Origin of the sequence: Streptomyces sp. NPDC060000 (assembly GCF_042737375.1) — a bacterium.
Classification (GTDB): Bacteria; Actinomycetota; Actinomycetes; order Streptomycetales; family Streptomycetaceae; genus Streptomyces.
On the sequence record NZ_JBHWUU010000079.1, the window covers coordinates 1 to 47,668 of the forward strand.

Annotated in this window: 44 protein-coding genes, 1 tRNA gene and 4 pseudogenes; 41 read left to right on the forward strand and 8 right to left on the reverse strand. The window is 68.4% G+C overall.

Going from position 1 to position 47,668, the window contains the following annotated elements; translation table 11 throughout:
* Window positions 1-108: 108 nt before the first annotated feature.
* Window positions 109-366: a hypothetical protein gene (locus ACFWBB_RS33230; RefSeq protein WP_385279937.1), complete on the reverse strand. Its 258-nt coding sequence runs from the start codon at window positions 364-366 to the stop codon at window positions 109-111.
* The gene (locus tag ACFWBB_RS33235) at window positions 363-1,475 is read right to left on the reverse strand and encodes a DUF1152 domain-containing protein (RefSeq protein WP_385279940.1); all 1,113 of its coding nucleotides are present in this window, start codon (window positions 1,473-1,475) and stop codon (window positions 363-365) included. The genes ACFWBB_RS33230 and ACFWBB_RS33235 overlap by 4 nt, the downstream gene beginning before the upstream one ends.
* 81 nt (window positions 1,476-1,556) lie before the next feature.
* Between ACFWBB_RS33235 and ACFWBB_RS33240 the strand changes: the two genes are divergently transcribed.
* The 3 genes from ACFWBB_RS33240 to ACFWBB_RS33250 all read left to right on the forward strand — a co-directional run bounded on the left by ACFWBB_RS33240 (window position 1,557) and on the right by ACFWBB_RS33250 (window position 3,831).
* Window positions 1,557-2,297 (forward strand): GntR family transcriptional regulator, encoded by a 741-nt coding sequence (locus tag ACFWBB_RS33240; RefSeq protein WP_385279943.1) that lies wholly within the window; start codon window positions 1,557-1,559, stop codon window positions 2,295-2,297.
* A gap of 284 nt (window positions 2,298-2,581) precedes the next feature.
* The gene (locus ACFWBB_RS33245) at window positions 2,582-3,019 is read left to right on the forward strand and encodes an ATP-binding protein (protein ID WP_057603433.1); all 438 of its coding nucleotides are present in this window, start codon (window positions 2,582-2,584) and stop codon (window positions 3,017-3,019) included.
* Between the two features lie 83 nt (window positions 3,020-3,102).
* Window positions 3,103-3,831, forward strand: coding sequence for a GntR family transcriptional regulator (locus ACFWBB_RS33250; RefSeq protein WP_385279946.1), 729 nt, complete (start codon window positions 3,103-3,105; stop codon window positions 3,829-3,831).
* 49 nt (window positions 3,832-3,880) lie between these two features.
* On the opposite strand, the gene ACFWBB_RS33255 is transcribed toward ACFWBB_RS33250, so the two are convergent.
* The gene (locus ACFWBB_RS33255; RefSeq protein ID WP_385279949.1) at window positions 3,881-4,096 is read right to left on the reverse strand and encodes a hypothetical protein; all 216 of its coding nucleotides are present in this window, start codon (window positions 4,094-4,096) and stop codon (window positions 3,881-3,883) included.
* A gap of 358 nt (window positions 4,097-4,454) precedes the next feature.
* Here ACFWBB_RS33255 and ACFWBB_RS33260 point away from each other — a divergent pair, with 358 nt between their 5' ends.
* Window positions 4,455-4,811 (forward strand): hypothetical protein, encoded by a 357-nt coding sequence (locus ACFWBB_RS33260; protein ID WP_385279952.1) that lies wholly within the window; start codon window positions 4,455-4,457, stop codon window positions 4,809-4,811.
* A gap of 67 nt (window positions 4,812-4,878) precedes the next feature.
* On the opposite strand, the gene ACFWBB_RS33265 is transcribed toward ACFWBB_RS33260, so the two are convergent.
* A complete protein-coding gene (locus tag ACFWBB_RS33265; RefSeq protein WP_385279955.1) occupies window positions 4,879-5,022 on the reverse strand; it encodes a hypothetical protein in 144 nt (47 codons plus the stop codon).
* A 52-nt stretch (window positions 5,023-5,074) separates the two neighbouring features.
* On the opposite strand from ACFWBB_RS33265, the pseudogene ACFWBB_RS33270 reads away from it, so the two are divergent.
* The 10 genes and pseudogenes from ACFWBB_RS33270 to ACFWBB_RS33315 all read left to right on the forward strand — a co-directional run bounded on the left by ACFWBB_RS33270 (window position 5,075) and on the right by ACFWBB_RS33315 (window position 11,659).
* Window positions 5,075-6,203: pseudogene (locus ACFWBB_RS33270) on the forward strand (FtsK/SpoIIIE domain-containing protein).
* Window positions 6,204-6,206: 3 nt separating this feature from the next.
* Complete coding sequence (locus ACFWBB_RS33275; protein ID WP_385279958.1) at window positions 6,207-6,842, forward strand: DUF2637 domain-containing protein; 636 nt, start codon at window positions 6,207-6,209, stop codon at window positions 6,840-6,842.
* A 19-nt stretch (window positions 6,843-6,861) separates the two neighbouring features.
* A complete protein-coding gene (locus ACFWBB_RS33280; RefSeq protein WP_385279961.1) occupies window positions 6,862-7,053 on the forward strand; it encodes a hypothetical protein in 192 nt (63 codons plus the stop codon).
* Window positions 7,053-7,244, forward strand: coding sequence for a mobile element transfer protein (locus ACFWBB_RS33285; RefSeq protein ID WP_057603439.1), 192 nt, complete (start codon window positions 7,053-7,055; stop codon window positions 7,242-7,244). The genes ACFWBB_RS33280 and ACFWBB_RS33285 overlap by 1 nt, the downstream gene beginning before the upstream one ends.
* 9 nt (window positions 7,245-7,253) lie before the next feature.
* Complete coding sequence (locus ACFWBB_RS33290; RefSeq protein ID WP_037680541.1) at window positions 7,254-7,448, forward strand: hypothetical protein; 195 nt, start codon at window positions 7,254-7,256, stop codon at window positions 7,446-7,448.
* 13 nt (window positions 7,449-7,461) lie between these two features.
* Window positions 7,462-7,713 (forward strand): SpdD protein, encoded by a 252-nt coding sequence (locus ACFWBB_RS33295; RefSeq protein WP_385279966.1) that lies wholly within the window; start codon window positions 7,462-7,464, stop codon window positions 7,711-7,713.
* Between the two features lie 130 nt (window positions 7,714-7,843).
* A pseudogene (locus tag ACFWBB_RS33300) lies at window positions 7,844-9,165 on the forward strand (replication initiator).
* Window positions 9,141-9,335 carry an AlpA family transcriptional regulator gene (locus tag ACFWBB_RS33305; protein WP_132888890.1) on the forward strand — a complete coding sequence of 65 codons (195 nt, stop codon included), beginning with the start codon at window positions 9,141-9,143 and terminating at the stop codon, window positions 9,333-9,335. The pseudogene ACFWBB_RS33300 and the gene ACFWBB_RS33305 overlap by 25 nt, the downstream one beginning before the upstream one ends.
* Entirely contained in the window at window positions 9,332-10,705 is a 1,374-nt protein-coding gene (locus ACFWBB_RS33310; RefSeq protein ID WP_385280040.1) for a tyrosine-type recombinase/integrase, read from the forward strand. Before ACFWBB_RS33305 ends, ACFWBB_RS33310 begins: the two co-directional genes overlap by 4 nt.
* A gap of 65 nt (window positions 10,706-10,770) precedes the next feature.
* Window positions 10,771-11,659 (forward strand): annotated as a pseudogene (locus ACFWBB_RS33315) (nuclease-related domain-containing protein).
* 46 nt (window positions 11,660-11,705) lie between these two features.
* On the opposite strand, the gene ACFWBB_RS33320 reads toward ACFWBB_RS33315, so the two are convergent.
* Together ACFWBB_RS33320 and ACFWBB_RS33325 are read right to left on the reverse strand one after the other, a co-directional pair.
* Window positions 11,706-12,455 (reverse strand): hypothetical protein, encoded by a 750-nt coding sequence (locus ACFWBB_RS33320; protein ID WP_385279969.1) that lies wholly within the window; start codon window positions 12,453-12,455, stop codon window positions 11,706-11,708.
* Window positions 12,456-12,685: 230 nt separating this feature from the next.
* A tRNA-Arg gene (locus ACFWBB_RS33325) sits at window positions 12,686-12,757 on the reverse strand.
* 189 nt (window positions 12,758-12,946) lie between these two features.
* Here ACFWBB_RS33325 and ACFWBB_RS33330 point away from each other — a divergent pair.
* The 7 genes from ACFWBB_RS33330 to rho all read left to right on the forward strand — a co-directional run bounded on the left by ACFWBB_RS33330 (window position 12,947) and on the right by rho (window position 23,128).
* Entirely contained in the window at window positions 12,947-13,399 is a 453-nt protein-coding gene (locus ACFWBB_RS33330) for a PleD family two-component system response regulator (RefSeq protein ID WP_385279972.1), read from the forward strand.
* A 317-nt stretch (window positions 13,400-13,716) separates the two neighbouring features.
* Window positions 13,717-14,922, forward strand: a complete 1,206-nt coding sequence (gene nrtL / locus ACFWBB_RS33335; RefSeq protein ID WP_385279975.1) for an ArgS-related anticodon-binding protein NrtL — start codon at window positions 13,717-13,719, stop codon at window positions 14,920-14,922.
* A 15-nt stretch (window positions 14,923-14,937) separates the two neighbouring features.
* Window positions 14,938-16,329: a diaminopimelate decarboxylase gene (lysA, locus tag ACFWBB_RS33340; protein ID WP_385279978.1), complete on the forward strand. Its 1,392-nt coding sequence runs from the start codon at window positions 14,938-14,940 to the stop codon at window positions 16,327-16,329.
* 319 nt (window positions 16,330-16,648) lie between these two features.
* Window positions 16,649-17,947, forward strand: coding sequence for a homoserine dehydrogenase (locus tag ACFWBB_RS33345; RefSeq protein ID WP_385280044.1), 1,299 nt, complete (start codon window positions 16,649-16,651; stop codon window positions 17,945-17,947).
* 6 nt (window positions 17,948-17,953) lie between these two features.
* On the forward strand, window positions 17,954-19,012 hold the full coding sequence (gene thrC / locus ACFWBB_RS33350; RefSeq protein WP_385279981.1) for a threonine synthase: 1,059 nt from the start codon (window positions 17,954-17,956) through the stop codon (window positions 19,010-19,012).
* Between the two features lie 683 nt (window positions 19,013-19,695).
* Entirely contained in the window at window positions 19,696-20,640 is a 945-nt protein-coding gene (gene thrB, locus ACFWBB_RS33355) for a homoserine kinase (RefSeq protein ID WP_385279984.1), read from the forward strand.
* A gap of 406 nt (window positions 20,641-21,046) precedes the next feature.
* Entirely contained in the window at window positions 21,047-23,128 is a 2,082-nt protein-coding gene (gene rho / locus ACFWBB_RS33360; RefSeq protein ID WP_385279987.1) for a transcription termination factor Rho, read from the forward strand.
* Window positions 23,129-23,192: 64 nt separating this feature from the next.
* Here rho and ACFWBB_RS33365 read toward each other — a convergent pair.
* Both ACFWBB_RS33365 and ACFWBB_RS33370 read right to left on the reverse strand, forming a co-directional pair.
* A pseudogene (locus tag ACFWBB_RS33365) lies at window positions 23,193-23,460 on the reverse strand (IS1380 family transposase); the annotation flags it as partial.
* Window positions 23,461-23,556: 96 nt separating this feature from the next.
* Window positions 23,557-23,859, reverse strand: coding sequence for a hypothetical protein (locus ACFWBB_RS33370; protein WP_385279989.1), 303 nt, complete (start codon window positions 23,857-23,859; stop codon window positions 23,557-23,559).
* A 610-nt stretch (window positions 23,860-24,469) separates the two neighbouring features.
* Between ACFWBB_RS33370 and ACFWBB_RS33375 the strand changes: the two genes are divergently transcribed.
* The 20 genes from ACFWBB_RS33375 (at window position 24,470) to ACFWBB_RS33470 (ending at window position 47,580) form a co-directional block, all read left to right on the forward strand.
* On the forward strand, window positions 24,470-26,092 hold the full coding sequence (locus ACFWBB_RS33375; RefSeq protein WP_385279992.1) for a phospholipase A2: 1,623 nt from the start codon (window positions 24,470-24,472) through the stop codon (window positions 26,090-26,092).
* A 168-nt stretch (window positions 26,093-26,260) separates the two neighbouring features.
* The gene (locus ACFWBB_RS33380; protein ID WP_385279995.1) at window positions 26,261-29,053 is read left to right on the forward strand and encodes a S8 family serine peptidase; all 2,793 of its coding nucleotides are present in this window, start codon (window positions 26,261-26,263) and stop codon (window positions 29,051-29,053) included.
* Window positions 29,054-29,496: 443 nt separating this feature from the next.
* Window positions 29,497-31,236: a trypsin-like serine protease gene (locus ACFWBB_RS33385; RefSeq protein WP_385279998.1), complete on the forward strand. Its 1,740-nt coding sequence runs from the start codon at window positions 29,497-29,499 to the stop codon at window positions 31,234-31,236.
* A gap of 169 nt (window positions 31,237-31,405) precedes the next feature.
* Entirely contained in the window at window positions 31,406-32,563 is a 1,158-nt protein-coding gene (locus ACFWBB_RS33390) for an LCP family protein (protein WP_385280001.1), read from the forward strand.
* Window positions 32,564-32,746: 183 nt separating this feature from the next.
* Entirely contained in the window at window positions 32,747-32,971 is a 225-nt protein-coding gene (gene rpmE, locus ACFWBB_RS33395) for a 50S ribosomal protein L31 (protein ID WP_385280004.1), read from the forward strand.
* A gap of 107 nt (window positions 32,972-33,078) precedes the next feature.
* The gene (gene prfA, locus ACFWBB_RS33400; protein ID WP_385280007.1) at window positions 33,079-34,155 is read left to right on the forward strand and encodes a peptide chain release factor 1; all 1,077 of its coding nucleotides are present in this window, start codon (window positions 33,079-33,081) and stop codon (window positions 34,153-34,155) included.
* 53 nt (window positions 34,156-34,208) lie between these two features.
* On the forward strand, window positions 34,209-35,054 hold the full coding sequence (prmC, locus tag ACFWBB_RS33405; protein WP_385280009.1) for a peptide chain release factor N(5)-glutamine methyltransferase: 846 nt from the start codon (window positions 34,209-34,211) through the stop codon (window positions 35,052-35,054).
* Between the two features lie 53 nt (window positions 35,055-35,107).
* A complete protein-coding gene (locus ACFWBB_RS33410) occupies window positions 35,108-35,755 on the forward strand; it encodes an L-threonylcarbamoyladenylate synthase (protein WP_385280012.1) in 648 nt (215 codons plus the stop codon).
* A complete protein-coding gene (locus tag ACFWBB_RS33415; protein WP_385280016.1) occupies window positions 35,752-36,429 on the forward strand; it encodes a protein-tyrosine-phosphatase in 678 nt (225 codons plus the stop codon). The genes ACFWBB_RS33410 and ACFWBB_RS33415 overlap by 4 nt, the downstream gene beginning before the upstream one ends.
* Window positions 36,430-36,689: 260 nt before the next feature.
* Window positions 36,690-37,952 carry a serine hydroxymethyltransferase gene (gene glyA / locus ACFWBB_RS33420; protein ID WP_385280019.1) on the forward strand — a complete coding sequence of 421 codons (1,263 nt, stop codon included), beginning with the start codon at window positions 36,690-36,692 and terminating at the stop codon, window positions 37,950-37,952.
* A 172-nt stretch (window positions 37,953-38,124) separates the two neighbouring features.
* Window positions 38,125-39,495 (forward strand): MraY family glycosyltransferase, encoded by a 1,371-nt coding sequence (locus ACFWBB_RS33425; protein WP_385280021.1) that lies wholly within the window; start codon window positions 38,125-38,127, stop codon window positions 39,493-39,495.
* 303 nt (window positions 39,496-39,798) lie between these two features.
* Window positions 39,799-40,212 (forward strand): hypothetical protein, encoded by a 414-nt coding sequence (locus ACFWBB_RS33430; RefSeq protein WP_385280024.1) that lies wholly within the window; start codon window positions 39,799-39,801, stop codon window positions 40,210-40,212.
* 222 nt (window positions 40,213-40,434) lie between these two features.
* The gene (gene atpB, locus ACFWBB_RS33435; protein ID WP_385280025.1) at window positions 40,435-41,244 is read left to right on the forward strand and encodes a F0F1 ATP synthase subunit A; all 810 of its coding nucleotides are present in this window, start codon (window positions 40,435-40,437) and stop codon (window positions 41,242-41,244) included.
* 74 nt (window positions 41,245-41,318) lie between these two features.
* On the forward strand, window positions 41,319-41,564 hold the full coding sequence (gene atpE / locus ACFWBB_RS33440; protein WP_256917227.1) for an ATP synthase F0 subunit C: 246 nt from the start codon (window positions 41,319-41,321) through the stop codon (window positions 41,562-41,564).
* 43 nt (window positions 41,565-41,607) lie between these two features.
* Window positions 41,608-42,156 (forward strand): F0F1 ATP synthase subunit B, encoded by a 549-nt coding sequence (locus ACFWBB_RS33445; protein WP_385280046.1) that lies wholly within the window; start codon window positions 41,608-41,610, stop codon window positions 42,154-42,156.
* On the forward strand, window positions 42,153-42,974 hold the full coding sequence (locus tag ACFWBB_RS33450; protein ID WP_385280028.1) for a F0F1 ATP synthase subunit delta: 822 nt from the start codon (window positions 42,153-42,155) through the stop codon (window positions 42,972-42,974). The genes ACFWBB_RS33445 and ACFWBB_RS33450 overlap by 4 nt, the downstream gene beginning before the upstream one ends.
* Window positions 42,975-43,108: 134 nt before the next feature.
* Window positions 43,109-44,698: a F0F1 ATP synthase subunit alpha gene (gene atpA, locus ACFWBB_RS33455; RefSeq protein WP_385280031.1), complete on the forward strand. Its 1,590-nt coding sequence runs from the start codon at window positions 43,109-43,111 to the stop codon at window positions 44,696-44,698.
* A gap of 21 nt (window positions 44,699-44,719) precedes the next feature.
* A complete protein-coding gene (locus tag ACFWBB_RS33460; protein ID WP_385280034.1) occupies window positions 44,720-45,637 on the forward strand; it encodes a F0F1 ATP synthase subunit gamma in 918 nt (305 codons plus the stop codon).
* Window positions 45,637-47,073, forward strand: a complete 1,437-nt coding sequence (atpD, locus tag ACFWBB_RS33465; protein WP_385280036.1) for a F0F1 ATP synthase subunit beta — start codon at window positions 45,637-45,639, stop codon at window positions 47,071-47,073. Before ACFWBB_RS33460 ends, atpD begins: the two co-directional genes overlap by 1 nt.
* Window positions 47,074-47,205: 132 nt before the next feature.
* The gene (locus tag ACFWBB_RS33470; RefSeq protein WP_057584029.1) at window positions 47,206-47,580 is read left to right on the forward strand and encodes a F0F1 ATP synthase subunit epsilon; all 375 of its coding nucleotides are present in this window, start codon (window positions 47,206-47,208) and stop codon (window positions 47,578-47,580) included.
* Window positions 47,581-47,668 lie beyond the last annotated feature (88 nt).

Genomic DNA, 47,668 nt, shown 5'->3' on the forward strand with positions numbered 1-47,668 from the left:
GTGGCGGGGCGGGAGCGGGGGGGAGACAGGAGCGCAGGCCCGGCCGGGGGCCGTGCCGCGCGCGGGGAGCGGAGCGAGCCGCCTTGAACCCGTGAAGAAGGTTGTAACTCAGGCTGCTGGTGGGCCTGTCGGGTCCTCGGTGGCTTGAGCTTCCTTGTGCCTCAGAAGACTTCGGGATTCCGCGGCTGCTCGCTGGAGGGCTTCGGCTACCTGGTCGGCGTCTTCGGCGGAGAGCTGGATTTCTTGCGTCCAGAGGATCGACAACCTGATGTTGCCGGTCGTCAGATTCAGGGCCACGTCGGTTTCCGCCCCGGTGCCGGTGGCGTCCCGTGCATCCAAGCTGAGATCGCTTCTGAAGACGCTCATCGTGGTCGTGTCTCGTCCTCGACGGCTGACAGCTCCCAGAGGGGCGCTGCGTATCGCTCCGGTCGCCTATGGATGAGCAGCGCGCGGAGGTCCTCGCGATGGCTGCCGGGCATGCCCAAAGCCTCGGTGAGCCGGCGGAACGTCGTGTGGGTGACTCCGCGGTTTCGAGCCTCGTTCTCGAACTCGTCGAGCTGGGGCATCACAGTGTCAGGATCGAGCTTCACCGTCGGCTGGTCCTTGAGCCAGGTGGCCTTGTTGCGCTCGTAGTCGATTTCCGAGTAGCCGCAGATCTCGCGGCTGTGCGCCTCGACCTCGTCCAGAGTGGTGGTCGAGAGGATGGCGCGGGCCAGCTCGTTGCGGTTCAGCGCGTCGTCCAGGTCGACTTCGTGGACCGTCGGGCCGGCGTCTGTGAGTGGGATGGGCAGTCCGGCGTCCCGCACTTCGCAGACGCCGCGTATCCCTCGGGCTGTTGCAGCGAGCATCCCGGTTGCCTCGGACGGGTGCCACTCCAGGACTGCGCTGACCGGCTCAGTGTCCTTCGCGGTGAAGGTGTGGACGAGGGGGCCAAGCAGGCTGCGCACCTCGGTGAGCGGAAGTTCACCGTCCAGGCCGGGGCCTGCAACCAGGAGCCGCACGGGAGCGTTCACCTGGCAGCACGCGGCCAGAGTCAGAGCGTCGGCAAGCGGGCTCTTGAGCGTGGGCTCATCGCCTCGCGCGAGGATGTCACCTCCCACGTCCAGAAGGTCGATTGAGTCCGGCCTCAAGCGGCTGATCAGCTCTTCGAGTTGGCGCGTGACACCTTGGACGCCGTGATGCGGATCGATCAGGGCGAAGGTGTGCGGGAGCTCTGCCGCAAGCCGGGGGAGTGTGGAGCCTGCTGGAGCGATCGGGCGGGCTTCGGCCGGCACCGACCAGACAGACGGGGTGAGTGGTTCGAGTCCCGTGAAGTCGGCGGGGCCGCGGGGGCCTGGGATCGGGTCGACCAACAGGCGGTCCCACGCGTAGGTGAGGATCACCGCCTGGTCGTCGTCGCCGTACAAGGCGGCGTCAAGCATTGCGGAGGCGACTGCGTCGCCCCCTCCTCCTGCTGCGACGATCAACCGCGTCATGTGCGCAACATTACGGGTTCGGGGTCTGGCCACTCACTCTATAGTGGCTGGAGGCCATAGCCACTTGGACGAGGAGGGGACATGCCTCAGATCGAAGAGGCGCAACCGAAGTATCTCCAGATCGCTCACTACATCCGCGATCAGATCCTTCGGGGCGACCTCAGGCCGGGCGACGAGGTGCCCTCTGAGCGCCAGCTTGCGACGAACTGGAAGGTGTCCAGGCCGACGGCCGCGCGATCGTTGGAGGCTCTGAGCAACCAGGGGCTCGTGGAGAAGCGGCAGGGTTCTGGCACGTACGTGCGCAGCCTTGAAGTGAACCGCAGGGCGCGGGAGTTGTATGGGCGGGCGCGACAGACAGGGAAGATCTACACCCCTGGCGAGTACGCGGTCATCACCTCTGCCGGCTGGTTGGACGCTCCGGACCACGTGGCTGAGGCGCTGGGCCTGGTGAAGGATCGGCGGGCCGTGCACCGTCGGCGCGTGACGAACAATCAGGATGGGCCCATCACCCTGTCCACTTCGTGGTTCGCGCCGGACGTCGGGCAGCGGGCGCCCAAGCTTCTGGAGCCGGAGCGGATCCAAGAGGGCACCCTGATGTACGTCGAGAGCATGACGGGGCGGCAGGGGAGTTACGCCGAGGACCGGATGTGCGCCCGGCAGGCGACCGACGAGGAGTCGGCAGACCTGCAACTGGACTCTGGATCAGCGGTCTTGATCGTGCACCACGTCGTCTTCGACCTCCAGGACCGGCCGTTGGAGTTCGCCGAAGCCACGTACCCGCCGCAGCGCTGGGCGTTCGAGCAGGGCTACCCCCTCACCTGAGCACACCTGATGGATCGCCATTTGGCAGTTTCGCTTGTGCAGCGTGAGTGGCTAATGCCACTATCCATTAAGTGGCTAAGGCCACTTCATGAAGGGGGCACGTTGTGACGGGTCAGCGGCCGGAGCAAGGCGCGCACTTAGCTTGCCGAGGATGCCGTGGGCGGGGCTGGAAACGCGTCAGCTCGCGCACGGCCCTGGCGCTGTCCACCGTCGACGACCGTGCCCGTGCCGCATCGAAACGGCGCTGCCTCGACTGTGACGGCAGCGGCAAGGAGTGAGCACGGATGGCCTTTACGATCGATCGCTATCCCTCTGAGGACTCGCCGCGACTCGGGGCGATGACCCTGTATCCCGTCGCTGAGTCCGTGCACCTGGCCAGGCGTTGGTTCCGGAAGTTCATCGCCCCTTACAACCCGGCCTGTTCGGTCGACGACTGCGTACTGATGATCTCGGAACTTGTGACCAACGCCATCGTCTACGGGCGGTCGGATGAGGTGTGGCGTGTCCGGGTGGAGTGGTTCCGGGACGGGGCCTCGCTCAAGGTCGAGGTGCACAATGCCGGCTTCCCGGCCAGGGTGAGGCTGCGGCAGCCTGACGCTGTCGACGCGCACGGGCGCGGACTGCTCCTCGTCGACTCCATTGCCGAGTCCTGGCACTCAGGGCCCAGTCGCTTCGGCGGGACGGTCGTCTCCTTCGTGATGGCCGATGCCTGGCCGACCTGAAGGGGGAGCCGGGTTCTTTTCTATATGCACTGTCGCTAGTCTGGTTGACCAGTTGACTTGGCCAATCCTGACGGGCGGCGTGCATGGCGTATGAAGTAGAGGCGCCGAAGTACGTACGCCTCGCGCAGACGATCCAGCAGCGCATCGAGGACGGCACCTACCCGCCGGGCACGAAGGTCCCCAGTGAAAATCAGCTGGTCCAGGCGTTCGGAATGTCCCGCCCTACCGTCGTGCGTGCCCTTGAGCTGCTGAAACGAGACGGTTGGCTCGAGTCCCGGCAGGGCTACGGCACCATCGTGCGCGGGCGGCCGGCTGACGTCGAGCAGCAGGAACGCCGCGGGCGCGAAGTGCTGGAGCGGGATGAGTCGCGGACTCCTGGACGCCTGGTTCTAGTGGACCAGGTGCCGGTTCCGGCACGTGTGGCCTCCGTGCTCGGGCTGCCCAAGCGGGCCAAGGTCCTGATGCGCCGATTCCTGGTCGCGGTGGATGGCGAGGCTGTTGAACTCGCGTCCTCGTACTTCCCGGCCGGCCTCGTCGAAGGCACTGAACTCGGGAACACCGAACCGCTGGGCGTCGGCGTCCGGGAACACATCGAGGGCCGGAAGAAGGTCCGCTTCGACCATGTGACGGAGCGCGTCTCGGCCAGGATGCCGGATGCCGGTGAGGCCGAGCTCCTCGGCCTTCCTGATGGCGTGCCCGTCCTCAGCGTCCTGGTCGTCGCCCGCGACGCGTCCGGCCAAGCTTTGCAGGTCTCTGACGTGCTGCTTCCTGCCGATGGACAGGAACTCGAAGATACCTACCGACTCGGCTGATCTGTCCGGATGTGCGGGTCGGGTGCGCCGCGTAGTGCGGTGGCTCGTCTCAGGTGCGTCGGCTGGCGAGCCGGTAGACCACGTATGTGAAGCCGAGAATGATGTCGACGGCCGCCCATAGGCCGATGATGAGGCCCACGCCGATGGTTGTTCCGACCTCGCTCGCGTCCTCGCACAGTTTCAGGGCGTCGCCTGTCCGGCTTCGGCAGTCTTCGGGGGTGCCGCTGGCGGTCGAAGCACCCGTGATCACCCAGATCAGGAACAAGAGCTGGACGGCAAGGAAGAGCCACAGGTAGACGCGTCGTCGCTTCCTCGGCCGAGGTGGCGGCCCGCGGTAGGGACTGCTCGGCGGGGGCCCCTGTGGCGGTGTCGGCCAGGCGTCCGGTGGCGTGGACCCTTGCGAGTCACGTGGATCCCATGGCTGTGGACCTGGAGCGCGGTCTCTTCGGCCCATGTTCCGCCCTCCTCTGTGTCGGCTGGCTTCATGGTGCGCTTGCGGTACCGGCGCCGCTCGTTGACGGGCACGGGAATCACTTGACAAGTCAACCTGGCATCTCTAACTTCGAACTTGCTAAGTCAACTTGTCAGGTGGCGAGTTGGTCGACTTCAAAGGAGAAATCTCTGTGCGTGTGATCCGCGTTGACGCCTCGACCGCGACGATCCTGCTCACCGAAGCGCCGGCGCCGAAGGTGCGTGACCGGCAGACCGGTGAGATTGCCAAGGACGCCGTGAGCGGTGAGGCGCTGATGACCTTCGGCGTCGTCTTCATCGACGAGGGGGACTCGTCGCTCATCCAGGTCACGGTTCCCGAAAGCGGTGTGACGGAGGGCCTGACCGTCGGCGCTCCGGTGTCCCTGCCGGGGCTCATCGCCCGGCCGTGGGAAGGCGTGTTCAACGGCCAGCAGCGGCACGGCATCGCCTACCGCGCCACCGCGATCGCGCCTGGTGCCTTCCCGGTCCCGGTCGCTCAGGCGGGCTGATCGTCGTGACGGACCTGATCACGTTGGCCGAGCTGGGCGCACCGCTCGCTGCGATAGGCGGCGCGGCCTACGTCCGGCACGCCAACCCGGCGGCGTACTGGTCCACGGTCGGGCTGCCGGTCTCGGTGGCCCGGCTGCTGGCCTCGTACTCATCGACCATGGACGCCTGCGGCCTGACTGTCGCGCCGTCCCGGTGGCGGGTGCTGGCCATCAAGGCGACCAGCCGACGGGAGATCCGTCCGGTCCCGCCTCGGCGGGGCATCATCCGGCCCACTACGACCGGCCTGCGCGTCCGGCTTCGCCTCGCGCCTGGCCAGGAACCCGCCGACGTCGCCGCCTCGGCGGAACGACTCCGCCACGCCTGGGGGGGTGCACGGCGTGTACGTGAAGGACGTCAAGCCCGGTGTCGTCGAACTGCGGCTCATCGGCTTCGACGTCCTGTGCAAGGTCCGGATGCCCCGGCGGATCGAGGGCGGGTTCCTCAAGGTGCCGGTGGCGCTGCGGGAGGACGCCACGGCGTTCTTACGCGACTACCGCGCCGTCCCGCATGAACTCGTCCTCGGCGCAACGCTGTCGGGCAAGTCCATGTACTTGCGGAACCTGATCACCGGGCTTGCCCGGCAGTCCGTCGCCCTGGTCGGCGTCGACTGCAAGCGGGGCGTGGAGCTGGCTCCGTTCGCTTCCCGCTTTGCCGCGCTGGCGACCGATCCGGGAGAGGCTGCCGAGCTGCTCCCGGTCCTGGTTAAGGAAATGGAGGACCGATACGACTTGATCAAGGCCCGACAGGGGATCGCCCCAGGCACGCCCGACGAGGAGATCACCTCAGACATCTGGGGACTGCCCGAGAGCGAACGCCCGGTACCCGTCGTGCTGTTCGTCGACGAGGTGGCCGAGCTCTTCCTCGTCGCGACCCGCAAGGACGAGGAACGCCGAGACGAGATGGTCACCCACCTGATCCGCCTCGCCCAGCTGGGCCGCGCGGCCGGCATCTACCTGGAGGTCTGCGGGCAGCGCTTCGGCGCCGAACTCGGCAAGGGCGCGACCATGCTGCGGGCCCAGCTCACCGGCCGCGTCTGCCACCGCGTCAACGACGAAGCCTCGGCCAAGATGGCTTTGGGGGACATCGCTCCTGAAGCGGTCGACGCCTCCTGCGCTATCGCCGCCGAGTTGCCGGGCCTGGCTGTGGCCGGTGACACCTCAGGCGGCTGGTCCCGCATCCGCACCCCGTATCTGTCCCTTGCCGCTGCTGCGGGCATCTGTCGCGAGACGGCTCACCTCGCTCCGGACGTTCCGGCGCTCTCGCCGTTTCGGCCGCACGTCCCGCCCGTAGTCCTCGACAGCCCCCAACTGGTACCCACCGCGCGTCCAGCCTCCTCCACACCGGAGGACTGAGCGATGCGCACCCACCGCATCCGCATCGACCCCGTCCTGGTCCAAGCGGCCATCGCCGCCGCGCTCTCCTTCGCCCACCTGCACGACCTCGCTGCGGCGGCCGGACAGGACGGTTGGAAGGCGTGGGCCTACCCGGTCAGCGTTGACCTGCTCCTCGTTGCGGCCTGGCGACGGCTGCGCTCCGGTACGGCGAAAGCCGCTGGCTGGTGCTGGTTCGTCGTCGCCTTGGTCGCGTCACTGGGCGCGAATGTCGCCACGGTCGGCCTGCTCGACCTCGGGGACGTCCCGGCCTGGCTGCGCATCCTCGTCGCCGGGTGGCCCGCGGTCGCCTTCCTCGGCGGAACGCTCCTCGCGCACGGTGCCCCGGCCCCGGACCGCGACGAGGTGCCGGCCCCGGATCACGACGGGGCTCCGGCCACGCCCGTCACGACTACCGCCCCTGCGCTGCCCGCCGCCGACCCGCAACCGGCCGCACAGCCCACCGCCGCCCCTGTCCCGCCCGCGCTCGTCGCCCTCGCTCGCAAGGTCGCCGACGATCACCGGACCCGGACCGGGACGGACATCGACACCCCGACCCTTCGCACTCGGCTCGGTGTACCGCTCCCGCTCGCCGAAGCCATCGCCGCCCAACTCGCCTGACTCTGGAGGACTTTCTACCTTGCGTCCGTCCACGCTCCGCGCGCTTAAGCGTGCCGCCGAGCTGACCCGACAGAACCGCCTCGCCGAAGCCGTGCTCATCGCCGAACCGGTGATTCTCACCGCCGACAGCTACGAGGGCGACGAGATCTTGCGCTGGCTTGCCGACCACGTCGCCGACTTCACCGGCGAGAACCCTGAGGAGCTCCCCTGATGCCCGCCAACCGCCGCTTCCGCAACGTCGTCCGCATCGGACCCGTCCAGGTCGGCACCGCCTACGACGGCCGCGGCCGCGAGAAGCACACCGCCGTATGCACTGCCCCCCGCTGCGACTTCTCCAACGACTTCGACACCCGCGCCGCTGCCGAACTCGCCGCCCGCACCCACCGCTGCCGCGTCCGCTGAGGGGACCCCGTGACCGTCTCGCTCCCGCTCGTCTTCGTCCTGGGCGTCATCGCCTGGGCCGCGATCAAGTTCCTCGGCGTGCGCATGTGGGTCGCCGTCGTGATCGCCCTGTTCGGCTTCTGGCTCTCCCACACCTTCCTCGCCCCCGCCATCGAGTCCGGCACCCGCTCCGGGGTCGGCGTCGTCAACGGCGACAACCGCTGAAAGGAGCTCCGCCATGTTCCGCCCCAAGCTGCCCGACGTTCCCACTCCGCCGTCGACCCTCATCCCGCAGCAGCACCACCAGCACAACCCGGCTCCGACCGCCGCCGGCCGCTCGCTCAGCCCTTACGCGGGTCTGGTCGCCGCAGTCCTGGTCGGCGGAGTCGTCCTCACCGCGCTCCTGGCGGCCGTCGCCATCACGGCCGTGTCCGTGGCCATCGCCGCCGTGGTCCTGCGCTCCTTGCTGAACGACGTCAAAAGGCGCTGACCGGCCGCCGGGGCGGCAAACGCCGCCAAGCATCCCGCCGCCCCGGGGCCGTCCCTCCCAACCGCAGAAACAGCCGAAAGGAAGTCCCATCATCACCCGGCAGACTCCGCCCCCGCTGGCGGAACTCTCCATGCTGGCCTCCCTCGGCACAATGCCCGAGCTGGCCCGCCAACTCTCCGGCCTGGGCGGCTGCACCCACCCCATCCGCCTCGACGGCCACCGCACCGAATGCGCCGTCGACACGGCAACCGGCGAAATCGGCCGCACCCTGCACCACCTCGACTCGACCGCCCTCCCGGCCGGCCAACTCCTTGCCCGCTGCAACAACCGCCGCGCGACCCGCTGCCCTGCCTGCGCCGAGACCTACCGCCGCGACACCTACCACCTGATCACCGCCGGACTACGCGGCGGCAAAGGCACCTCGGACCAGGTCGCCACCCATCCCCGCGTCTTCGCCACCTTCACCGCCCCCGGCTTCGGCCCCGTCCACAACCGCCGTACCGACGGACGCCCCTGCCGCTGCGGTGCCCGCCACGACGAGAACGACAGCACGTTAGGCACGCCCCTCGACCCGGACCGGTACGACTACGAAGCGGCCGTGCTCTGGAACGCCCACGCCGGGCACCTCTGGCGGCGCTTCTCGATCTACCTCCGCCGGGAGATCGCCAAGCGCGCCGGCCTCACCCAACGCACCTTCCGCGACCACGCGCGGGTCTCCTTCGCGAAGGTCGCCGAGTATCAGAAGCGCGGTGCCGTGCACTTCCACGCGGTCATCCGCATCGACGGCCCGGAAGGCGGCGACACCCCACCGCCCGCCTGGGCGACGGCAGAGCTCCTGACCGACGCCATCCAGGCCGCAGCCTCCGCCGCCCGCGTCGACGGCCCGACCATCGACGGACGCGCCCATACCTTCGCCTTCGGCCGCCAACTCGACGTCCGCACGATCCGATCCGCCGACTTCGACGACGGCCAGGACCTCACCGAACGAGCCGTCGCCTCGTACATCGCGAAGTACGCGACCAAGGGAGCCGAGACGGCGACCGGCACGCTCGACCGCCCGCTCAAGTTCCTCGCCGAACTCGCCCAGGCACGCATCTCCGAACACGTCCGACGCATGATCCGCGTTGCCTGGACCCTCGGCGCACGCCACGAGCTCGCCGAGCTCCGCCTACGGGCCTGGGCGCACATGCTCGGCTTCGCGGCCACTTCTCCACCAAATCCCGCCGCTACTCCACCACCCTCGGCGCCCTGCGTACTGCCCGCGCCGACTGGCGACGCGCACAGGTTGCCGCGGTGGTCGAGACAGAACCGACGGAGACGACCCTCGTCCTCTCGCACTGGGTCTTCGCCGGAACCGGCCTCTCCCGCGCCGAAGCCTGGCTGTCCGCATCCCTCGAACCCGCCGCCGGAACGGAAGGAGAACCGACATGGACGCCCGTCGCGACGAGCTGATGACCGTTCGCCAGGTCCTGGACGAGCTGGGCGGCGTCTCTCGCCGCACCTTCTACCGCTGGCGGGAGCTGGGATACGGGCCGGCCGCGTTCAAGCTGCCCAACGGAGAGCTCCGGGTATGGCGGAGCGACTTCACCACGTGGCTTCGACAGCTGGAGGCAGCGGCGTGAAGTCCCTTGACGTAAAGGTCTGGGCGGTTCGCAAGCGGGACACCAAAACGCCCTCGTACGGTGTCCGCTGGTCCGTTGCCGGCAACGTGCTCTCGGAGTCATTCCGCACAAAGGCGCTCGCCGACCACTTCCGCACGAAGCTCATGCGGGCGATGCGTGACGGTGAAGAGTTCGACACCGAGTCGGGCCTCCCGGCCTCGATGGAAGAGAAGAAGTCGGCCGTGACCTGGTACGCCTTCGCCCTCAGATACCTCGCCATGAAGTGGCCCCATGCCGCCCCCAATACGAGGGACGGCATCAATGAATCCCTCACCAGCGTGACGCTGGAGCTCCTCGACGAGCGTGCCGGACGGCCGTCCGATGAGGTGATCCGCAAAGCATTGCGCAACTGGGCCTTCGTGTTGCCGGGGCCCGACGATCGGGAAATCCCGGAGGACGTACGGAACGTTCTGCACTGGGTGTCCAAGGCCTCCCGACCGCTCGCCGATCTTGCTGAGCCCGCCACGGCCCGCGCGGTCCTCGACTCGCTGAAGCTCAAGCTCGACGGTACGGCGGCAGCGGCAGAGACCGTGCGGCGCAAGCGTCGGACGCTCGTCAATGCCGCGAACTACGCGGTCGACCTGGGGGAGCTGCGCGAGAACCCCATCACTGCGGTTCGCTGGCAGAAACCGAAGGTGTCCAATCAGGTGGACCCGCGCGTAGTCGCCAACCCGGAGCAGGCTCGCAACCTCCTGGCGGCCGTCTCCTACGTGGGCGGATACCGACGTGCCCGCGGCCGTCGTCTCGTGGGTCTGTTCGCCGCGATGTACTTCGGTGGCCTCCGGCCGGCTGAAGCGGTCGGCCTCGCGGAGACGGACCTGATCCTCCCCGAACAGGGCTGGGGCTCGGCGGTGCTTCACCGAACGCGCCCGTCGGTCGGCAAGCAGTGGACCGATTCTGGGGAGACCCACGATGACCGCGGGCTGAAGAACCGGCCGACCGAGGACGTCCGGCGGGTACCTATTCCGCCTCACCTCGTCGCCGTGTTCCGTGAGCACTTGGCCATCTTTGGTACGGCGGACGACGGGCGCCTCTTCTTCAGCGAGAAGGGCTCGGTCGTCCCGTCCTCGACCTACTACCGCGTCTGGCAAGAGGCCCGGCTCCTCGCGCTCCCGCCGGCCGCCGCCTCCTCGCCGCTCGCGAGTCGGCCATACGACCTTCGACACTCGGCGCTGTCGACCTGGCTCAATGCCGGTGTTGACCCAACCGAGGTGGCCGAGCGCGCCGGCAACAGCGTCGAGGTCCTGCTGACCCGCTACGCGAAGTGCCTCGACGGACGGCAGGACGTCGCCAACCGACGTATCGAGGATCTGCTCCGCGAATACGAGTGAGGCACCCTGCACCCCACCGAGGCCCTGGGCAACTTGTCCGGGGCCTCTCTCGTCATGAGCCCCACCTGCTGCGACGCTTTGAGCCGAGAGCGGACGAGGGGGAACTCGTGGAGCTGAAGGTCACGCGCTGGAAGCGATACGGACATGATCGCCTGTACGCGAACCTGACTGAAGGCACGGCGGTCGGTTGGGCGGATGTGAAGACGGGGGAGATCACGGTCCTGGTCGCCGAGTATCGCGACGACGTGATCGCCGTGCTGGCTGATCACTTACGGAACAACCCCGAACCGGTCGCGCCGCAGAGGACGCCCAAGGCCGAGGGGCCCCCGCTGCTGCCGCCTCTGACGGCGGCCGACGACCTGTCCGCCAACCGTCCCGGTGAGTCTCTGCTCGACAAATCCGGGCCAGGCCTGATCAAGCGAGTCGTCTTACAGCTCCTGCGGCGCCCCGCCGAGTGGGACTCCTGGCGGAAGGGCCTGGCGGGGGAGCAGCGGGTGGGAGCCGAGCTGAACCGCTTGGAGCGGCACGGCTGGCGCGTCCTGCATTCCATCCTCCTGGCCGACAAGGTCGACGTGGACCATTTGCTGATCGGGCCCGGTGGCGTGTTCAGCATCAACACGAAACACCATCACAAAAGGGGCTGTGTGGGTCGGCGACGACTCCGTGAAGGTGGATCACGGAAAGCCGGCGCCCTATGCGCGTAAGAGCAGGGCTGAGGCCAAGCGGGTAGCCCGAGTGCTTGAGCGATACTGCGGTTTTCCCGTACCAGTGAAGCCGGTGCTCGTTTTCGTGGGCGTGACTGATTTGAAGGTGGTTGCCACGCAGCTCAGCGTGCGCGTGTACCAGGAGCGTCAGGTGGCGGCACTGGCGCCGCTCTCCGGGGTACTGACGGCCGAGCAGGTCGAGCAGGTGTACAGCGTCGCTCGCCATCGACAGGCTTGGAGCCAGTTCTGAGTCAGCCCGTTCCAGCGAGAGGTAAGTCATCTCTGCCGGAAGCGATTCACCCGTCCCAGCGGGTTGCAATGGCATCTGCGACGCTGAAGACAGCGTCACATTCGGCGCATTGTGCTCTACCGAAAAGATAGGTCAACTTGCCTGCGACATCGGGCTGGTTGTCGGCAAGCGCGCGACTGTGCAGTCTTTGGGCAAGCCCCTCCAGCGCAGAGGAGTCTGCGGGCTGAAGAGGGATCTTCTTTGCCGCGGTCTCCTTCATGTACATGCTGTCCGTAGTCGAGAAGAAGCCGTACTCACCGAAGGCTATGAAGTTCTCGGCGCTACACGCGGGGCAGGGCACTTCGTACTCGTCGTCGTTCAGGCCGTCGAGTTGTTCGCCCCAGACCGGGACATCTTCGAATCCGAGGAGTGCGGCGAGCAAGTAGACGTAAGTTCCGGGGTCATCGCTGAGGCTCGTATCCCGAAGAGCTTCTTCAGTCAGTTGCAGCAGGTCGGACATCTCCGAGGCGTAGGCCACGTGGGGGTCCTGCTCGCCGTATGGCTGGTCAGTACTGGCGGCGATGGCACCAGCCAGCAAGAGTGGTTGCTGCCTGTCCGCAGGCGACCACTGGCGCGCCATGTCTCGTAGGGCCGGCAAGGCGGCATGGCTTGCCGAGTAGACGGTGCCCTGATGGCACAGGCGGGACCAGAGCTCGGTCCAGTCGGAGTCATTCGGGGCTTGGCTCACCTTGTCGAGCAGACCGGGAACGTCTTCTGCCGTGCCGTAGGCGTGGTTGAGCTGCGACCAGTCCGTCATGCCAGCGATCTAAGCAGTCGGGCGCCGCAGGCCTCACGGCCGGGGGCGTGCCAGGCGCCTTGTCGTCGGAAGTAGTCGGCGACCTGCGGCAACGCTCCAAGATCCCGTCCACGCCTCGTCCACAGACCCCGACATAGAGCCGCTTCGGGTCGCACACGCCTACACATACGCCAAGACCCCGTCCTCAGCGTAAGCGCTGGTGGCGGGGTCTTTGGGCACCTCGTGCAAGGTGCCCCCGGCAGGATTCGAACCTGCGCACACGGCTCCGGAGGCCGTTGCTCTATCCCCTGAGCTACGGGGGCGTGTCGGTCGTGAGGTGTTGCTCGCGGCGACGGGTAGAACACTACCAGCTCGCTCGGGGTGTTCATGAACGGTTTCTTGGAGGTCGGGGGAGGGGTGTGGGGCGCCCGCGTGGGGTGGAAGTGGGGAAAAGCCGGACGCGGTGGCCGGTCCGGACCTACTCTCGAGTTGTGCCAGGGGCGTCGGGCCGGGTGCTTGTTGTGGACGACAACAAGGTCATCCGGCAGCTGATCAGGGTCAATCTCGAGCTGGAGGGCATCGAGGTCGTGACCGCGTCCGATGGTGTCGAGTGTCTGGATGTCGTTCATCAGGTTCAGCCCGATCTCGTGACCCTTGATGTCGTCATGCCCCGTTTGGACGGGTTGCGGACCGCCGCTCGACTGCGCACCGATCCGCGGACGTGTGATCTTCCCCTTGTCGTCATCAGTGCCTGCACGCAGCACGAGGTCGAGGCCGGGCTCGAAGTCGGCGTCGACGCGTTCCTTGCCAAGCCCTTCGACCCCGCCGAACTCATCTCCGTTGTGCGGGAGTTGATGGAGCGTAGAGGAGAGGGCGGCCGTGCAGGCGGGGGCGGAATTGATCTCGGCATCGGGCTCGGGACCGTCCTCGGGGCCGGAGAAGGCGTAGGGCCGGGAAAGGCGTAGGGCCCGAGGAAGAGGTTCGGGGACGAGGGCGGGGGGAGGTGGCGGGTCGAGCGCGGGCCCCGATGCCGAGTAGCGCTGACCGTAGCCCGTAGCCCGCAAGCCGTAGCCCGTAGGCCCGTAAGCCGTTGGTGGTCAGCCGTCAGCCGTCAGCCGTCAGCCGTCAGCCGTCAGCCGTCAGCCGTCAGCCGTCAGCCGTCAGCCCTAAGCCTCGGCCTGGTCTGGCCGGCCGGGGCGGCGGGTCTGTGTGACCGTCCATATCGCGGACCTCTGGCAAACCGGGTCGCCTACCCACCCCCCTCCTCCCCTACGCTTGTCCCGTGACCCCCGTCGAGCTCTCCCGTACCGTGCTGCGCGCGGTGCGTCGTGCTGTCGACGAGGGGCAGTTGGGTGTGGTCGTGCCGGGGCGGGCCGTGGTCACCGCTCCGGGGCCCGGTGGCTGTGGGGACTACGCGACGAATATCGCCCTCCAGCTGGCGCGGCCGGCCGGGCAGCCGCCGGAGCGGGTCGCCGAGGTCCTCCGGCCGTATCTCCTCGGTGCCGCCGGCGTCAGTGACGTCGTCGTCACCGGGCCCGGGTTTCTGAATATCAGCCTGCACAGGGGTGAGGCGTCGGCCGCGCTCGTGCGGGAGATTCTGCGGAGTGGGGTGAGGTACGGGCACGCTGGTCGTCCCACCGGGCAGCTCGTGCAGCTCCATGCCCCTCACGAGGTCCGTGCCGTCGTCGTCATGGATGCCGTGGCCCGTGTGCTGCGTTCTCAGGGCGCCCTCGTCCGTACCAGCTGTGTGGCACGCCCCGAGCCGGAGTGGACCGAGGTGCTCGGCGCGAAGGTCGACGCGTACGGCACGCCTGAGTCGCCGGCCCCCCTCGATGTCAACGTGCGTCCTGTGCCCGCGGCTCCGGCCGGCCCCTTTGACGGCAGGCCCGGGTCGTCCGCCCTGCTCGAAGTCGATGCGCGACCCGCTCCCGCTTCCCCCGGTCGCGACGTCGATCTCGATCCCGTCTCCCTCGGGCGGGACGCCGGGCGTTGGGCTCTGCTCCACCCTGCCGCTCATGACCGGCCCCGCGTCACCGGCGAGTACCTCTCCCAGCGTGAGGGCAATCCGCTCTTCCGGGTCCGTTACGCCCACGCCCGTGCCCGGGCGCTCAGCCGTAACGCCGCCGATCTGGGATTCGACGCCCACCCCGGCGACGTAATACAGGAACCGCAGGACGTATCGGACCTACAGGTACAGGCACAGGTACAGGCACCGGTGCGGATCGAGGTACGCGAGCTCGAGGTCGCGCTCGCCGACCATCCCCGCATCCTCGCCGCGGCCGCGGCGCAGCACGCTCCCGATCGGCTTGCCCGGCATCTCGTCGTCGTGGCCGATGCCGTCATCCCTCTGTTTTCCGCTGTCCTTCCTCGTGGTGAGGAGAAACCCTTGGCCGCCCACCGCGCCCGGCTCGCGCTCGCCGAAGCCGCCGGGGTGGTGCTGGCCGGCGGCCTGTCCCTGCTCGGCATCGACGCACCCGACCATCTCTGAAAGAGCACGCCCAAGATGAGCCGTTCCGCCCACCCCGCCGGGCCCCGTCACGCCGACGTCTTTCCGGAGGGGCACTACTCCGCCCCGCCCAGCGACCTCAACGCCCTCCACCCGAAGATCTGGGCGCACACCGTCACCCGTAACGCCGACGGGGTGCTGACCGTGGGCGGTGTCGACGTCACCACTCTCGCCGAGCAGCACGGCACCCCTGCCTACATCCTCGACGAGTCCGACTTCCGGGACCGGGCCCGTGCCTGGCGTACCGCCTTCGGGGCCGACGCCGACGTGTTCTACGCAGGCAAGGCGTTCCTGTCCCGCGCCGTCGTGCGGTGGCTGCACGAGGAGGGGCTCAACCTCGACGTCTGCTCGGGCGGCGAGCTCGCCACCGCGCTCTCCGCCGGCATGCCCGCCGATCGCATCGCGTTCCACGGCAACAACAAGTCCGTCGACGAGATCCACCGCGCCATCGAGGCCGGTGTCGGACGTATCGTGCTCGACTCCTTCCAGGAGATCGTGCGGGTCGCCCATGTCGCGCAGTCCCTCGGCAAGCGGCAGCGCGTGCAGATCCGTATCACCGTCGGCGTCGAGGCCCATACGCACGAGTTCATCGCCACCGCGCACGAGGACCAGAAGTTCGGGATTCCGCTCGCGGGCGGGCAGGCCGCGGAGGCCGTCCGGCGGGCCCTTCAGCTCGACGGGCTCGAACTCATCGGGCTGCACAGCCACATCGGGTCCCAGATCTTCGACATGTCCGGCTTCGAGGTCGCCGCGCACCGGGTGGTCGGGCTGCTCAAGGACATCCGTGACGAGCACGGTGTCGAGCTTCCCGAGATCGACCTCGGCGGCGGCCTCGGCATCGCGTACACCAGCGACGACGATCCCCGCGAGCCGCACGAGATCGCCAAGGCGCTCACCGAGATCGTCACCCGTGAGTGTGAGGGCGCCCGCCTCCGCACCCCCCGGATCTCCGTCGAGCCGGGGCGCGCCATCGTCGGGCCGACCGCCTTCACCCTCTACGAGGTCGGCACCATCAAGCGCCTCGACGGGCTGCGTACGTACGTCTCCGTCGACGGCGGCATGTCGGACAACATCCGCACCGCGCTGTACGACGCGGAGTACAGCGTCGCGCTGGTCTCCCGGACCTCCGACGCCGAGCCGATGCTCGCGCGGGTCGTCGGCAAGCACTGCGAGAGCGGCGACATCGTCGTGAAGGACGCGTTCCTGCCCTCCGACCTGGCACCGGGTGACCTGATCGCCGTACCCGCCACCGGTGCGTACTGCCGGTCCATGGCCAGCAACTACAACCATGTGCTGCGGCCGCCCGTCGTCGCCGTGCGCGAGGGGGAGTCGCGGGTCATCGTGCGGCGGGAGACCGAGGAGGATCTGCTGCGGCTCGACGTCGGCTGACGAGGAGAGCGAGGAGAGCGACGGAACCCGGGAGAGGGCCTTGAGAAGGCCCGCGAGAGGGTCGAGGAAAAGCCGAGGGCCAGGCCGAGGAATGAAGCTCAGAAGTGGGCCGGGAGAGAAGTCGACGGAAGGCTGACGGGGCCGCTGCGACGGCCGGCGGAGGCCGATGGAAAGGGGCGCAAGATCTCCTGTCCGGCGCCCCCGTGGAAATGAAATAGATGTCTCACGATCCGGACCAGGGATAGAAACTCCGGTCCGGTGAGTGAGACTGGGGCAACCGGAAACAACCGTAGACGGTATGAGGAAACGAGGTCGGATGATGCGTACGCGTCCGCTGAAGGTGGCGCTGCTGGGCTGTGGAGTGGTCGGCTCAGAGGTGGCGCGCATCATGACGACGCACGCCGACGACCTCGCCGCCCGGATCGGGGCCCCCGTGGAGCTCGCCGGTGTGGCGGTGCGGCGGCCGTCCCGGGTCCGGGAAGGCATCGACCCCGCCCTCGTCACCACCGACGCCACCGCCCTCGTCAAACGCGGTGACATTGATGTCGTCGTCGAGGTCATCGGGGGCATCGAGCCCGCTCGTACGCTCATCACCACCGCCTTCGAGTACGGCGCCTCCGTCGTCTCCGCGAACAAGGCGCTCCTCGCCCAGGACGGCGCCGCCCTGCACGCCGCCGCCGAGGAGCACGGCGAGGACCTCTATTACGAGGCCGCCGTCGCCGGTGCCATTCCGCTGATCCGGCCGCTCCGTGAGTCCCTCGCCGGCGACAAGGTCAACCGCGTGCTCGGGATCGTCAACGGCACCACCAACTTCATCCTCGACAAGATGGACTCCTCCGGCGCCGGGTATCAGGAGGCCCTCGACGAGGCCACCGCCCTGGGCTACGCCGAGGCCGACCCCACCGCCGACGTCGAGGCCTTCGACGCCGCCGCCAAGGCCGCCATCCTCGCCGGGATCGCCTTCCACACGCGCGTGCGCCTCGACGACGTCTACCGCGAGGGCATGACCGAGGTGACGGCCGCCGACTTCGGCTCCGCCAAGGAGATGGGCTGCACCATCAAGCTGCTCGCCATCTGTGAGCGCGCCGCCGACGGAGGCTCCGTCACCGCGCGCGTGCATCCGGCCATGATTCCGCTGAGCCACCCGCTCGCCTCCGTGCGCGGCGCGTACAACGCCGTGTTCGTGGAGTCCGACGCGGCCGGGCAGCTCATGTTCTACGGTCCCGGCGCCGGCGGTGCTCCCACCGCCTCCGCCGTGCTCGGCGACCTCGTCGCCGTCTGCCGTAACCGGCTCAGCGGGTCAACGGGGCCCGGCGAGTCGGCGTATGCCGCGCTGCCGGTGTCGCCGATGGGCGATGTCGTCACCCGGTATCACATCAGTCTCGATGTCGCGGACAAGCCTGGCGTTCTCGCCCAGGTGGCAACCGTCTTCGCCGAGCACGGAGTGTCCATCGACACCGTCCGGCAGCAAGGACGACTGGACGGAAGCGGCGAGGCCTCTCTCGTCGTCGTCACCCATCGCGCCTCCGACGCCTCCCTGACCGGGACCGTCGAGGCGCTGCGCAAGCTCGACACCGTGCGGGGTGTCGCCAGCATCATGCGGGTTGAAGGAGAGTAACCAGCAATGACCCACCAGTGGCGCGGAATCATCGAGGAGTACCGGGACCGACTGCCGGTATCCGACAGCACGCCGGTCGTGACGCTCCGTGAGGGTGGCACGCCCCTCGTGCCCGCGCAGGTGCTCTCCGAGCGCACGGGCTGCGAGGTCCACCTCAAGGTGGAGGGTGCCAACCCGACCGGGTCCTTCAAGGACCGCGGTATGACCATGGCCATCACGCGGGCCAAGGAGGAGGGCGCGCAGGCCGTCATCTGCGCCTCCACCGGCAACACCTCGGCCTCCGCCGCCGCCTACGCGGTGCGTGCCGGGATGGTCTCCGCCGTGCTCGTCCCGCGGGGCAAGATCGCGCTCGGCAAGATGGGGCAGGCGCTCATCCACGGCGCGAAGATCCTCCAGGTCGACGGCAACTTCGACGACTGCCTCACGCTCGCCCGTGCGCTCAGCGACAACTACCCGGTGGCGCTGGTCAATTCGGTGAACCCGGTGCGCATCGAGGGCCAGAAGACGGCCGCGTTCGAGATCGTCGACATGCTCGGCGACGCCCCCGACATCCACGTCCTGCCGGTCGGCAACGCGGGCAACATCACCGCGTACTGGAAGGGGTACCAGGAGTACGCCGCCGACGGGATCGCCGCGCGGACCCCCCGTATGTGGGGTTTCCAGGCGTCCGGCAGCGCGCCGATCGTGCGCGGTGAGGTCGTCAAGGACCCGTCGACGATCGCCACCGCGATCCGCATCGGCAACCCCGCCTCCTGGAAGTTCGCGCTGGCCGCGCAGGAGGAGTCCGGTGGCTTCATCGACGAGGTGACGGACCGTGAGATCCTGCGCGCCTACCGGCTGTTGGCCGCGCAGGAGGGTGTCTTCGTGGAGCCCGCGTCCGCCGCGTCCGTGGCCGGTCTGCTGAAGGCCGCCGAGCAGGGCAAGGTCGACCCGGGGCAGACGATTGTGTGCACCGTCACCGGAAACGGTCTGAAGGACCCGGACTGGGCCGTCGCCGGCGCCCCGCAGCCCGTCACCGTCCCGGTCGACGCGGTGACGGCCGCCGAACGCCTCGGACTCGCGTAGGCGCGGCGCCTCCGGGTGGTCCACGGGTCGCCTCCGGGCGGCCGGTGGACCACCTGGGTCGCCTCCGGGTGGTCTGAGGGTCGTTTCCGGTGGTCAGCGGACCGCCTCGAACGTTCTGCCGACCGTCTGCGAGCCGCCCCGGGTGGTCAACGGGCCGCCCGGCGGACCGTCTCCGTGTCGCCGGCGGACTGCCCGCGAGCTGCCTCCGGGCCGTCTGCAAGTCGTCCGCATGTCGCCCGCGAGCCGTCCGGGGCGCCGTCTCCGCGCGGTCTGTGAGCGTCTCCAGGTCGCCTCCGCGCTCGGCTCGGGGGACACTCAGGGACGGCTCGGGTTTCGGCTCGGGGGCGGTTCGTGGGCGGTTCGGTGGCCACCTGCGGGCACGACCCCAGGCGGGTCGCCGGTGACCCGTAGGCGGCTCGCCGGGCTCCGTCGAAGGGCTTTCCCGTACGGGGGTGCACGGGGGGCTTACGACACGCATCGTGCGCCGCCTGTGCGCCCTATGTCGCCACGGAACCTTCCTTCGATAGGCTGTACCGAATCCGCCCGCCGCATATGCCGCAGTGGCGCGTTGCCGCCGCGTCGTCTCCGCGGACTCCAGGGTTCTCCCGCACATGCCGCCCGTACCGCCCGTACATATCGAATGTCATTCGACAGTCCCGCAGCTCAAGGAGAGTCATCGCGAGATGGCCGGTCCCGCCTTCCGCGCCGCCCCCGTCCGGGTCCGCGTCCCCGCCACCAGCGCCAACCTCGGCCCGGGCTTCGACGCCTTCGGTCTCGCACTGGGGCTCTACGACGACGTAGTCGTCCGGGTGGCCGACTCCGGGCTGCACATCGACATCGCGGGGGAGGGCAGCGAGACGCTGCCGCGTGACGAGAGGCATCTCCTCGTCCGTTCCCTGCGCACCGCGTTCGACGTCCTGGGCGGCCAGCCGCGTGGCCTGGAGATCGTCTGCGCCAACCGCATCCCGCACGGCCGCGGCCTCGGCTCCTCGTCCGCCGCGATCTGCGCCGGAATCGTCGCCGCGCGCGCGGTGACCATAGGCGGCGAGAACAAGCTCGACGACGCCGCCCTGCTCGAGCTCGCGACCGAGATCGAGGGCCACCCGGACAACGTGGCGGCCTGTCTGCTGGGCGGGTTCACCCTTTCCTGGATGGAGGCGGGCGCCGCGCGGGCTATCAGGATGGAGCCCGCCGATTCCATCGTTCCGGTGGTTTTCGTGCCCGGGAAGCCGGTCCTCACCGAGACCGCGCGCGGACTGCTCCCGCGCTCCGTTCCGCACGTCGACGCCGCCGCCAACGCTGGCCGTGCCGCACTGCTCGTCGAGGCCCTCACCCGGCGCCCCGAACTGCTGCTGCCCGCCACCGAGGACCGACTGCACCAGGAGTACCGCGCGCCGGCCATGCCGGACAGCGCGGCGCTGGTGGAACGCCTGCGTGCCGACGGGATTCCCGCGGTCATCTCCGGCGCCGGACCCACCGTGATGGCCCTGGCCGACGCGGGCACGGCCGACAAGATCGAGGCCTCGGCCGGCGCGGACTGGGCCGCGAACCGCCTGGCCCTGGACCCGAAGGGCGCGTGCGTACTGCCGCTCGCGCCCGCTGGTGACACGCATTCCGGCGACATTTAAGGGCACGGTTGCCGGATTTCGAGAGGGGGAATGTTTGTTGGATCCGGTAGTGTTAACCTCAAGTCTGCACCCGACCCCACCATGGCGAGGTGCTTCGTGTCCCCCTTCGGGACAGACATTCTTCCGGGAGCTCCCCAAGCCGCACTGCGTTCCGTACGTCGTACCTGGGCAGTACGCAGTACAGCGACGCTGAGCGGTACACAGGGCACGCTCCGGAATCGGTGCTGACCACGCCACGTGACACTGAGTGTCACGGCCCGTCGCGGTAGCGCCATCACCAGCAAATACTCTTCCGCCGCTTTGGCGGACCACCGCCCCGGCTTCTCCTCAGCAAGGACCGAAGTCGGACAGCACAAACGGTCGCCGAGCCAGACAGGCCGACGTCCGCTCCAGGGAAGGACCCTTCGTGAGCGACACCACCGATCTGATGGGCGCACGTGTCGAGGAGACCGCTGCCGCGCCCGCCACGGACGCCTCCGCGCCTGCCAACGGTGCCGGCTCCCGGCGGCGCCGCGGTACCGGCCTCGACGGCATGGTGCTGGCCGAGCTTCAGCAGGTCGCATCCGGCCTCGGCATCAGGGGCACCGCGCGTATGCGCAAGAGCCAGCTGATCGAGGTCATCAAGGAGGCGCAGGCGGGAGGCGGAGCCGCTCCCAAGGCCGCGGCCCCCGCCGGCGACGCCGCCGAGACCAAGCCCAAGCGCCGCGCCACCTCCAAGGCCCGTACGGGCGACGAGGCCGCCGAGAAGAAGGCGCCCGCCGTCAAGGCCGAGGCGGCCGCCGAGAAGGCCGTGGCCCAGCAGCAGATCGAGATCCCCGGCCAGCCGGCCGGCGGCACCGCCCGCACGAGCGAGGCCGAGAGCGGCGGGAACGACGCGCCCACCGAGCGCCGTCGCCGCCGCGCCACCGCCGACGCGGGCAGCCCGGAGACGGTCGTCGCCGAGGCGAAGGCCGCCCCGAAGGCCGAGACGTCCGCTCCGGCGCAGGCCGAGGCCCAGGCGCAGCCGCAGGGTGACGCCGACGGCGCCGAGGGCCGTCGCCGCGACCGCCGTGAGCGTGGCCGTGACCGCGGTGAGCGTGGCGACCGCGGGGAGCGTGGTGACCGCGGTGAGCGCGGCGACCGTCGCAAGAGCGACGACCAGCAGGGCGGCCAGCAACAGCGGGGTGGCCAGCAGCAGGGTCAGCAGCAGAGCGGCGGCCGCCAGGACCGCCAGCAGCGCGACAACGGCCCCCAGGACGACGACGAGTTCGGCGACGGCCGCCGTGGCCGGCGCGGCCGTTACCGCGACCGCCGAGGCCGTCGCGGGCGTGACGAGATCGGCGCCGCCGAGCCGCAGGTCGCCGACGACGACGTCCTGATCCCCGTCGCGGGCATCCTGGACATCCTCGACAACTACGCCTTCATCCGTACGTCGGGTTACCTGCCGGGCCCCAACGACGTGTACGTCTCGCTCGCCCAGGTCCGCAAGAACGGCCTGCGCAAGGGCGACCACGTCACCGGCGCGGTCCGGCAGCCCAAGGACGGCGAGCGCCGCGAGAAGTTCAACGCGCTCGTCCGCCTCGACTCGGCGAACGGCATGGCGGCCGAATCCGGGCGCGGGCGACCGGAGTTCAACAAGCTGACCCCGCTCTACCCGCAGGACCGCCTCCGCCTGGAGACGGACCCGGGCGTGCTGACCACCCGCATCATCGACCTCGTGTCGCCGATCGGTAAGGGCCAGCGCGGTCTGATCGTGGCCCCGCCGAAGACCGGCAAGACCATGATCATGCAGGCGGTCGCCAACGCGATCACGCACAACAACCCCGAGTGCCACCTGATGGTCGTCCTGGTGGACGAGCGTCCGGAAGAGGTCACCGACATGCAGCGGTCGGTCAAGGGCGAGGTCATCTCCTCGACCTTCGACCGCCCGGCCGAGGACCACACCACGGTCGCCGAGCTCGCCATCGAGCGCGCCAAGCGTCTGGTGGAGCTCGGTCACGACGTGGTCGTGCTGCTCGACTCGATCACGCGTCTGGGCCGTGCGTACAACCTCGCCGCCCCGGCCTCCGGCCGCATCCTGTCCGGTGGTGTCGACTCGACCGCCCTGTACCCGCCGAAGCGCTTCTTCGGTGCGGCCCGCAACATCGAGGACGGCGGCTCGCTGACCATCCTCGCCACCGCTCTGGTGGACACCGGGTCCCGCATGGACGAGGTGATCTTCGAGGAGTTCAAGGGCACCGGCAACATGGAGCTCAAGCTCGACCGGAAGCTCGCCGACAAGCGCATCTTCCCGGCGGTGGACGTCGACGCGTCCGGTACCCGTAAGGAAGAGATCCTGCTCGGCAACGACGAGTTGGCCGTCACCTGGAAGCTCCGCCGGGTGCTGCACGCGCTCGACCAGCAGCAGGCGATCGAGCTGCTCCTCGACAAGATGAAGCAGACCAAGTCGAACGGCGAGTTCCTGATGCAGATCCAGAAGACGACGCCGTCGGCGAGCAATGTGGATTAAGGGCGACTGACCAGCTCGGCCCCGTGGGGTCGTGAGTAGTCCATGCAAGCGCTCGGCTGGGTTTCCCAGTCGAGCGTTTTGCGTGGTCGGCGACGGTGTGGGAGCCGGCGTTGCCGGGCCGCAGCAGGGGCACTACCGGTTCCCCCAGATCGGTCTGGCCGCGTCCTGTTTCTCGGAGTGCGCGAGCACCAGCACCCCGCCGATCGCCCCAAGAGCTTTCGGCGCGGACGCCGCGAGCACGTCGACGAGGCGGGAGACGGTCGTATCGGAGGCCGGCGGCCGAACATAGTCGGCTCGGCCCGCAGCACGTCGATGTCGGCCAGGCAGCCGCCGCGGATATCGCGGTGTCCAGGCCGGACTTGCCAAGGGTCTCGGCCAGTAGCACCGCCCGGCCTGGGCAACGTTATTTGATCAGGACTCGGACAGGCTCAGCCGTGAAGGCGCGAGGTGACCGTGAACGCTCCGGTGGCGGGAGCGGTACATGCGGTCACATCCGTTGCTTCGCCCGCTGCCAGACCCTCCTCGCAGAGTTGGCCGCCCTTCTCGCGCAGGTCGAGGTAGAAGCGCGTGACCTTGCCGTCCTGCTTGAGGCCGTGGATGCGTTCGTCGATGTAGCCGAGGTTGTTCAAGGCCTTGCGAACCTTGGTGGGGGTGGGCTCCGAGACTACCCTCAGCGCCTCGATGATGCGCTGTTCGTGCTGGACGCTCGCGCACCGATCGCGATCGCTCAACTCCGTCCCGGGCCCCGTGGGAGCTCCGGGCTCAAATGGTTCAGTCGGGGGAGTCGCGCCCGGGGGGAGGCTCTGCTCCCCCTCCGGACCTGTCGGCTCCTTGTCGGTCGGTCCCGACGTGGACGCGGCCCCGCCAGTCGACGAGCAGGGCTGCGCAACCTTGTCGAGCATCGCCACGAACGCTGACTGCTCGGAGGCGGACGGCGTGGCACTCACCTTGGAGTCGGCGACCCCGCTCGGCTCACCTTGTGGCCCACTGCCATCCGACTTGTCGCTTCCACAACCGGTAAGTGCCAAGGCGGTGAGGGCGGCAGCAGCGAGGGTTCGCCAAGCGGGGGGAAACGCCCTAATAGGGCCTGGGATACGTGGCATGCGCATAGTATCCGGCCGACATTCCCGCCCCGCATGAGTACGTGTACTCATATTCATGGCGAGTAGTCTGCGGCTTGAATTTGCCACTAGAAAGCGGTTGCATGCCTTCCGTTTTTAGGGCTTGTGAAGCTGATCGGAAGTGATCTATGGTCCACAGCGATCACTCAGATCATTCACATTCTCTAAATGGGGGAAACTCGTGCGCAAAATTGCGCTGCCGGTATTTGCCGTGCTGTCCATGAGCCTGCTGCTCCCGCAGCAGTTGGCGGGAGCAACACCAGCGGGCTTATCGCTCGCCGCTGAGGCCGCAGTCGACGATCCGATCCTGGCGGAGGGTGACCTCCTGCAGATCGGTCCCGGTCTGTACTCGACCGACGAGCAGTCCTTCGAGATCTACGAGACCGATGTGCCAGAAGGTCTCATGAGCCGCAGTCACAGTGTCACCGCTCAGGCCGGCAGTGTCGCCAAGCCGGAGTCGGCACCCGCGTCCAGACCTGACATGGGGGTCTTCGGCCCGGGTTGGGAAGCCGAATTCGTGGGGGGCCAGCTCAACCGCACGCTGGAGCAGAAGGCCGGTTCCGTCGTCGTCACCGACCTCGACTCGAATGTCGCGATCACCTACACGCTGCAGAGCAGCGTCGACTACCCGACCGGTGGCGGCGTCAAGAAGTACGCGACTGCGGAGGGCGACAAGCTCACCGAGACCACAAGGTTCGACGAGGCGACCGGCACCATGGTGGCTACCGCTTCCGAGGTCATCAACCTGGCCGCGCCGGCCGCGGACGAGGATCAGTCGGCCGACACGGATGGCACCGTTCCCATCGGAAACAACACGCTGACTCCCACCTATACGTGGAAGCAGGTCGCTTCCAGGGCCGACTCCTGGCGCGTCGCCGGCGTGGGCAACGTGGCCGAGGGCAGCCTCTCCACCGCCACCTACGACGCCCAGGGCCGGATCTCCACCATCAACGAGGCCGCCGCCGGGGAGACCCCGGCGCAGTCGCTGGCGATCAAGTACTCGACCGCCACGACAGCCACGGGCGCGGCTCTCGGCGAGTTCGCGGGTCGTGTCAAGGAGATCACTGTCACCTCCGGTTCCACGGCCCAGACACTCGCGCGGTACTCCTACGACACCTCGGGTCTGCTGCGTTCGGTGGCCAACCCGGTCGAGGGCACCGAGCCGGTCTCTTCGTACGCGTACGACTCCACCGGGCGGGTCTCTGACGTCACTTCGCCGTCCAACGGCACCTGGGACCTGTCGTTCCCGGCCGAGTCGGCCGCCCCGAACGTCGAGCCCATAGGCCCCGCGCGTCCGTCTTCCGAGTCGGTCTTCACGGGTGCGGCTGACATCACCAACGACGCTGCCGTCACCCCGCCGGCGACGGACTTCACCGCCGGTGAGATCTCGGATCCGCAGGCCTATCCCCGGCACTGCAACCGCGCGACGGACTGGTTGTGGTACCTGGAGAGCGGTTGTGCCGCGTGGGCCGCGCACTACGGTTGGCACAAGCCGTACTGGAAGCAGACACCGACCGGACACTGGGTCGTGGGCATCAACAACGACGGTTGCAGCACACCGGGCCCCAACGTCAGCAAGCCGCTCGGCTTCAACTTCCGCAGTGCTTGCGACATGCACGACTACGGCTACGGCCTGATCGGCAACACGTACAAGGGCTACAAGTACTACCTCGACCGCAACAAGAAGTCGAACGTCGACAACGCCTTCTACACCACGATGAAGACGTACAGCTGCAACGCCTACTTCATCACGCGGAGACCGGCTTGCAAGTCCGTCGCCTACGCCTACTACAAGGCCGTGGGCTTGAAGGGCAACCCGAAGAACGGTGCCAACGCGACCTGATCCGTCACCAGGCCTTCTGACGGCCCGCAGTACAACATCCTGACGGAGCAGGTCAGTTGGATGTGACCGAGCCGGGTGGCAGGTACCTCTTGCCGTCCGGCCGCTCACGCCTGCCTTCCACAGACATTCCTTCGGGCTGAGCTACGCCCGTTCCTCGTTGGAGCAACATTGAAGAGACCGATATGGGCAGTGGGCGTCGCCGTGGTGCTGACCGCTGCCGTCGGCGCTGTTCCGGCCCACGCCGTCGCATCGCTTGGCACCCTCACAGCAACAGCAGAAGAAGCGGCGGGCGGCCCCGTCGACCCGCTGCTGTATACCGATACCGCCGACGGCGACACCGTTCGCGTCAACGTCGTCACGAAGACCCGCGAAGATCTGCCCAGTGCGGCGGGCGTCGGCACGATGATGAAGTCCTTCGCGACTCTGCCCGTTGTCACCCTCAGGGTCGACCAGGTCGGACTGGAGGAGTTGGCGACCCAGTCGGGTGTGGTCAGCGTCACCGAGGACGCGCCGGTGCCGCCGCCGGACGAGGACGTCCCTCTCACCAGCGCGGACGTGGCCCCCGCAGCGGGCGCGACCGGGCAGGGCAGCGCGATCGCCATTCTGGACACCGGCATCGACACCAGCCACCCGTATCTGAAGGACCGGATTGTTGCCGAGGCATGTGTCTCGCCTGCCGATCCCGACTACTCCGCCACCAGCCTGTGCCCCAACGGGGCTGAGGAACAGGACGGACTGGGCAGCGCTGATGCCGGGACCGGGCCCTGCGCGACCGTCGCAGGCTGCGATCACGGAACCCACGTGGCCGGGATCGCCGCCGGCGAAGGCACGAACCTGACCGGAGCACCCACTTCCGGGGTCGCTCCCGGTGCGGACCTCGTCTCCGTCCAGATCTTCAGCCAGTTCAACTCCGAGGACTTCTGCGGCGGCCCTGACTACACACCGTGCGTAGGCAGCTTCCCCAGCGCCCAGATCGCAGGACTGGAAAAGGTCCTGCAGCTGAAGCAGTCCGGCACACCGCTCATCGCTGCGAACCTCAGCCTCGGTAACGGCCGATACGCCACAGCCTGTGACGACGACCCCCGCAAGCAGGTCATCGACAGTCTGTTCAACGCCGGGGTGGCGACCATCGCCGCGGCCGGAAACAACGGCCAGGACGCGGTCAGCGGACCAGCCTGCGTCTCCTCCGCCATCGCGGTCGGCTCCACCACCGCGGACGACGAACTGTCCGCCTTCACCAACCGGGGCCCGCTGCTGGACCTCTTCGCACCCGGTACCAGCATCGTCTCCTCCATACCCGGCGGTGGGTATGCCGCGAAGAGCGGCACCTCCATGGCCGCACCGTACGTGGCCGGTGCTTTCGCGGTGCTCCGGCAGGCTTTCCCCGAGACGAGCCTCGCGAGCCTCGAGTCGCTTCTCAAGACCACGGGCAAGTCAATTACCTACACCGGAGCTACCACGCCGCGCATCGACCTCGCCAAGGCGCTCGGTGAAGGAGCAGGAAACATCACCGACTTCAACTGCGACGGGGTCGAGGACATCGCCATCGCCGACCCCGAGGCCACCGTTGGCGGTGACGCCAAGGCGGGCCTGGTACGCATCGTCTACGGCGGCGGCAAGGGCACCTTCGAGGTCAACCAGGACCTGGCCACGGTCCCCGGCGACGCCGAGGCGAACGACTACTTCGGCGACGCACTGGCAACCGTCGACTACGACCAGGACGACTGCACCGACCTGGTGGTCTCCACCTCTCGTGAGGACATCGGCACCGCGGCCGACGCCGGCGTCGTCGACGTCGTCTACGGATCCGCAGCCGGTCTCTCCGCCGGCAAGACGTCGATCCACTTCGAACAGGGCGCCGGATCGGGCGACATCTTGGCCGGGGTATCCGAAGCCGGGGACCGCATGGGTGCCGCCCTTGCCGCCGGTCTCACCCTCACCAAAGAGCCCTACCTGGTCATCGGGGTCCCGGCTGAGGACATCGACGGCAAGACGGATGCTGGCAGCGTCTACTACGTGCACGGCACCGTCAACCGAACGCTGATCCAGGGGAAGTCGGGAATGAACGGCACCCTTGAGGCGGGCGACAAGTTCGGCGCCTCCGTCGCCGCGACGTCCGAGCACCTGGTGATCGGAAGCCCAGGCGAAGGAGTCGTTCCCACCCCGAGTTCCAGCGAAGAAGTGGTGTCGGGCGCGGTCGATGTGTTGAGCCACGAGCTCAACAGCTACGGGTTGCCCACCTTCGTGGGAGCGTCAACACAGGTGGGCTATAACAGCAGAGAGGCAGAGGCAGGAGACCAGTTCGGCGCTGCGGTCGCGGCTGCCGAAGGCACCGTCACCATGGGCCCCATCACGTTCCGAGCCTCCTACATCGCCGTTGGCGTCCCCGGCGAGGACGTGACCTACGCAGGAGCCAACAAGGCCGACGCGGGCCGGGTCGTCGTCCTCACTGCGGTCAAAGGCCGCAACCCCGTCGTCGACGAGGTTGACACCGACTACCAGCAGGCTCCTGACGATGTCGTCGGCTCCCCTGAGGCCGGTGACCGTATGGGCGCGCAGGTGACGTTGACCAGCCTCGGATCCGGGAAGACCACCGCCACCAACCTGCGGATGGCCGTCGGAGTGCCGGGCGAGGACATCGGCACAGTCGTCGACGCAGGCGCAGTGAGCATCTTCTCCTTGGTCGGAGCACCCGGTGCCAACGATCGGTGGATCGAGGCCGGCAACGCCACCGGCATGCCAGGCACCCCAGGCACCTCGCACAGGGCAGGGTCCAGCTTGTATGGCACACCCACTCGCCTGTACATCGGGATGCCCTACGGGCCAGGTGCCTACGGTGCCTTGTACGCGATGCCATGGGCGAACGCCACCGGCGGCACTGCGCAGCCCGTCATCACCTACGCGCCGGGCACAGGCGGGCTCCCTGCGAGTGGGCTGCGGTTCGGAATGGCAGCACGGTAGTGCGGTGCGCCGGAAACCCTGGGGGCTGATCGGTTCGGCGGTTTTCGGCCAGACCGACTGTCTGAAGTTCCTCTTGAGGGTCGATGCAGTCGTGGATGTCGTTCTGACATCGCGTCGATAATTGTGCGAAGACCGCAGGACATCAGTACCAGTGGTGCGACGCCAAAAACCCGAACTGACTTTGTTTCAGCGATGCTCAATTAACTCGGCCGGATTTATCGAGCAGTCGGGCGTTGTTGTCGTATGCCCGTCGGGGCCGCGCGTTCGCTCGCCTGGTTCCCCGCGCCCTTGGCGAGCTGGGGTCATCCTCGTTGTGAGGGTGGCCCCAGTCCCTGTTGGGACATGTGTACGATCTCGTTCTTCACGATCTCGACAACGTTTGACTGACAGGGGGGACTTGAGTGGACACACTCGCGCCCAGGGGCGGCCGACACAGACGGCGGATGCGGTACGGTCTGCCCATCGTGGCGGCCGGTGTGGCCGCTGCCGTCGCCGCCGTGCTGATGAACACGTCGGCTGGTGCCGCGACCGCGCTTCCGGAGCCGATGGTGAAGCCCGCCGTCAGCACGGTGTCGCAGGCCGAGCTGACGAAGCGCATCGCGGGTGCGCTAGCCGGTGACGACATCGCGGGGGAGGCGACCAGCAAGTCGTCCCTGAGCTCCAGCACGAGCAGCGGCACCGTCGACGCGAAGATCATCGGTGGCACCACCACGACGATCTCCTCCGCGCCGTGGATGGCCCAGCTCTTCTACAACGACACGACCAACGACATCGGCTTCTTCTGCGGTGGCGCCGTCGTCTCGCCGACGAAGATCCTCACCGCCGCGCACTGCGTCAAGGGCTACAACTGGGCCAAGTACGGCACGATCGTCACCGGCACCACGACGCTGCCCGACGCGAACGGCAACACCAACGGCACGGTCAGGGGTGCGGTGCGCCAGTGGACCCACCCGTCGTACAGCCCGCGGACCATTGACAACGACATCGCTGTCATCACCTTGAACGAGCCGGTCACTGCGACGCCGATCCGTATGACGACGTCCACGGACGCCACGTCGTACAAGGCTGGCACCAGTGCCAAGGTCTACGGCTGGGGCCGTACCAGCTCCACCACGCAGGACGTCTCCCCGACACTGAAGACGGCCACGCTGCCGATGCAGTCGGACACCACCTGCGCCAACTACTACGGCACCGACTTCGTCAAGGGTCACATGGTCTGCGCGGGCAACCCCGCCACGGGCAGCGACACCGGTACAGAGTCCGCGTGCAACGGTGACTCCGGCGGGCCGCTGGTCGTCAACAATCGCATCGTCGGCGTCGTCTCCTGGGGTGTGAAGGACTGCGTCGAGAGCGGCGCGTACAGCGTCTTCAGCAAGGTCTCCACGTACGCAGCCAGCGCCTATCCGCGCGTCGACGACACCAACCTCAGCGGCGACCACCTCGCCGACCTGTGGGCGCGCAACTCGTCCACCAAGACGGGCTACGAGCTGGACTCCAAGGGCACCTCGCTGGCCTCCCGCGAGTCCTGGGGCACCTGGAGCGGCTTCAACGTCATCCTCCAGACCGACCTGGACCGCGACGGCTACCAGGACCTGATCCTGCGCCGCGCCTCGGACGGCGACGTCTTCTGGAAGCACCCCGTGGCCTCCGGCGGGACCTGGGCGACCAAGCTGATCGGCGACAACTGGAAGACCCGCACCCAGATCGTCGCCCCCGGCGACGTCACGGGCGACTACCTCGCTGACCTGATCGCCGTCGACTCGGCCGGTGCGCTCTGGGTCTACCCGGGCAAGGGCGACGGCACCTTCGCCGCGCCCGTCAAGAACGGCACGGGCTGGAACTCGTACAACGTCGTGCGCGGTCACGGGGACTTCAGCTTCGACGGCAAGACGGACCTGATCGCCCGGGACAAGAGCACCGGCGCGCTCTACCTCTACAAGGGCAACGGCACCGCCACGAGCGCCTTCGCGGCCCGCGTCAAGGTCGCCACCTGGAGCAACACGACGTACAACGTCATCGCCGCCGTCGGAGACGTCAACGGCGACGGCCTGGCCGACCTGCTGGCCCGTACCCCGGCAGGCACCCTGTACCTGTACAAGGGCACCGGAAAGGCCACCACTGCGATCTTTGCCACAAGGGTCTCACTCGGGACGTCTTTCAAGCAGTACGACCTGTTCGGCTGAGTCCGGCCGAAGTCGCAGGTGAGTGGGGGTAGACCTCACTCACCCCTGTCACGCTGAGTGCCCGGTCCGACGCGGACCGGGCACACCGCGTTGTGCAACCCTGTCCCGAGTTTCCCCGTCTGTCCTGGCGGAGTGACGATGGTGAGGTTGCACGAGAACAGAGGAGCACATGTCCGCCGAGAGCACGCCGGAGCCCGGCACACCGGGTGAGACCGGCACACCGGGTGAGACCGGCACAACGAGCGGCGCGGCCGACGACAGCGGTCCGCGCCACCGCAGGCAGCGGGGCCGCCGCAAGGGGGTGCTGATCGCCGCGTGGACCGCCGCGGGCATCCTCGTGCTGGGCGGCACCGGCGTCGGCTACCTCTACTTCAAGCTCAACGGCAACATCAAGAGCGTCGACATCGACCAGGCCCTGGGCACCGACCGGCCCACCAAGGTCGACAACGGCTCCGAGAACATCCTCGTGCTCGGCTCGGACACCCGCTCCGGGGCCAACAAGAAGCTCGGCGGCGGCACGGACGACGGCAGTGCCCGCTCGGACACCGCGATGATCATCCATGTGTACGAGGGCCACAAGAGGGCCAGCGTGGTCTCCATACCGCGCGACACGCTGATAGACCGCCCCGCCTGCACCGACACGAGCGGCACCGAGCACGACGCCGCCTCCGGCGTGATGTTCAACTCGGCGTACTCGACGGGCGGCGCCGCCTGCGCGGTGAAGACGGTCGAGTCGATCAGCGGCGTCCGTATGGACCACTACCTCGAAGTGGATTTCTCCGGCTTCGAGAAGCTCATCGACGAACTCGGCGGGGTCCAGGTCACCACGACCAAGGCCATCGACGACCCCGACAGCCACCTGAACCTCAGGGCCGGGACCCATACGCTCACCGGCGAGCAGGCCCTCGGCCTGGTCCGCACCCGGCACGGCGTCGGCGACGGCTCCGACCTCGGCCGTATCCAGCTCCAGCAGGCCTTCATCAAGGCCCTGGTCAACCAGGTCAGGCACGTCGGCCTGTTCACCAGCGGCACGAAGCTGTACGACCTCGCCAACACCGCCACCAGGGCCGTCACCGCCGACTCCGACCTCGGCTCGCTGAAGTCCCTGATGTCCTTCGCGAGCGGCCTCAAGGGAATCAGCGCGGGCAACATGAACATGGTCACGATGCCGGTCCGGTACGACCCGTCCAACCCCAACCGCGTCATCGTCGCCGAGGCGAAGGCGAAGCAGGTGTGGACGGCCCTGAAGAACGACCGGCCCATTCCGAAGGCGGCCACCGAGGGCACCGCCACGGGCGAGGCGGCGGGGGTCGTGACGTCGTCCTGACGTCGTCCCGAGGGCCGTCGTTGCGCCGTTCGAGGGGGCGCGACGAGCCCCGGGGAATAGATCCCCCCGCCCCCCGGTTTTGGGGGATGCGCCCAGTCCTGGCAGACTGGTACGTCGGCTCCGGTTCACGTTTGCCGTATCCCGCGGCAGCGACCCGGCGCCCTCCCGAAACTAGGAGACACCTTGAAGCGCGACATCCACCCCGAGTACGTCGAGACCCAGGTCAGCTGCACCTGTGGCGCCTCGTTCACCACCCGTAGCACGATCGAGAGCGGTGCCATCCGCGCCGACGTCTGCTCCGAGTGCCACCCGTTCTACACGGGCAAGCAGAAGATCCTCGACACCGGTGGCCGTGTGGCCCGCTTCGAGGCCCGCTTCGGCAAGGCTGCTGCCGGCTCCACGAAGTAGCGAGCCCCTCTTCGCCGGTCCACGGCAGTGTCCCCGCCCAGGGGCACGCCGGGACCGGCGTTTTTGGTCGCCCGTCCTTCCCCCCGTTCGTCATTCAGGAGCCCACCATGTTCGAGGCCGTTGAGGAGCTGCTCGGAGAGCACGCCGACCTGGAGAAGAAGCTCGCCGACCCGTCGGTCCACTCCGACCAGGCCAACGCGCGCAAGCTGAACAAGCGCTACGCCGAGCTGACCCCGATCGTCGGCACGTACCGCTCCTGGAAGCAGACCGGCGACGACATCGGGACGGCGCGCGAGTTCGCCGCCGACGATCCGGACTTCATCGCCGAGGTCAAGGAGCTGGAGAAGCAGCGCGAGGAGCTGACGGAGAAGCTGCGGCTGCTGCTCGTGCCCCGGGACCCGTCCGACGACAAGGACGTCATCCTCGAGATCAAGGCGGGCGCGGGCGGCGACGAGTCGGCCCTGTTCGCCGGCGACCTGCTGCGCATGTACCTCCGGTACGCCGAGCGCGTCGGCTGGAAGACCGAGATCATCGACGCGACCGAGTCCGAGCTGGGCGGCTACAAGGACGTCCAGGTCGCGGTGAAGACCAAGGGCGGGCAGGGGGCCACCGAGCCCGGGCAGGGTGTCTGGGCGCGGATGAAGTACGAAGGCGGCGTGCACCGGGTGCAGCGGGTGCCCGCGACCGAGTCCCAGGGGCGGATCCACACCTCCGCCGCCGGTGTGCTCGTGACGCCGGAGGCCGAGGAGGTCGAGGTCGAGATCAACGCGAACGACCTCCGCATCGACGTCTACCGGTCCTCCGGGCCCGGCGGACAGTCCGTCAACACCACCGACTCCGCCGTGCGCATCACGCACATTCCCACCGGAGTCGTCGCCTCCTGCCAGAACGAGAAGAGCCAGTTGCAGAACAAGGAGCAGGCGATGCGTATCCTGCGCTCCAGGCTGCTCGCAGCGGCGCAGGAGGAAGCGGAGCGGGAGGCCGCCGACGCCCGCCGCAGCCAGGTCCGCACCGTCGACCGCTCCGAGAAGATCCGCACGTACAACTTCCCGGAGAACCGCATCTCGGACCACCGCGTCGGATTCAAGTCGTACAACCTGGACCAGGTCCTGGACGGCGACCTGGACGCGGTGATCCAGGCCTGCGTCGACGCGGACTCGGCCGCCAAGCTCGCAGCCGCGTAAGCGTTGCAGGACGTACGCACGACGAGGACGACAGGACGACACGGAGGACTTGCGTGAACCTGCTGCTCGCAGAGGTGGCCCAGGCCACCCAGCGGCTGGCCGACGCCGGCGTGCCCTCGCCGCGCAACGACGCGGAGGAGCTCGCCGCGTTCGTGCACGGCGTGAAGCGCGGTGAGCTCCATTCCGTGAAGAACTCCGACTTCGACGCCCGTTACTGGGAGGCCATCGCCCGGCGTGAGCAGCGCGAGCCGCTCCAGCACATCACCGGGCGGGCCTTCTTCCGGTACCTGGAGCTCCAGGTCGGCCCCGGCGTCTTCGTCCCGCGCCCCGAGACCGAGTCCGTGGTCGGCTGGGCCATAGACGCCGTGCGTGCCATGGACGTCGTCGAGCCCCGCATCGTCGACCTGTGCACCGGCAGCGGCGCCATCGCGCTCGCCCTCGCCCAGGAGGTGCCGCGCTCGCGTGTGCACGCCGTGGAGCTGTCCGAGGACGCCCTGCGCTGGACGCGCAAGAACATGGAGGGGTCCCGGGTCGACCTGCGTCAGGGAGACGCCCTGGACGCCTTCCGCGACCTCGACGGCCAGGTCGACCTGGTCATCTCCAACCCGCCGTACATCCCGCTCACCGAATGGGAGTACGTCGCCCCCGAGGCCCGCGACTACGACCCCGAACTCGCCCTGTTCTCGGGGGAGGACGGCCTCGACCTGATCCGCGGCATCGAGCGCACCGCGCACCGGCTGCTGCGTCCCGGCGGTGTCGTCGTCATCGAGCACGCCGACACCCAGGGCGGCCAGGTGCCGTGGATCTTCACCGAGGAGCGGGGCTGGGCCGACGCGGCCGACCACCCCGACCTCAACAAGCGCCCGCGCTTCGCGACCGCCCGCCGGGCCACGCCGTGAGCGCCCCCCGCACTTCCGACCCCCAGCAGTACGTGTACGAGGAGGCCCGCTAGATGGCTCGGCGATACGACACCAACGACGTGACCGACCGGGTGACCGGTCTGCGCGAGGCCGCGTCCGCCGTCCGCCGTGGCGAGCTCGTGGTCCTCCCGACCGACACGGTGTACGGCATCGGCGCCGACGCGTTCTCCTCCGAGGCCGTCGCCGACCTCCTCGACGCCAAGGGCCGGGGCCGCAACATGCCCACCCCTGTGCTCATCGGCTCCCCGAACACGCTGCACGGGCTCGTCACGGACTTCTCCGAGCTGGCCTGGGAACTGGTGGACGCGTTCTGGCCGGGCGCGCTGACGCTCGTCGCCAAGCACCAGCCGTCCCTCCAGTGGGACCTGGGGGACACCCGTGGCACGGTCGCCGTCCGTATGCCGCTGCACCCGGTCGCCATCGAGCTGCTGACGGAGGTCGGCCCGATGGCGGTGTCGTCGGCGAACCTGACGGGACACCCGTCGCCGGAGAACTGCGACTACGCCCAGGAGATGCTCGGCGACTCCGTCTCCGTCTACCTCGACGGCGGCCCGACCCCCGGCAACGTCCCCTCCTCGATCGTCGACGTCAGCCGAGAGGTGCCGCTGCTGCTGCGTGAGGGCGCGATCTCCGCGGACGAGCTGCGGAAGGTCGTACCCGACCTCGAGGTGGCGAATTGACAGCCCCTGACGCGGGGCGTGGCATAGGCAACGGGGAACGTGCCGCGGAACAGACGACGACGTTCGGGCTTCCGCGCGACAGCTTCCGCATCCTCCACGTCAGCACCGGCAACGTCTGCCGCTCGCCGATCACCGAGCGGCTGACCCGGCATTTCGTGTCACAGCGGCTCGGGGTGCTCGGCCGCGGGCTGATCGTGGAGAGCGCGGGCACCTGGGGTCATGAGGGCGCGTCCATGGAGGCCAACGCGGAGACCGTGCTGGCCGACTTCGGCGCGGACGCCACCGGGTTCACCGGCCGCGAGCTCCTCGACGAGCACGTCATCATGGCCGACCTGGTCCTGACGGCGACCCGCGACCACCGCGCCCAGGTCATCTCCATGGGCCACTCGGCGGGCCTGCGCACCTTCACCCTCAAGGAGTTCACCCGCCTGGTGAACGCCATCGACCCGGCCACCCTCCCGCCGCTGGACGAGGGCGTGGTGATGCGCGCCCGGGCCCTGGTCCGCGCCGCGGCGGCGCTACGCGGGTGGCTCCTGGCCCCGACACTCGAGGCGGACGAGGTCTACGACCCGTACGGGGCGCCCCTGCCGTTCTTCCGCTCGATCGGGGACGAGATACACCAGGCGCTGGACCCGGTCGTCACGGCGCTGACAGGGGTCCCCGCGCGCGCTTGACGCGTGCTCGGACGCTTCGGCCGATGCGGCGGGCCGCCGCCGGCCGCGAGGCCCGCCAGGGCGGGCGGGGTGGCGCGGGGGGCGCGTCGGGGACGGCCGCACCAGGTGTCGGCCCCGGTCGTCAGGACGCTCACCGGTCTCCCCGCGAGGACGCGGGGACCGCGCGCGTCGGCATCCCCCGAGAGGACGCGGAGACCGCGCGGACCACCCACCCCGGGCCTACATTGGACGTACGTCACCGTCGACGCCCGGAGCACATCATGTCGGTCACCCATGTCCCCGAGGCCGATGTCCTGCGCGGGCAGGACCCCGAGCTGGCCGAGATCCTGCTCGGGGAGCGGGAGCGGCAGGCGTCGACGCTCCAGCTGGTCGCCGCCGAGAACTTCACCTCGCGCGCCGTGCTGGCCGCCCTCGGCTCGTCGCTCGCCAACAAGTACGCGGAGGGGTATCCGGGTTCCCGGTACCACAGCGGCTGCGAGATCGTCGACGTCGCCGAGCGGACCGCCGTGGAGCGCGCCAAGGCGCTGTTCGCCGCCGAACACGCCAACGTGCAGGCCCACTCGGGTTCCTCGGCGGTGCTGGCCGCCTACGCCGCGCTGCTCCGGCCCGGCGACACCGTCCTGGCCCTGGGGCTGCCCGACGGCGGCCATCTCACGCACGGCTCGCCGGCGAACTTCTCCGGGCGCTGGTTCGACTTCATCCCCTACGGGGTGGACGGGGAGAGCGGGCTCATCGATCACGAGCAGGTCCGCACACTGGCCCGGAGCCACCGACCCAAGGCGATCGTGTGCGGGTCCATCGCCTACCCCCGTCACATCGACTACGCCTTCTTCCGTGAGGTCGCCGACGAGGCCGGCGCCTATCTGATCGCCGACGCCGCCCATCCCATCGGGCTCGTCGCCGGGGGAGCGGCGCCCAGTCCGGTGCCGTACGCCGACATCGTCTGCGCCACCACGCACAAGGTCCTGCGCGGACCGCGCGGCGGAATGCTGCTGTGCGGTGGCGAGCTCGCCGAACGGGTGGACCGCGCGGTGTTCCCGTTCACGCAGGGCGGCGCGCAGATGCACACCATCGCCGCGAAGGCGGTCGCGTTCGGCGAGGCGGCAACCCCGGCGTTCACCGTGTACGCCCATCAGGTGGTCGCCAATGCGCGGGTTCTCGCGGCGGCCCTGGAGGGGGAGGGGCTGACCGTCACGACCGGCGGCACCGACACCCACCTCATCATCGCCGACCCGGCGCCGCTCGGTGTCGACGGGCGTACCGCGCGCGGGCTGCTCGCGGCCGCCGGGATGGTGCTGGACTGCTGCGCCCTCCCGCATGTCGGAGGCGCCGACGTCACCGCCGCCCACGCCCGTGGCCTGCGCCTCGGCACCGCCGCGGTGACCACGCAGGGCATGCGGGAGCCTGAGATGACACGGGTCGCGGCGCTGCTGGCGGGGGTGCTGCGGAACGGGACCGAGAGCAGGAGGGCCCGTGAGGAGGTGCGCGAACTGACCCTCGCGTTTCCGCCGTATCCGGGCTGAAGCGGGGTAGGCGTGTCCGTACGCACCCCGTGCACACCCCCTGGACGTCCACGCGCACAGCCTCACGTGAAACCATCGTCACTACCCGGTAGTCCTCACACATATGCGCCGTGCGGTAGTCGATCGCTAGGGTGTGGGACTGAGATGGCCGGCGAGACCTGTGGGGAAGCCCGTGCGTGAATACCTGCTGACGCTCTGCATCACGGCCGCGGTGACGTATCTGCTGACAGGGCCGGTACGGAAGTTCGCGATCGTGGCCGGAGCGATGCCGGAGATCAGGGCCCGTGACGTGCACCGGGAACCGACTCCGCGGCTCGGCGGTATCGCCATGTTCTTCGGCCTGTGCGCCGGCCTGCTGGTCGCCGACCATCTCACCAACCTCAACGAGGTCTTCGAGAAGTCGAACGAGCCGCGCGCCCTGCTCTCCGGGGCCGCGCTGATCTGGCTGATCGGTGTCCTGGACGACAAGTTCGAGATCGACGCCCTGATCAAGCTGGGCGGCCAGATGATCGCCGCCGGCGTCATGGTCATGCAGGGTCTGACGATCCTGTGGCTGCCGGTGCCGTGGGTCGGCACGGTCGCGCTGACCCAGTGGCAGGGCACCCTGCTGACGGTCGCGCTGGTGGTCATCACCATCAACGCGGTCAACTTCGTGGACGGCCTCGACGGTCTCGCGGCCGGCATGGTGTGCATCGCCTCGGCGGCGTTCTTCATGTACGCCTACCGCATCTGGTACTCGTACGGCATCGAGGCCGCCGCCCCGGCGACGCTGTTCGCGGCGATCCTGATGGGCATGTGCCTGGGCTTCCTGCCGCACAACATGCATCCCGCGCGGATCTTCATGGGCGACTCGGGCTCGATGCTGATCGGGCTGGTCCTGGCGGCGGGCGCGATCTCCGTGACGGGTCAGGTCGACCCGGACATCATGCGGCTGTTCTCCGGCTCCGAGCGCAACGCGGTGCACCAGATGGTGCCGGTCTACATCCCGTTGCTGATGCCGTTGACGATCATCGCGATCCCGGCCGCCGACCTGATCCTGGCGATCGTGCGCCGGACCTGGCGCGGTCAGTCGCCGTTCGCCGCGGACCGAGGGCACCTGCACCACCGGTTGTTGGAGATCGGCCACTCGCACAGCCGCGCCGTGCTGATCATGTATTTCTGGTCGGCGCTGATCGCGTTCGGCGCGCTCACCTACTCCGTCAACGCGGCTTCCATGTGGATCGTCCTCGGTGTCGTGATTCTCAGCGCGATCGGTCTTGCGCTGCTCCTGCTGCCGCGCTTCCGGCCGCGCACCCCGCGCTGGGCCGAGGCCTTCGTACCGCCGCGCTACCGGCGCCGGGGCGCCACCACGTCCGCCGCGGAGCAGTACACGGCGTCCGCCGGGCAGTTCGGACCGGCCGGGGCGGAGCAGCCCGCCGCCCTCGACGGGCCGGCCGGACCGGACGGTCAGGCCGGGGAGCAGCCCCCTGTCACGGTGGGGGTGGCCGGGGTGAACGGGGCCACCGCGATCGGCGGCCGCCGAAACTCCAAGGTAAGAATCTGACTAGAGCATTGCCAAGTCGTGGGGGAATCCAGGGAGGGCAAAGTCTCCCAATACCAGACAAGCCCCCCAGGTTTCCGCACAGACGGGCGCTGTCACTCTCATGTGTGACAGCGAGCACACCCGCCAGGTAAAGACCTCATCAAATAGTTTGTGATACGGTTCACGAGAACCCCCGGACAGAGCCCACGGACCGCACTACGACGGTTCATTGGAGCGAGGTGGCGTGAGGTCTCTCGCCCCTCGGGCCGGGGCTACGCTCGTCCATGACGACACCCTGCCCCCCTTGAATGCGGAGTTGCCGCCATGCAGTCCAACGACGTACGAACACTCCTGCACTGTGCCCTGCCCACCGCGCTCGCGGGTGTGGCGGGAGTCGCGGTGAGTGCGGCCGTTGCCGGCGGCAAGGGAGCGCTCGGCGCCGTCTTCGGTGCGGTTCTCGTCCTGTTGTTCATGGGCGGCGGACTGGTGGTGCTGCTGCGCACCGCGCGCCAACTTCCCCATCTGTTCCAGTCGATGGGGCTGTTGCTCTACACCACCCAGATCCTGCTGCTGATGATCGTGCTGATCACGTTCAAGGGGACCTCGGTCTTCAACCCGAAATGCTTCGCCTTCACCCTGCTCGCGACCACCCTGGTGTGGATCGCCGCGCAGGTTGTCTCACACATGAAGACCAAGATCCTCTACGTCGAGCCGGATTCCGCTCGGGCGTCGTCGTGACCTGTAGGGCCGGTGTAAAGGGACTTCCGCTCTTTTGCTATGGTCTCGCCACAACTGCGGCAGAGCTGGCGCGGGCGGCAGTCGAGCCTGTGACGTCTCACGGTTCGGAGCCCAGAGGCCGCCCCCACATCCGCAAGTCCAGTCCAGTGCCGTCCCGCGGTCGCAGGCCGCGCCGACACATCGAGGTTGCCGTACCCATGCGCCACGCTGAAGGAGCTCGCGGTGAGTAACGCCAAGACGCTCGCCTTCGAGACCGACTGTCATATTTTCGACGGGTGCGGTTTCCCGACCCCCGGCCTGCACTCGTTCATGTTCGAGCCGCTCTTCACCGTCGGCGGCATCGAATTCAACAAGCCCATGCTGCTCTCGCTGGTGACCACGGTCATCGTCATCGGATTCTTCTGGGCGGCCTTCAACAAGCCGAAGCTGATTCCCGGCAAGCTCCAGATGGTCGGCGAGGCGGGCTACGACTTCGTCCGTCGCGGGGTCGTCTACGAGACGATCGGCAAGCGCGAGGGCGAGAAGTACGTCCCGCTGATGTTCGCGCTGTTCTTCTTCATCTGGATCATGAACCTGTGGTCGATCGTCCCGATCGCCCAGTTCCCGGCGACCGCGGTCATCGCGTTCCCGGTCGGCCTGGCGGCCCTCGTCTACATCGTGTGGATGAGCGTGACGTTCAAGCGCCACGGGTTCATCGGCGGCTGGAAGAACATCACCGGCTACGACCCGTCGCTCGGCCCGGTGTTCCCGATGGTCATGTTCTTCGAGTTCCTGTCGAACGTGTTCATCCGGCCCTTCACCCACGCCGTCCGGCTCTTCGCCAACATGTTCGCCGGCCACGTGCTGATCCTGATCTTCACCATCGGAGCCTGGTACCTGCTCAACGGCATCGGTATCGCCTACTCGGCGGTCTCGTTCCTGATGGTCATCGTGATGACGGTCTTCGAGCTGTTCATCCAGGCCCTCCAGGCCTACGTCTTCATTCTCCTGTCCTGCAGCTACATCCAGGGCGCGCTCGCCGAGCACCACTGAGCACCTGATCAACATCCCCTGAACTTCCGGTGGCCAACCCCCACCGGCCTGTGTAAAGAGAAGGAAGTTACGGCATGTCCGCTCTCGACACCCTCGCCGCGGTCCAGATCAAGGGCAACCTCGCTGCAATCGGCTACGGTCTCGCGGCCATCGGCCCCGGCGTCGGCGTTGGCATCATCTTCGGTAACGGCACCCAGGCGCTGGCCCGCCAGCCCGAGGCCGCCGGCCTGATCCGTCAGAACCAGATCCTGGGCTTCGTGCTCTGTGAGGCGCTCGCCCTGATCGGTCTGGTCATGGGCTTCGTCTACCCGTCTGCCTGACGGTTTCGGCCGACGAGAGAATTCCACGGAAGGAACTGATGTGATCTCGCCCTTGCTGCAACTCGCGGCTGAGGAGGAGGCCCAGAATCCTCTGATCCCGGAGATCCCCGAGCTCGTCATCGGTCTGATCGCGTTCGCGATCGTGTTCTTCGTCCTGGGCAAGAAGCTCCTTCCGAACATCAACAAGGTTCTGGAAGAGCGTCGGGAAGCCATCGAGGGCGGGATCGAACAGGCCGAGATTGCTCGCACTGAGGCCCAGAGCGTCCTGGAGCAGTACAAGGCCCAGCTCGCCGAGGCCCGCCACGAGGCCGCGCGGTTGCGCCAGGAGGCGCAGGAGCAGGGCGCCACACTCATCACCGAGATGCGTGCGGAAGGCCAGCGTCAGCGCGAGGAGATCGTCGCCGCCGGACACAGCCAGATCGAGGCGGACCGCAAGGCCGCCGCGTCCGCGCTGCGTCAGGACGTCGGCAAGCTCGCCACCGATCTGGCCGGCAAGCTCGTCGGGGAGTCCCTCGAGGACCACGCCCGCCAGAGCCGCGTCATCGACCGCTTCCTCGACGAACTCGAGGAGAAGGCCGAGGCGTCTCGATGACCGCACACGGAGCCAGCCGCGAGGCATTCGCAGCAGCCCGTGAGCGACTCGACGCGCTGACGGACTCCACGTCCGTGGACGCCGCGCAGCTCGCCGGTGAGCTGGCGACCGTCACCGCGCTGCTCGACCGCGAGGTCTCGCTGCGTCGGGTCCTCACCGACCCGGCGCAGGCCGGCGAGGCCAAGGCCGAGCTGGTCCAGCGCCTGCTCGGCACCCGGATCAGCGGCCCCGCCGCCGACCTGGTTTCCGGCCTGGTGCGTTCCCGCTGGTCGCAGTCCCGCGACCTGGTTGACGTGCTGGAGGACCTGGCGGCCATCGCCGACCTCACCGCCGCGCAGAAGACCGGCACGCTCGACGACGTCGAGGACGAGCTGTTCCGCTTCGGACGGATCGTCTCCTCGAACACCGAGCTGCGCGCCGCACTGACCAACCGGAAGGCCACCGCCTCGGCCAAGAGCGAGCTGCTGAGCAGCCTGCTCGGCAGCCGGGCCGACGCGGCCACCGAGCGACTGGTGACGCGCCTCGTGACCGCGCCCCGTGGACGTAGCCTGGAAGCGGGCCTCGAAGCCCTGTCCAAGCTCGCCGCGGAGCGCCGGGACCGCATGGTCGCCGTCGTCACCTCGGCGGTACCGCTGAGCGACCCGCAGAAGCAGCGCCTCGGCGCCGCCCTCGCCAAGCTCTACGGCCGCCCGATGCACCTCAACCTCGACGTGGACCCCGCGGTCCTCGGCGGGATCCGGGTGCAGGTCGGCGACGAGGTGATCAACGGCTCCCTCGCGGACCGCATCGAGGACGCCGCCCGCCGCATGGCGAGCTAGCAGCAACTCAAGACCGCAGTACGAACTGATGGCGGCCCTGGTTGGGCCGTACAGAGGATTCACCTCTTTCAGGGGGGAGTCCCCATCCCCCCAAAGTGAAACTTCGGGCCCAACAAGGAGAGCAGGGAACCCAGATGGCGGAGCTCACGATCCGGCCGGAGGAGATCCGGGACGCGCTGGAGAACTTTGTCCAGTCGTACAAGCCGGACGCGGCCTCGCGCGAGGAGGTCGGTACGGTCACCCTTGCCGGCGACGGCATCGCGAAGGTCGAGGGCCTCCCCTCGGCCATGGCCAACGAACTGCTGAGGTTCGAGGACGGCACCCTCGGTCTCGCGCTCAACCTCGAAGAGCGCGAGATCGGTACCGTCATCCTCGGCGAGTTCAGCGGTGTCGAAGAGGGCCAGCCGGTCACCCGCACCGGAGAGGTCCTGTCCGTCGCCGTCGGCGAGGGCTACCTCGGCCGCGTCGTCGACCCGCTCGGCAACCCGATCGACGGCCTCGGCGAGATCGAGACGTCCGGTCGCCGTGCCCTGGAGCTGCAGGCTCCCGGTGTCATGGCCCGTAAGTCGGTGCACGAGCCGATGGAGACCGGCTACAAGGCCGTCGACGCGATGACCCCGGTCGGCCGTGGTCAGCGTCAGCTGATCATCGGTGACCGCCAGACCGGCAAGACCGCCCTGGCCGTCGACACGATCATCAACCAGCGCGACAACTGGCGCTCCGGCGACGTGAAGAAGCAGGTCCGCTGCGTCTACGTCGCCATCGGCCAGAAGGGCTCGACCATCGCCTCCGTGCGTGGCGCCCTCGAAGAGGCCGGCGCGCTGGAGTACACGACCATCGTCGCCGCCCCGGCGTCCGACCCGGCCGGCTTCAAGTACCTGGCGCCGTACACCGGTTCGGCCATCGGTCAGCAGTGGATGTACGAGGGCAAGCACGTCCTCATCATCTTCGACGACCTCTCGAAGCAGGCCGACGCCTACCGCGCCGTGTCGCTGCTGCTGCGCCGTCCGCCGGGCCGTGAGGCCTACCCGGGCGACGTCTTCTACCTGCACTCCCGTCTGCTGGAGCGCTGCGCGAAGCTCTCCGACGACCTGGGCGCCGGCTCGATGACCGGTCTGCCGATCGTCGAGACGAAGGCCAACGACGTCTCGGCGTTCATCCCGACCAACGTCATCTCCATCACCGACGGCCAGTGCTTCCTGGAGTCGGACCTGTTCAACGCCGGTCAGCGCCCCGCGCTGAACGTCGGTATCTCCGTCTCCCGAGTCGGTGGTTCCGCGCAGCACAAGGCGATGAAGCAGGTCTCCGGCCGTCTCCGCCTCGACCTCGCCCAGTACCGTGAGCTGGAGGCGTTCGCCGCCTTCGGTTCCGACCTGGACGCCGCGTCGAAGTCGCAGCTGGAGCGTGGTCAGCGCCTGGTCGAGCTGCTCAAGCAGGCTCAGTACCAGCCGATGTCGACCGAGGACCAGGTCGTCTCGGTGTGGGCCGGTACCACCGGCAAGATGGACGACGTACCGGTCAGCGACGTCCGCCGCTTCGAGAAGGAGCTGCTCGAGTACCTGCACCGCAAGGAGCAGGGCCTCATGACCTCCATCAAGGAGGGCGGCAAGATGTCGGACGACACCCTCACCGCCATCGCCGACGCGATCGCCGAGTTCAAGAAGCAGTTCGAGACCTCGGACGGCAAGCTCCTCGGCGAGGACGCCCCGGCCGCGGCCAAGTGACGTAAGGAAGGGACCTGACTCATGGGAGCCCAGCTCCGGGTCTACAAGCGTCGCATCCGATCCGTCACCGCGACCAAGAAGATCACCAAGGCGATGGAGATGATCGCCGCCTCGCGCGTCGTCAAGGCGCAGCGCAAGGTGGCGGCCTCCGCGCCGTACGCGACCGAGCTCACCCGCGCGGTCACGGCGGTCGGGACCGGTTCGAACACCAAGCACCCGCTGACCACGGAGGCGGAGACGGCGACCCGTGCCGCGGTACTGCTCCTCACGAGCGACCGCGGACTGGCCGGCGCCTTCAACTCCAACGCGATCAAGGCCGCCGAGCAGCTGACGGCGCGCCTCGAGGCGGAGGGCAAGGAGGTCGACACGTACATCGTCGGCCGCCGCGGCCTGGCCCACTACAACTTCCGCGAGCGCAAGGTCGCGGAGTCGTGGTCGGGCTTCACCGACGAGCCCTCGTACGCGGACGCGAAGAAGGTCGCGCGTCCGCTGATCGAGGCCATCGAGAAGGACACGGCGGACGGCGGCGTGGACGAACTCCACATCGTCTTCACCGAGTTCGTCTCGATGATGACGCAGACGGCGCTCGATGACCGTCTGCTGCCGCTCAGCCTCGACGAGGTGGCGAAGGAGTCGGCGCCGAAGGGCGAGATCCTTCCGCTGTACGACTTCGAGCCGTCGGCGGAGGACGTCCTCGACGCCTTGCTGCCGCGGTACGTCGAGAGTCGTATCTACAACGCGCTGCTCCAGTCGGCTGCCTCCAAGCACGCCGCCACGCGCCGCGCGATGAAGTCGGCGACCGACAACGCGGGAGACTTGATCAACACGCTCTCCCGCCTTGCCAACGCGGCCCGCCAGGCCGAAATCACCCAGGAAATCAGCGAGATCGTCGGTGGCTCTGCAGCCCTGGCCGACGCGACCGCGGGGAGTGACAGGTAATGACGACGACAGTTGAGACGGCCGTTGCCACGGGCCGCGTCGCCCGGGTCATCGGCCCGGTCGTCGACGTGGAATTCCCCGTCGACGCCATGCCGGAGATCTACAACGCCCTTCACGTCGAGGTCGCCGACCCGGCGAACGACGGCGAGAAGAAGACGCTGACCCTGGAGGTCGCCCAGCACCTGGGTGACGGCCTGGTCCGCACCATCTCCATGCAGCCCACCGACGGTCTGGTCCGCCAGGCCGCGGTCACCGACACTGGCACGGGCATCTCCGTTCCGGTCGGTGACTTCACCAAGGGCAAGGTGTTCAACACCCTCGGTGAGGTGCTGAACGTCGACGAGAAGTACGAGGGCGAGCGCTGGACCATCCACCGCAAGGCCCCGCGCTTCGACGAGCTCGAGTCGAAGACCGAGATGTTCGAGACCGGCGTCAAGGTCATCGACCTTCTCACCCCGTACGTCAAGGGTGGAAAGATCGGCCTGTTCGGCGGTGCCGGCGTCGGCAAGACGGTGCTCATCCAGGAGATGATCTACCGTGTCGCCAACAACCACGACGGTGTCTCCGTGTTCGCCGGTGTCGGCGAGCGCACCCGTGAGGGCAACGACCTCATCGAGGAGATGACCGACTCGGGCGTCATCGACAAGACCGCCCTGGTCTTCGGTCAGATGGACGAGCCCCCGGGCACCCGTCTGCGCGTGGCCCTGGCCGGTCTGACCATGGCGGAGTACTTCCGCGATGTGCAGAAGCAGGACGTGCTGTTCTTCATCGACAACATCTTCCGCTTCACCCAGGCCGGTTCCGAGGTCTCGACCCTGCTCGGCCGGATGCCCTCCGCGGTGGGTTACCAGCCGAACCTGGCCGACGAGATGGGTCTCCTCCAGGAGCGCATCACCTCGACCCGTGGTCACTCGATCACCTCGATGCAGGCGATCTACGTCCCCGCGGACGACCTGACCGACCCGGCCCCGGCCACCACGTTCGCCCACCTCGACGCGACGACGGTTCTCTCCCGTCCGATCTCCGAGAAGGGCATCTACCCGGCCGTGGACCCGCTGGACTCCACGTCCCGCATCCTGGACCCCCGCTACATCGCGGCGGACCACTACAACACCGCGATGCGCGTCAAGACGGTCCTGCAGAAGTACAAGGACCTTCAGGACATCATCGCGATCCTCGGTATCGACGAGCTGGGCGAGGAGGACAAGCTCACCGTCCACCGCGCCCGTCGCGTGGAGCGCTTCCTGTCCCAGAACACCCACGTCGCCAAGCAGTTCACCGGCGTCGACGGGTCGGACGTCCCGCTGGACGAGTCGATCGTGGCCTTCAACGCGATCATCGACGGTGAGTACGACCACTTCCCGGAGCAGGCGTTCTTCCTGTGCGGTGGTATCGAGGACCTGAAGGCCAACGCCAAGGAGCTGGGCGTCTCCTGAACTCCCTGAGTTCGAAGTGAGTCCTCCGGCTCACGTCTGAGGGGGCGGGCGCGTCCCGCCCCCTCACTCACGCCCATTAGACTTGTAACCAACACCCGGCAGATCCGCCGGGTGGTGACCCGAGGAGCCACCTTGGCTGCTGAGCTGCACGTCGCGCTGGTCGCGGCCGACCGAGAGGTCTGGTCCGGCGAGGCCACCCTGGTCGTCGCGCGCACCACGTCCGGCGACATCGGCGTCATGCCCGGTCACCAGCCGCTGCTCGGTGTGCTGGAGTCGGGCCCGGTGACCATCCGTACGAGTGATGGTGGAACGGTCGTCGCCGCGGTGCACGGCGGTTTCATCTCGTTCGCGGACAACAAGCTGTCGCTGCTGGCCGAGATCGCCGAGCTGTCGGACGAGATCGACGTCCAGCGCGTGGAGCGGGAACTCGAGCGCGCGAAGGCGGAGGGCGACGCCGCCGCCGAGCGTCGCGCGGACGTTCGACTGCGTGCGGCGGCCTCGCGCTAGGCCTGGGGGCCTCTCCCAGGCCCTGCGGGCTCTGGGGGAGCGCAGCCGTATGACGTCACTCAGCCGCGGTCGGCACCGGAGCAATCCG

Bases quoted from the DNA above. Each gene is read 5' to 3' on its own strand.
- ACFWBB_RS33230 (WP_385279937.1), bottom strand. From the start codon at position 366: ATGAGCGTCTTCAGAAGCGATCTCAGCTTGGATGCACGGGACGCCACC.
- ACFWBB_RS33235 (WP_385279940.1), bottom strand. From the start codon at position 1,475: ATGACGCGGTTGATCGTCGCAGCAGGAGGAGGGGGCGACGCAGTCGCC.
- ACFWBB_RS33240 (WP_385279943.1), top strand. From the start codon at position 1,557: ATGCCTCAGATCGAAGAGGCGCAACCGAAGTATCTCCAGATCGCTCAC.
- ACFWBB_RS33245 (WP_057603433.1), top strand. From the start codon at position 2,582: ATGGCCTTTACGATCGATCGCTATCCCTCTGAGGACTCGCCGCGACTC.
- ACFWBB_RS33250 (WP_385279946.1), top strand. From the start codon at position 3,103: ATGGCGTATGAAGTAGAGGCGCCGAAGTACGTACGCCTCGCGCAGACG.
- ACFWBB_RS33265 (WP_385279955.1), bottom strand. From the start codon at position 5,022: ATGGCCAGCACCCGCCACCGGGACGGCGCGACAGTCAGGCCGCAGGCG.
- ACFWBB_RS33275 (WP_385279958.1), top strand. From the start codon at position 6,207: ATGCGCACCCACCGCATCCGCATCGACCCCGTCCTGGTCCAAGCGGCC.
- ACFWBB_RS33285 (WP_057603439.1), top strand. From the start codon at position 7,053: ATGCCCGCCAACCGCCGCTTCCGCAACGTCGTCCGCATCGGACCCGTC.
- ACFWBB_RS33295 (WP_385279966.1), top strand. From the start codon at position 7,462: ATGTTCCGCCCCAAGCTGCCCGACGTTCCCACTCCGCCGTCGACCCTC.
- ACFWBB_RS33305 (WP_132888890.1), top strand. From the start codon at position 9,141: ATGGACGCCCGTCGCGACGAGCTGATGACCGTTCGCCAGGTCCTGGAC.
- ACFWBB_RS33320 (WP_385279969.1), bottom strand. From the start codon at position 12,455: ATGACGGACTGGTCGCAGCTCAACCACGCCTACGGCACGGCAGAAGAC.
- lysA (WP_385279978.1), top strand. From the start codon at position 14,938: ATGAGCCGTTCCGCCCACCCCGCCGGGCCCCGTCACGCCGACGTCTTT.
- ACFWBB_RS33345 (WP_385280044.1), top strand. From the start codon at position 16,649: ATGCGTACGCGTCCGCTGAAGGTGGCGCTGCTGGGCTGTGGAGTGGTC.
- thrC (WP_385279981.1), top strand. From the start codon at position 17,954: ATGACCCACCAGTGGCGCGGAATCATCGAGGAGTACCGGGACCGACTG.
- thrB (WP_385279984.1), top strand. From the start codon at position 19,696: ATGGCCGGTCCCGCCTTCCGCGCCGCCCCCGTCCGGGTCCGCGTCCCC.
- ACFWBB_RS33375 (WP_385279992.1), top strand. From the start codon at position 24,470: ATGAGCCTGCTGCTCCCGCAGCAGTTGGCGGGAGCAACACCAGCGGGC.
- ACFWBB_RS33385 (WP_385279998.1), top strand. From the start codon at position 29,497: ATGCGGTACGGTCTGCCCATCGTGGCGGCCGGTGTGGCCGCTGCCGTC.
- ACFWBB_RS33390 (WP_385280001.1), top strand. From the start codon at position 31,406: ATGTCCGCCGAGAGCACGCCGGAGCCCGGCACACCGGGTGAGACCGGC.
- prfA (WP_385280007.1), top strand. From the start codon at position 33,079: ATGTTCGAGGCCGTTGAGGAGCTGCTCGGAGAGCACGCCGACCTGGAG.
- ACFWBB_RS33410 (WP_385280012.1), top strand. From the start codon at position 35,108: ATGGCTCGGCGATACGACACCAACGACGTGACCGACCGGGTGACCGGT.
- glyA (WP_385280019.1), top strand. From the start codon at position 36,690: ATGTCGGTCACCCATGTCCCCGAGGCCGATGTCCTGCGCGGGCAGGAC.
- ACFWBB_RS33430 (WP_385280024.1), top strand. From the start codon at position 39,799: ATGCAGTCCAACGACGTACGAACACTCCTGCACTGTGCCCTGCCCACC.
- atpE (WP_256917227.1), top strand. From the start codon at position 41,319: ATGTCCGCTCTCGACACCCTCGCCGCGGTCCAGATCAAGGGCAACCTC.
- ACFWBB_RS33450 (WP_385280028.1), top strand. From the start codon at position 42,153: ATGACCGCACACGGAGCCAGCCGCGAGGCATTCGCAGCAGCCCGTGAG.
- atpA (WP_385280031.1), top strand. From the start codon at position 43,109: ATGGCGGAGCTCACGATCCGGCCGGAGGAGATCCGGGACGCGCTGGAG.
- ACFWBB_RS33460 (WP_385280034.1), top strand. From the start codon at position 44,720: ATGGGAGCCCAGCTCCGGGTCTACAAGCGTCGCATCCGATCCGTCACC.
- atpD (WP_385280036.1), top strand. From the start codon at position 45,637: ATGACGACGACAGTTGAGACGGCCGTTGCCACGGGCCGCGTCGCCCGG.